The sequence below is a fragment of the Cupriavidus plantarum genome (assembly GCF_905397285.1).
GTDB classification, from domain to species: domain Bacteria; phylum Pseudomonadota; class Gammaproteobacteria; order Burkholderiales; family Burkholderiaceae; genus Cupriavidus; species Cupriavidus plantarum.
This window is the reverse complement of record NZ_CAJPUX010000012.1, coordinates 1-57671: the sequence shown is the minus strand read 5'-3', so window position 1 is coordinate 57671 and position 57671 is coordinate 1. Positions and strand designations below refer to the sequence as shown.

At 66.3% G+C, this 57671-nt stretch carries 46 protein-coding genes (1 of these 46 running past the window's edge); 20 read left to right on the top strand and 26 right to left on the bottom strand.

Annotated features, from left to right (window positions below):
- From KHP16_RS26540 to KHP16_RS26520, 5 genes are all read right to left on the bottom strand, one after another.
- Positions 1–1502, bottom strand: the 5' portion of a protein-coding gene (locus KHP16_RS26540) for a TonB-dependent receptor plug domain-containing protein (RefSeq protein WP_258308093.1). The gene continues 520 nt to the left of window position 1, outside the view; only the first 1502 of its 2022 coding nucleotides appear in the window; its start codon is at positions 1500–1502; the stop codon falls past the left edge of the window.
- Positions 1503–1802: 300 nt separating this feature from the next.
- Entirely contained in the window at positions 1803–2126 is a 324-nt protein-coding gene (locus KHP16_RS26535) for a DUF6587 family protein (RefSeq protein ID WP_109584879.1), read from the bottom strand.
- 43 nt (positions 2127–2169) lie between these two features.
- Entirely contained in the window at positions 2170–4029 is a 1860-nt protein-coding gene (gene feoB / locus KHP16_RS26530; protein WP_115955003.1) for a ferrous iron transport protein B, read from the bottom strand.
- 89 nt (positions 4030–4118) lie between these two features.
- Positions 4119–4460: a FeoA family protein gene (locus KHP16_RS26525; RefSeq protein WP_211961475.1), complete on the bottom strand. Its 342-nt coding sequence runs from the start codon at positions 4458–4460 to the stop codon at positions 4119–4121.
- Positions 4461–4750: 290 nt separating this feature from the next.
- A complete protein-coding gene (locus KHP16_RS26520) occupies positions 4751–5638 on the bottom strand; it encodes a LysR family transcriptional regulator (protein ID WP_109584825.1) in 888 nt (295 codons plus the stop codon).
- Positions 5639–5768: 130 nt separating this feature from the next.
- Here KHP16_RS26520 and KHP16_RS26515 point away from each other — a divergent pair, with 130 nt between their 5' ends.
- The 3 genes from KHP16_RS26515 to KHP16_RS26505 are packed head-to-tail and all read left to right on the top strand — an operon-like array spanning position 5769 to position 9808.
- Positions 5769–7622, top strand: coding sequence for an acyl-CoA dehydrogenase family protein (locus KHP16_RS26515; RefSeq protein ID WP_211961463.1), 1854 nt, complete (start codon positions 5769–5771; stop codon positions 7620–7622).
- A gap of 34 nt (positions 7623–7656) precedes the next feature.
- Entirely contained in the window at positions 7657–8649 is a 993-nt protein-coding gene (locus tag KHP16_RS26510; protein WP_211961462.1) for a Bug family tripartite tricarboxylate transporter substrate binding protein, read from the top strand.
- A 16-nt stretch (positions 8650–8665) separates the two neighbouring features.
- Positions 8666–9808, top strand: a complete 1143-nt coding sequence (locus KHP16_RS26505) for a CaiB/BaiF CoA transferase family protein (protein ID WP_211961461.1) — start codon at positions 8666–8668, stop codon at positions 9806–9808.
- Between the two features lie 256 nt (positions 9809–10064).
- On the opposite strand, the gene KHP16_RS28610 is transcribed toward KHP16_RS26505, so the two are convergent.
- Positions 10065–10199 carry a hypothetical protein gene (locus tag KHP16_RS28610; protein ID WP_258308094.1) on the bottom strand — a complete coding sequence of 45 codons (135 nt, stop codon included), beginning with the start codon at positions 10197–10199 and terminating at the stop codon, positions 10065–10067.
- On the opposite strand from KHP16_RS28610, the gene KHP16_RS26500 reads away from it, so the two are divergent.
- Positions 10189–19209, top strand: a complete 9021-nt coding sequence (locus tag KHP16_RS26500; protein WP_211961460.1) for an autotransporter outer membrane beta-barrel domain-containing protein — start codon at positions 10189–10191, stop codon at positions 19207–19209. The genes KHP16_RS28610 and KHP16_RS26500 overlap by 11 nt on opposite strands.
- Positions 19210–19216: 7 nt before the next feature.
- On the opposite strand, the gene KHP16_RS26495 is transcribed toward KHP16_RS26500, so the two are convergent.
- Complete coding sequence (locus KHP16_RS26495) at positions 19217–20239, bottom strand: AI-2E family transporter (RefSeq protein ID WP_283445851.1); 1023 nt, start codon at positions 20237–20239, stop codon at positions 19217–19219.
- A 199-nt stretch (positions 20240–20438) separates the two neighbouring features.
- Between KHP16_RS26495 and KHP16_RS26490 the strand changes: the two genes are divergently transcribed.
- Entirely contained in the window at positions 20439–21821 is a 1383-nt protein-coding gene (locus KHP16_RS26490) for an ethanolamine ammonia-lyase subunit EutB (protein WP_115955011.1), read from the top strand.
- A 4-nt stretch (positions 21822–21825) separates the two neighbouring features.
- Entirely contained in the window at positions 21826–22671 is an 846-nt protein-coding gene (gene eutC / locus KHP16_RS26485; RefSeq protein WP_211961458.1) for an ethanolamine ammonia-lyase subunit EutC, read from the top strand.
- Here eutC and KHP16_RS26480 read toward each other — a convergent pair.
- Both KHP16_RS26480 and KHP16_RS26475 read right to left on the bottom strand, forming a co-directional pair.
- Positions 22598–23533, bottom strand: a complete 936-nt coding sequence (locus tag KHP16_RS26480; RefSeq protein ID WP_109584834.1) for a LysR family transcriptional regulator — start codon at positions 23531–23533, stop codon at positions 22598–22600. The genes eutC and KHP16_RS26480 overlap by 74 nt on opposite strands.
- Before the next feature lie 66 nt (positions 23534–23599).
- A complete protein-coding gene (locus KHP16_RS26475; protein ID WP_115955015.1) occupies positions 23600–24928 on the bottom strand; it encodes an MFS family transporter in 1329 nt (442 codons plus the stop codon).
- Positions 24929–25248: 320 nt separating this feature from the next.
- Between KHP16_RS26475 and KHP16_RS26470 the strand changes: the two genes are divergently transcribed.
- The 3 genes from KHP16_RS26470 (at position 25249) to KHP16_RS26460 (ending at position 27428) form a co-directional block, all read left to right on the top strand.
- Positions 25249–25602, top strand: coding sequence for a hypothetical protein (locus tag KHP16_RS26470; RefSeq protein WP_109584881.1), 354 nt, complete (start codon positions 25249–25251; stop codon positions 25600–25602).
- Between the two features lie 111 nt (positions 25603–25713).
- Positions 25714–26871: an acyl-CoA dehydrogenase family protein gene (locus tag KHP16_RS26465; protein WP_109584836.1), complete on the top strand. Its 1158-nt coding sequence runs from the start codon at positions 25714–25716 to the stop codon at positions 26869–26871.
- Between the two features lie 26 nt (positions 26872–26897).
- Positions 26898–27428 carry a hypothetical protein gene (locus KHP16_RS26460; RefSeq protein ID WP_211961457.1) on the top strand — a complete coding sequence of 177 codons (531 nt, stop codon included), beginning with the start codon at positions 26898–26900 and terminating at the stop codon, positions 27426–27428.
- On the opposite strand, the gene KHP16_RS26455 is transcribed toward KHP16_RS26460, so the two are convergent.
- Together KHP16_RS26455 and KHP16_RS26450 are read right to left on the bottom strand one after the other, a co-directional pair.
- Complete coding sequence (locus KHP16_RS26455) at positions 27380–27787, bottom strand: PHA-granule associated protein 4 (protein WP_109584838.1); 408 nt, start codon at positions 27785–27787, stop codon at positions 27380–27382. The two genes, KHP16_RS26460 and KHP16_RS26455, sit on opposite strands and share 49 nt — an antisense overlap.
- Positions 27788–27995: 208 nt before the next feature.
- Positions 27996–30842 carry a M16 family metallopeptidase gene (locus KHP16_RS26450; protein WP_244836052.1) on the bottom strand — a complete coding sequence of 949 codons (2847 nt, stop codon included), beginning with the start codon at positions 30840–30842 and terminating at the stop codon, positions 27996–27998.
- 157 nt (positions 30843–30999) lie between these two features.
- Here KHP16_RS26450 and KHP16_RS26445 point away from each other — a divergent pair, with 157 nt between their 5' ends.
- From KHP16_RS26445 to KHP16_RS26430, 4 genes are all read left to right on the top strand, one after another.
- Complete coding sequence (locus KHP16_RS26445; RefSeq protein WP_211961456.1) at positions 31000–32499, top strand: DNA-3-methyladenine glycosylase 2 family protein; 1500 nt, start codon at positions 31000–31002, stop codon at positions 32497–32499.
- Positions 32496–33008, top strand: a complete 513-nt coding sequence (locus KHP16_RS26440) for a methylated-DNA--[protein]-cysteine S-methyltransferase (protein WP_211961455.1) — start codon at positions 32496–32498, stop codon at positions 33006–33008. Before KHP16_RS26445 ends, KHP16_RS26440 begins: the two co-directional genes overlap by 4 nt.
- A 42-nt stretch (positions 33009–33050) precedes the next feature.
- Complete coding sequence (gene thpR / locus KHP16_RS26435) at positions 33051–33599, top strand: RNA 2',3'-cyclic phosphodiesterase (protein ID WP_179594443.1); 549 nt, start codon at positions 33051–33053, stop codon at positions 33597–33599.
- A 239-nt stretch (positions 33600–33838) separates the two neighbouring features.
- Complete coding sequence (locus KHP16_RS26430; protein WP_109584841.1) at positions 33839–34645, top strand: flagellar brake protein; 807 nt, start codon at positions 33839–33841, stop codon at positions 34643–34645.
- 30 nt (positions 34646–34675) lie between these two features.
- Here KHP16_RS26430 and KHP16_RS26425 read toward each other — a convergent pair whose 3' ends face one another.
- Both KHP16_RS26425 and KHP16_RS26420 read right to left on the bottom strand, forming a co-directional pair.
- A complete protein-coding gene (locus tag KHP16_RS26425) occupies positions 34676–35524 on the bottom strand; it encodes an IclR family transcriptional regulator domain-containing protein (RefSeq protein WP_109584842.1) in 849 nt (282 codons plus the stop codon).
- A gap of 247 nt (positions 35525–35771) precedes the next feature.
- The gene (locus KHP16_RS26420; protein ID WP_373561974.1) at positions 35772–37967 is read right to left on the bottom strand and encodes a patatin-like phospholipase family protein; all 2196 of its coding nucleotides are present in this window, start codon (positions 37965–37967) and stop codon (positions 35772–35774) included.
- A 227-nt stretch (positions 37968–38194) separates the two neighbouring features.
- On the opposite strand from KHP16_RS26420, the gene KHP16_RS26415 reads away from it, so the two are divergent.
- From KHP16_RS26415 to KHP16_RS26405, 3 genes are all read left to right on the top strand, one after another.
- On the top strand, positions 38195–38377 hold the full coding sequence (locus KHP16_RS26415; protein WP_244214831.1) for an oxidoreductase-like domain-containing protein: 183 nt from the start codon (positions 38195–38197) through the stop codon (positions 38375–38377).
- The gene (locus tag KHP16_RS26410; protein WP_244214832.1) at positions 38332–39210 is read left to right on the top strand and encodes an NAD-dependent protein deacetylase; all 879 of its coding nucleotides are present in this window, start codon (positions 38332–38334) and stop codon (positions 39208–39210) included. The genes KHP16_RS26415 and KHP16_RS26410 overlap by 46 nt, the downstream gene beginning before the upstream one ends.
- Positions 39211–39598: 388 nt before the next feature.
- Positions 39599–40531: a DMT family transporter gene (locus KHP16_RS26405; protein WP_115955025.1), complete on the top strand. Its 933-nt coding sequence runs from the start codon at positions 39599–39601 to the stop codon at positions 40529–40531.
- Here KHP16_RS26405 and KHP16_RS26400 read toward each other — a convergent pair.
- From KHP16_RS26400 to KHP16_RS26390, 3 genes are read right to left on the bottom strand one after another with little or no spacing between them, the layout of a single operon-like run.
- Positions 40518–41075, bottom strand: coding sequence for a DUF1439 domain-containing protein (locus tag KHP16_RS26400; protein ID WP_244214833.1), 558 nt, complete (start codon positions 41073–41075; stop codon positions 40518–40520). The two genes, KHP16_RS26405 and KHP16_RS26400, sit on opposite strands and share 14 nt — an antisense overlap.
- Before the next feature lie 18 nt (positions 41076–41093).
- Positions 41094–41303: a SlyX family protein gene (locus KHP16_RS26395; RefSeq protein WP_109584847.1), complete on the bottom strand. Its 210-nt coding sequence runs from the start codon at positions 41301–41303 to the stop codon at positions 41094–41096.
- Between the two features lie 60 nt (positions 41304–41363).
- Positions 41364–42017: a VOC family protein gene (locus KHP16_RS26390; RefSeq protein ID WP_342344369.1), complete on the bottom strand. Its 654-nt coding sequence runs from the start codon at positions 42015–42017 to the stop codon at positions 41364–41366.
- On the opposite strand from KHP16_RS26390, the gene argG reads away from it, so the two are divergent.
- The 3 genes from argG (at position 42007) to KHP16_RS26375 (ending at position 47840) form a co-directional block, all read left to right on the top strand.
- Positions 42007–43332, top strand: coding sequence for an argininosuccinate synthase (gene argG, locus KHP16_RS26385; RefSeq protein ID WP_109584849.1), 1326 nt, complete (start codon positions 42007–42009; stop codon positions 43330–43332). The genes KHP16_RS26390 and argG overlap by 11 nt on opposite strands.
- 101 nt (positions 43333–43433) lie before the next feature.
- Entirely contained in the window at positions 43434–44444 is a 1011-nt protein-coding gene (locus tag KHP16_RS26380) for an aldo/keto reductase (RefSeq protein ID WP_211961454.1), read from the top strand.
- A gap of 339 nt (positions 44445–44783) precedes the next feature.
- Positions 44784–47840: a transglycosylase domain-containing protein gene (locus KHP16_RS26375; RefSeq protein ID WP_244836050.1), complete on the top strand. Its 3057-nt coding sequence runs from the start codon at positions 44784–44786 to the stop codon at positions 47838–47840.
- A 13-nt stretch (positions 47841–47853) separates the two neighbouring features.
- Here KHP16_RS26375 and KHP16_RS26370 read toward each other — a convergent pair whose 3' ends face one another.
- Both KHP16_RS26370 and fusA read right to left on the bottom strand, forming a co-directional pair.
- Positions 47854–48105, bottom strand: coding sequence for a GlsB/YeaQ/YmgE family stress response membrane protein (locus tag KHP16_RS26370; protein ID WP_109584851.1), 252 nt, complete (start codon positions 48103–48105; stop codon positions 47854–47856).
- Positions 48106–48294: 189 nt separating this feature from the next.
- Positions 48295–50400: an elongation factor G gene (gene fusA, locus KHP16_RS26365; protein WP_109584852.1), complete on the bottom strand. Its 2106-nt coding sequence runs from the start codon at positions 50398–50400 to the stop codon at positions 48295–48297.
- 286 nt (positions 50401–50686) lie between these two features.
- Here fusA and KHP16_RS26360 point away from each other — a divergent pair, with 286 nt between their 5' ends.
- Entirely contained in the window at positions 50687–51361 is a 675-nt protein-coding gene (locus KHP16_RS26360; protein ID WP_244836060.1) for a DUF3047 domain-containing protein, read from the top strand.
- 17 nt (positions 51362–51378) lie between these two features.
- Here KHP16_RS26360 and KHP16_RS26355 read toward each other — a convergent pair whose 3' ends face one another.
- The 8 genes from KHP16_RS26355 to KHP16_RS26320 all read right to left on the bottom strand — a co-directional run.
- Complete coding sequence (locus tag KHP16_RS26355; protein WP_211961452.1) at positions 51379–52149, bottom strand: lipoyl protein ligase domain-containing protein; 771 nt, start codon at positions 52147–52149, stop codon at positions 51379–51381.
- A 43-nt stretch (positions 52150–52192) separates the two neighbouring features.
- Complete coding sequence (locus KHP16_RS26350; RefSeq protein ID WP_121492770.1) at positions 52193–53206, bottom strand: LLM class flavin-dependent oxidoreductase; 1014 nt, start codon at positions 53204–53206, stop codon at positions 52193–52195.
- A gap of 119 nt (positions 53207–53325) precedes the next feature.
- The gene (locus KHP16_RS26345; protein ID WP_121492782.1) at positions 53326–54303 is read right to left on the bottom strand and encodes a DedA family protein/thiosulfate sulfurtransferase GlpE; all 978 of its coding nucleotides are present in this window, start codon (positions 54301–54303) and stop codon (positions 53326–53328) included.
- Positions 54304–54442: 139 nt separating this feature from the next.
- Positions 54443–54841, bottom strand: a complete 399-nt coding sequence (locus tag KHP16_RS26340) for an Hpt domain-containing protein (RefSeq protein ID WP_109584856.1) — start codon at positions 54839–54841, stop codon at positions 54443–54445.
- 12 nt (positions 54842–54853) lie between these two features.
- Positions 54854–55489, bottom strand: coding sequence for a response regulator transcription factor (locus tag KHP16_RS26335; protein WP_211961451.1), 636 nt, complete (start codon positions 55487–55489; stop codon positions 54854–54856).
- A gap of 327 nt (positions 55490–55816) precedes the next feature.
- Positions 55817–56638 carry a hypothetical protein gene (locus KHP16_RS26330; protein WP_109584858.1) on the bottom strand — a complete coding sequence of 274 codons (822 nt, stop codon included), beginning with the start codon at positions 56636–56638 and terminating at the stop codon, positions 55817–55819.
- 335 nt (positions 56639–56973) lie between these two features.
- Positions 56974–57363 carry an OsmC family protein gene (locus KHP16_RS26325; protein WP_211961450.1) on the bottom strand — a complete coding sequence of 130 codons (390 nt, stop codon included), beginning with the start codon at positions 57361–57363 and terminating at the stop codon, positions 56974–56976.
- A gap of 73 nt (positions 57364–57436) precedes the next feature.
- Positions 57437–57671, bottom strand: a 235-nt coding sequence (locus KHP16_RS26320) for a hypothetical protein (RefSeq protein ID WP_211961449.1), incomplete at its 5' end; no start/stop codon positions are given.

The window sequence follows — 57671 nt, the reverse complement described above, 5'->3', positions numbered from 1 at the left end:
AGGTTGGTGTCGAGCACGAGGCGGTCGCGCCAGTTCAGCGTGCCACCGAGCTGGAAGCTGTTGGACGACTCGGGCTTCAGGTTCGGATTGCCGAGCACCATGTAGCCGAGCGAACTGTGATCGAACAGGTAGTAGCGTTCCTTCAGGTTGGGCACGCGATAGCCCTGGCCGAAATTCGCGCGCACCACGCCCTTCCAGTCGTCGTTCTCTACCAGCGTGCCGCGCACGCCGACCTTCGGCGCGAAGTGGCTGCCGAAGTCGGAATCGTGCTGGCCACGCAGGCCGACGATCATCTCCCAGCGCTCGCTGAAGAGGATGTCGTTCTGCACGTATAGCTCGCCGTTGCGCCGTTCCGCATTGCCGGCGATCTCCGAAATATTGTTGCTGGTCTGATTCAGGCGTTCGCGATGCAGGTCCGCGCCGAACTGCCACAACTGCGAACGCCACGCGGGCATGTCGAACTGCATGGACAGATGGTCCGTGCGTTGCGACGACGTGCGGACGCCGGTCTGCACCGCATTCGAATACTCGCGCGAGGTGCTGTCGTAGCCCTCGGTCATGCCCGCCACGCGCGCGCGCACGCCGTTGTCGAACTTCCACTGGCCGCCGCCGGTAAAGCGGTTGCGGTCGATGTCCTCGCTCTTGCGCTGCGGCACGTAGTTCGGCGGTGCGTAATACCGATAGCGCTGTTCGTCCGTTTCGCGGTACGCGCTGGCGTCCACCCAGAACGTGCCGGCGGGCGTCGGGAGCCATTCGAGCCGCCCTGAATACTGCTGGCGCCGTACCTTGTCGCCATGCTGCGTCCAGCCATCCGGATCGACGGCGAAGCCCTTGTTGTCGAGCGCATCGGCCGCGACGCGCGCGCGCAGCGTCTCGGTACCGCCCTCGACGCGCATGCTGCCGTGGAGCAGGCCTGGCGTGCCATCCGCGTTCTGCCCGCCGTACGTGCCGGCATCGGCCGTGGCCGCCGCGGACAGACCCTTCGAGATCGGGCGGGTGATGACGTTGATCACGCCGCCCATGGCGGAACTGCCGTACTGCGCGGAGCTGGCGCCCTTGACCACTTCCACGCGGTCGACTTCCGCCAACAGGTACTGCGAGACATCGACCGTCGAACCGGTGCTGGCGCTGATCGGCAGGCCATCGATCAGGATGAGCACCTGATCGCTGGTCATGCCCTGCAACGACACCTCGTAGCCGGACTTGCCGTGAATCTCCCGCAATTGCAGCCCGGGTACGTTTTCGAGGGCGTCCTTGAGCGTGCGGGCATGCGTGCGGTCGATTTCCTGCCGATCCACGACCTCCGTCTTCACCGGGGTCTCGTCGATGGGCTTTTCGGACCGGGTACCCGTAACGACCACGGAAGGCAGCAGAGGGGCGTCGCCGGTGGCAAATTGCGCCCGTGCCTCCGTTGGCAGGCCGGGGCCAAGGAGAGCGCCGATGCAGGCTGCGATGCAGCTTCGACGCAGCGTCGACGTCGATGCGAGGGGCGATGCAAGCACTTTAAGATCGTTTTATTACGAATGAAGGTGCAAATGATAATGGTTAACATTCTCATGTACAAGAACTTACGTCTCGTGACATTCCGATACACAGTGCTGAGGGAGGCGCTTCAGGGTGGGGATGTCAAGCGCAGGACTTACGGTGCAAGGGGTCCGCGCGTACCCATTTCTGCGCCCTCAAGGCTCGGTTCATTCGCCGGGCGTACCCGTTTCTGCGTGGACCGTACCCGTTTCTGCGTCTCGCGGAGACAACAAAAAAGCGACCCATCGGGTCGCTTGTTGAACGCGCGAATAGACGTTTCAGGGACGCCGCATGAACCGTATCACCTGCTCGTTGCCGCCCGTCGCGGATGGCGGCGGAGCAGACGCGGAAGTGTTCGAACCGCAGGTGCCGCAGCCGCTGTTGGTGTCGCAGCCTGTCGCGCACCCCGCAGCGGCGGCAGGACTAAGCCGCCGGGCGATCCACCCGCGCCAGCCTGGCGCCATCGCGCCGCCGAGCATGCCGGCAAGGCTCGCCTTCACGCGTTCGCGCGTGCGGGGCAGATAACGTGCCGCCACCGAGAGCGCGCATGCGAGCACGATCAGCGGGACGACCAGGGTTTCGAAAGCGTGATAGAGCGTCATGGTCGATTCGACCGGCAACATCGTCGCCGGTTCATCCAACGGTTCAGCTGAACATCAAGGCCACGCGATACGTCACGAACGACGCGAGGTATGCGAGGCCGGTGAGGTACGCCGCCGAGAGCGCCATCACTTTCCACGAGTTGGTCTCGCGGCGGATCACGGCCAGCGTCGAGATGCATTGTGGCGCAAATACGTACCAGGCGAGCAACGACAGTGCGGTGGCCAGCGACCATTGCGCGGCGATCATCGGGGCCAGTTGCGTCGCCACGGTGTCGTCGCTGCCGGACAACGCGTAGACCGTAGCCAATGCCCCGACGGCCACTTCGCGCGCGGCCAGGCCCGGCACCAGCGCGATGCAGATCTGCCAGTTGAAGCCGATCGGCGCGAAGATGTGCTCGAGTCCCTTGCCGATCATGCCGGCAAAGCTGTAATCGATGGCGGGTGCGGTCGCGCCATCGGGCGGCGACGGGAACGTGGCCAGGAACCACAGCAGCACGGTTAGCGCGAGAATCACCTTGCCGACGCGCGACAGGAAGATGCGTGCGCGTTCCCACAGCCCGATGGCCACGTCACGCGGATTGGGAATGCGATACGACGGCAGTTCCATCAGCAGCGGATGATCGGTGCGGTCGCGTCGGAAGTACTTGAGCACGTAGGCGACGATCAGCGCGCTGAGGATGCCGGCAACATACAGCGCGAACAGCACGAGCCCCTGCAGATTGAAGAGGCCTGCCACCGTACGCTCGGGAATGAAGGCACCAATCAGCAAGGCGTACACCGGCAGCCGCGCGGAGCAGGTCATCAACGGCGCGACGAGAATGGTCGTCAGGCGATCGCGCGGATCCTGGATCGTGCGCGTGGCCATGATCCCCGGAATCGCGCAGGCGAAGCTCGACAGCAGCGGAATGAACGAGCGGCCCGAGAGGCCGGCACCCATCATCAGCCGGTCGAGCAGGAACGCCGCGCGTGGAAGATAGCCCGATTCCTCCAGCGTGAGGATGAACAGAAAGAGGATCAGGATCTGCGGCAGGAACACGATCACGCTGCCGAGGCCCGCGATCATGCCATCGACGATCAGGCTCTTGAGCATGCCGTCCGGCATCCACGTGCCGACGACTTCGCCGAGCATATGCACGCCGCCCTCGATGCCGTCCATCAGCGGCTCCGCCCACGAGAATACGGCCTGGAACATGAAGAACAGCAGAACGGCGAGGATGACGAGGCCGAACACGGGATGCAGCAGCACGCGGTCGAGCGCATCGTCGACACGCGCGGTGCGCGCGGGCATCGTGACCGCGGCCGCGAGGAGCCGGCGGACCTCCGCGTGCGTGTCGAGATCCGACAGTCCGTCGAGCGGCTGGGCGGGCAGCGCCTTGGGTAACTGGCCCTCGAGCACCTCGATCAGCGCGGCGGCGCCATCGCGCTTGACCGCCACGGTCTGGACGACGGGCACGCCGAGCGCGGCGGACAGCTTGTCGCGATCGATCAGGATGCCGCGCTTCGCGGCGGCATCGCTCATGTTCAGGACCACGACCATCGGCAGGCCAAGGCGGCGCAGTTCGAGCACGAAGCGCAGGTGCAGCCGCAGGTTGGTCGCATCGACCACGGACACGAGCAGGTCGGGACGCGGCTCGTCGGCGCGCTGGCCGAGCACGACCTCGCGCGTCACGGTTTCATCGAGGCTCGCGGCGCGCAGGCTATAGGCGCCGGGCAGGTCGAGAATCCGCACGATGCGGCCACTCGGCGCCACGAACTGGCCTTCCTTGCGCTCGACGGTCACGCCGGCATAGTTGGCCACCTTCTGGCGGCTGCCGGTCAGGCGGTTGAAGAGCGCGGTCTTGCCGCAGTTGGGATTGCCGACGAGCGCGATGCGCAATGCGGCGGAGTTCGGAGCAACGGACATAGGCAGGAATGAAACCCGTGCGGCGTGTAGAGGGGTGAGGCCAGGCGCGGTCGCCGCGCCGATTCGACGCAGGCCGCGGCGCGCGATGTTCAGGCCAGACGCTTGGCCGCGGCTTGTTCGGTAGCTTGTTCGGTAGCGCGTTCGGTGGCTAGTCCGGCCGACTCTGCGTCCGGCGCGATGTTCGTCACCGACGCACTGGCGACATCGACCGTGATGCGGGCCGCCTCGGCACGACGCAGCGCGAACCGCGTGAAGCCCACCTGTGCGACGATCGGATCCTTGCCGAACGGGCCGAACGCGATGATCTGTACCGCTTCACCGGGCACGAAGCCGAGATCGCGCAACCGCCGCGCGATCGCGTCGTCGGGCGAGAGATCCTCCACCGCTTGCACAACGGCGGCGGTACGCCGGGGAAGTTCAGACAACCGCATCATGCTGTGGACCTTGTAGGGTCGTAAATAAAAATCGTTCTCGATTGTATAGCAATTGCCGCAAGATCGGCGTCGTTCGCACCGGAATGGCGCGTGACACAAGGGTGGCAGCAGGGCTTCGATATAAAAAACGCGTAAAAATTTCACGCCGGGCGCACGATTTTATTGGAATACCACATTCGTGTTATTGGACTGCCGAGGCTCCGACGCTAAGCTGCAAGCACGCTGAACACCCCGTTCCACGCGTACTTTCCAAAGCCACCGCCCTCAGGGACCGGTGGCTTTTTTCTTTAATCGGACCCGCCCGCCATGCGCACGGTGTTCACAAAATGATCGCGCGCGGGATTGTCCGGTTGCTGCCGCCATACGCAGTACACCTCCGACGGCACATCGGTGCCGCTTAGCGGCCGGAACACCGCGCCCGCCATGCCCGAGCGCGCCAGCGCCGCGGGCACCACCGCAACGCCCATGCCCTGCGATACCAGCGAGACGACCGACAGCCAGTGGCGCATCTCGTGCCGCACCTGTGGGTAAAAGCCCTGCGCCACGCACATCTCGAAGATGCGGTTGTAATAGTCGGGCGACGCCTGCCGCGAGAAGAGCACGAAGGGCTCGCCGCGCAGATCGGTCAGCGCGACGTTCTGTCGCACCGCCAGCGCATGGCCCTCCGGCATGCAGCATACGAACTGCTCCCGGTGGGCGAGCACCGTCGTCAGCTCGTCGGGCACGCGGCGCGTGTGGACAAAGCCGGCATCGAGTTCTCCATGCAGCAGCGCATCGATCTGCTCCTGCGAGTTCAGCTCGGTCAGCGCGACCTGGATGCCCGGATACCGCGCCTCGAAATCCTGCAATAACTGCGGCATGCCGCGATAGAGCATCGACCCGACAAAGCCGACGCGCAGCCGCCCCACGGCGCCTGCCTCGATTTCCCGGGCCAGCTGGCGGGCCGCCTCGGCCTGCGCGAGCAGCGCCGTGGCGGACTCCCGGAACGCGCGCCCGGCGGCCGTCAGCCGCACGCCGCGGCTGTCGCGCTCGAAGAGCCGTGCGCCCACCGACGCCTCCAGCTGCTGAATGTTCAGCGACAGCGGCGGCTGGGAAATCGATAGCCGGCGGGCGGCCCGGCCGAAATGCAGTTCCTCGGCGAGCACGAGGAAGTAGCGCAGGTGGCGGAATTCCATGGCGATACAAAAATTATATGGATCGAGCTAATTTTAGAATTAGACGTGAATCGCTGACATCCGAATAATGAAGCCCAAATCAGTCCGGTCCTCGCCCAAGAGCGGCCGGCGTCGCTTCAGGAGACGATGCATGCCCACCAGCGCCCTGCGCGCGGCCCCGGCCGCCGCCCCGCAATCCGCCCCGCGATCCGCCCCGCAATCCACCGCCCCTAAACCCGCCGCCCCGCAATCCGACGACGCGACGCGAGCCCACCCGGTCCCCGACCGCCACGGTGGCAGCCTGTTCACGGCCGACCCGGATCTGCGCGCGCTGCTGCCGCTGTATGTGCCGGCCGATCTGTACCAGCACTTGCTGCCTCACCTCGAACGCATGGGCGCACTCGCCGGCGGCGTGCTCGACGAACTCGCCAATGTGGCGGACCACGCGCCGCCAACGCTGTCCCATCGCACGCGCAGCGGGCTCGACGCGCAGCGCATTCACAAGCATCCGGCCTATATCGAGCTCGAGCGCGTGGCGTTCTCCGAGTTTGGCCTCGCCGCCGTCTCGCATCGCGGGGGCGTGCTGGGCTGGGACAAGCCCATGCCGCCCGCGGCCAAGTACGCGCTGACCTATCTGTTCGTGCAGGCCGAGTTCGGTCTGTGCTGCCCGCTGTCGATGACGGACTCGCTCACCCGCACGCTGCGCAAGTTCGGCGACCCCACGCTGGTCGAACGATATCTGCCGAATCTCACCACGCAGGTGTTCGACGATCTGTATCAGGGCGCGATGTTCATGACGGAGCAGGGCGCCGGCTCCGACGTCGCGGCCACGGCCACGCGCGCCGTGCGCGATCCGTCGGCCGAAGGCGGCTGGCGCCTCATCGGGGACAAGTGGTTCTGCTCGAATCCGGATGCGGCGCTGGCCATGGTGCTCGCGCGCGTGGAGGAGGCCGATGGCAGTGCGGTGGCCGGCATCAAGGGCGTGTCGCTGTTCCTGTTGCCGCGCACGCTTGCGGACGGCAGCGCCAACCACTATCGCATCATCCGCCTGAAGGACAAGCTGGGCACGCGCTCGATGGCGAGCGGCGAGATCCGCCTCGAGGGCGCGCACGCATGGCTTGTCGGCGAACCGGGCCGCGGCTTCGTGCAGATGGCCGACATGATCAACAACTCGCGCCTCTCCAACGGGGTGCGTGCCGCCGGCCTGATGCGCCGCGCGCTGACAGAGGGCCTGTTCATCGCGCGCGAACGCCAGGCCTTCGGCAAGCGGCTCATCGACATGCCGCTGATGCGCCGCCAGTTGCTCAAGCTCACCCTGCCGACCGAGCAGGCGCGGACGATGGTGTTCCAGACCGCCGAAGCGCTGCGCCGCGCGGATGCCGGCGAGACCGATGCGTATGCGCTGATGCGCATCCTCACGCCGCTGATCAAGTTCCGCGCTTGCCGCGACGCCCGCAAGGTGACGGGCGATGCGATGGAGATGCGCGGCGGCTGCGGCTACATCGAAGAATGGAGCGATCCGCGCCTCGTGCGGGACGCGCACCTCGGCTCGATCTGGGAGGGGACGAGCAATATCGTCGCGCTGGACGTGCTGCGCGCGATCCGCCGCGAACAATCGCTGCCGGTGCTGCGGGCTCATCTGCAAGCTTTGCTCGCCGACACGCCGCTGCACGCATCGGCACGCGAGCGCTTCGAGCGTGTGCTGGCCGGCGCCGTCGCGCAGGCGCAGCGCGCGGCCGATGCCAATGCCGAGGGCGACGTCCTGGCGCGTCAGGCGGCCTCGGCGCTCTATCACGTGACCAGCGCCGTGGCGATGGCATGGGAAGCGGGCCGCATCGGCTCCGCCCGCCGCATGCGTCTGGCGCAGGCCGTGCTGATTCATCGCGTGCTGCCGCAGGATCCGCTCGGCGGTGACGCGGAACCCGCCTGGCTTGCCGATACCGTGATGCCGGAGGACGCGCCGGTCCGCGATGCGGACGCCGTGGCGGCAATCGACCTGTTCTGAAGCCGATCACAAACAAAACACCGGAGACAACCTCATGCCATTCTGGAAACGCGTGGCGGCGCTGGCCGCCTGCACGCTGTGCCTTGCCGCCGCGCCCGCCCACGCTCAAAAGGATTATCCGAGCAAGCCGATCATGCTCGTCGTGACGTACCCGCCGGGCGGTCCCACCGACGCCATGGCGCGCACCCTCGCGGCCGCGCTCAAGAACAGCCTTGGCCAGACCGTGGTGGTCGAGAACCGCGCTGGCGCGGGCGGCAACATCGGCGCCGAAGCCGTTGCGCGCGCGGAGCCCGACGGCTACACGCTGATGTTCGGCACGTCCGCGCCGCTCGCGATCAACGTGAGCCTGTATCGCAAGATCAACTACGATCCGGTCAAGAGCTTCGCGCCCGTGATCCAGATCGGTCAGTTGCCCAACGTGCTGGTCGTCAATCCGAACGTGCCGGCGAAGAACGTGCAGGAACTCGTCGCCTATGCCAAGGCGCATCCGGGCAAGCTGAGCTATGCCTCGTCGGGCAACGGGGCATCGTCGCATCTGGCCGGCGTATTGTTCAACAACCTCGCGGGAACGGACTTTCAGCACGTACCGTACAAGGGCACGGGCCCCGCGCTCAACGATCTGCTCGGCGGACAGGTCAGCATGACCTTCACGGACGTGCTGACGGCGCAGCCGTTCATCAAGAGCGGCAAGCTGCGCGCCCTCGGCGTGACCACGCGCAACCGCTCCCAGGCGTTGCCCGAGGTGCCGACGGTGGCCGAACAGGGCGCGGCGCTCGGACTCGGCGCCTTCGATGTTTCGGTATTCTTCGGGGTGGTCGCGCCGGCCGGCACGCCGCCCGAGGTCATTCGCAAGCTCAACGCGGCGTTCGCGGACGCGTTGCAGCAGCCGGAGGTCCGCAAGACGCTGCAGGGCCAGGGTCTCGAGTTCGCGCCCTCGACGACGCCCGAGCAGCTCGGCACCTTCGTCAGGACGGAAGTCGGCAAATGGCGTACCGTGGTGCAAAAGTCCGGCGCGCAGCTGGACTGACAACACAGGAGACAACATGACGACGACCCCGGCTCGCACAACCACGGGCGCACTTGCGGGCATTCGCGTGGTAGACCTCTCGCGCATTCTCGGCGGCCCGTTCTGCGGCCAGATCCTCGGCGATCACGGCGCCGACGTGCTCAAGATCGAACCGCCGCAGGGCGACGACACGCGGACGTGGGGCCCGCCGTTCCGCGATGGCGTGGCGTCCTACTACTTCGGGCTCAACCGCAACAAGCGCGTGATGCGGCTCGACCTGACGACGGAGCCCGATCGCGAAGTCCTGCTCGCGCTGCTGGCGGATGCGGACGTGCTGGTGGAGAACTTCAAGACCGGTACCCTCGAGAAATGGGGGCTGGGCTACGACGCGTTGTCGGCGCGCTTTCCCCGACTGATCCATTGCCGCGTGTCGGGTTTTGGCGCGGATGGTCCGCTTGGTGGCCTGCCCGGCTACGACGCCGCGATCCAGGCGATGGCCGGCATCATGAGCATCAATGGCGAAGCCGATGGCGAGCCGCTGCGCGCGGGGTTGCCCGTCGTCGACATGGTCACGGGCCTCAACGCCGCGCTGGGTGTACTGCTTGCGTTGCAGGAACGCGAGCGCAGCGGCCGGGGCCAGTTCGTCGAGGCGGCGCTGTACGACTCGGGTTTGTCGCTGCTGCATCCGCATGCGGCCAACTGGTTCATGAGCGGCAAGACGCCGCAGCGGACGGGCAACGCGCACCCGAACATCTATCCGTACGACACCGTGGCGACGGCCACCGATCCGATCTTCCTCGCGGTGGGTAACGACCGGCAGTTCCGCATCCTGTGCGAGCGTCTGGGTCTCGGGGCGCTGGCCGAAGACGAGCGCTATGCCACGGCGGGCGCGCGTTCCGTCAATCGCGCCACGCTCAAGGTCGAACTGGAGGCTCGGATGAGGGACGTCGACGGCAAGACGTTCGCCGACGAACTGGCGGCCGCGGGCGTGCCGTGCGCCCCCGTGCTATCGGTGCCAGACGCGCTCCAGCACCCGCATACCGCGCATCGCGAGATGGTGGTCGAGATGCCAGGCGGCTACAAGGGCCTGGGCGCCCCGGTCAAGCTGAGCCGCACGCCGGCGACCTATCGGCATGCCCCGCTGACGGAAGGCGACACCTTCCTGCCGCGCGAATCCTAGCTTGAGCGTACCCGTTTCTGCGTGCCGCGGAAACGGGTCTCGTTAGATGTTCCGACGATCCACAATAGAGTTTCTGTGAAGGCGACATTCGCTTTCGGGGAAGCGACATTTGCTTCCGTGATTCTTGCCTATATTGGCGGCAGCACACCTGTTCTCTGCTTGGGGAAAAAAATGAGGTGTATGTCATGCCGTCATGCTGCAAGGGCAATTTGCCCGTCAGAGCAATACCCGCCCTCATTGCCGGGCTCGGCACCATTCAGGCACACGCCCAATGCTCGCCAACCGGCGGCACGGTTTCCACATCGGTGACCGCGGGCTGCACGATCAGTACTGCCGGTAGCGCCGTCACGATACAGAGTCCGGCAAGGTACACGGGCTGGATGAACTTCACGGCCGACAATCAGACGCTGACTGTCGATGCTGGCGCGTCCATCGTCGGCAGCGATGCCGTACCGGGACGCTCCTACGAGAAGATGATCGGTGTACGCGGCGCGGGCATCGCGACCTGGACGCTCATCAACAACGGCTCCATCACCAACACGCTCGACGCCGACCTGGTCGGACGTAGCGCGGGCCCGGGCCTGTCCATCATTCGCAATACCGGGATCATACAGAACGATACGGCGACAAATCGTCCCGTGATCGGCATGACGAACAACAATACCAGCGTAGACCTGGTGAACAGCGGCACGATCCTCGGCAATGGGGGCCCCGCGGTATGGTCCGATGGTTCGGGGACGACGACGATCGTCAACCAGGCCGGCGGCAGACTGCAGTCGCGGCGCAACTGGACCATCTATCAGAACGCGATAACGAGCCTCTCGGTGACGAATGAAGCGGGCGGCACGATCGAGAGCCTGAACACGAGCAACGGCGCGGTCTACTCCGGCGGACAGACTGTCATCCGCAACGCAGGGACGATAGCCTCTGGCGGCGGCATGACGCAGTACGCCATCTTCCTCGGCGGCCGTGATGACACCGTGATCCTGGAGCCGACCTCCGTGATCAACGGCCTGGTCTACGGGGGTTCCGGGAACGATATCCTCGCGCTAGGCGGCAATGGCGGCAATGGCACGTTCGACCTGTCGCAGCTTGGCAATGCCGCGCAGTATCGGCTGTTTCCGATTCAGCAGAAGCGCGAGAGCAGCACCTGGACGCTGACCGGCAACGCCAGCAATCAGGTACAGAACTGGCAACTGCTGGAAGGCACGCTGCAGCTGGCCAGTGGGGCGTCGGTGCTTGGGGGCAGCTTCACCAATCCGGTGACCGCCACGGGGCCCGTCACGCTGCGCATCGCGGGCGCCATGACGGGCGCGGGCGCCGGCATCACCATGGCGGGGCCGTTCACCAATGCACTCGTGCTCGATACCGGCGCGGCATTCGGCTCGCGTACCCTGATCAACAGCGGCGGCACGACGGTCCTCACGGGACCTGTCGCCTTTCCCAATGCGGTCACCATCTCGGGCGGCACGCTCCAGCTCGGCGACGGTGGCGCAGGTACCGGCGGTGCCGTGACGGGCGCGATCACCGACAACGCGGCGCTGGTATTCAACCGTGCCGACGACGTGACACAAGGCAGCGTGATCGGCGGCACAGGCACGGTGACGCAGGCCGGCTCGAACACTACCACGCTCACCGCGGTCAATACCTACAGTGGTGGCACCGCCGTCAATGCGGGCACGCTCCGCGTGACCGGCCCCGGGGCCATCGGCCCGGGCGCGGCGGCCATTGCCGGTGGGGGTACGCTGTTCGTCGATGCGCCGACGGCTGGCAACTACACCTTCGGCAATGCGCTGTCCGGGAGCGGCATGCTGCGCGCCGCGCTCATCGCCCCAACGAACACGTTCGCATTCGGCACCAGCGCGGGCACGGCTTTCACTGGCGTCGTGGCGCTCGGCAACAGTACGTTCGCGCTGTCCGGCACCAATGCGCAGGCGCTGACCAACGCGACGCTGCAACTGGACACCGGCAATCTCACCGATGTCGGCACCGGCACGCAAGCCATTGGTGGTGTGACGCTCAACGGCGGCACGCTTTCCTACAGCGTCGCGCCTGCCGGCCTGATCGCGGCCAATACGCTGACGATGAACGCGGGACAGGTGCGAATCGATCCGACCACGCTCGGCGGCGGCAGCTTGCTCGCGCAGGACGATGGCATCCTGCATCCACTGATCCGGGCCGGCACCGTCAACGGGTCTTCCGCTGGGCTGTCGCTAGCCGATCTAAGCGGCAATCCGCTCGGTGGCGTCAGCGGAGTCGCCATTTCGCAGGGCGGCAACACCGTGGCCGTGGGGACCTACAGCGCGGGGCTGGGCACGGGCGCGGGAGATGGGCTCTATACGACCAATCAGCTGACGCAACTGGATCTGCAGGCCTCGCGCACATTGAGTTTGTCCGGCGATAACGTCGCGACGTCCGGTGCCGACGACATGCGCGCGCGCATCACCGGTAGCGGCGCGCTGCAAATCGATGCCACGAACGCGATCACGCTGAACAACAGCGCCAACGACTACACGGGCGCCACGACCGCCAACACCGGCACATTGCGGCTCGGCAGCGACGCGGCGCTCGGCAACACGGCATCGCTCACGATTTCGGGCGGGGCCAATGTGGATCTGGCGGGGCACTCGCAACGCATCGGCACGCTGGGGGGCGGGGGGGCGTTGCAGATCAATGGCGGAACCCTCGACGTGGTAAATGGCGGCGCGTTCGATGGCGCCATCGCAGGAGCCGGCGGCCATCTGCAACTGGGCGGGGGCACGCTTGCGCTCGGCGGCGAGAGTACTTACACGGGCGCGACGTCGGTGGCCGCCGGCGCGACCCTGCGAATCGGCACGGGGGCCACGGTCGGGAGCTATGCGGGCAACATCACCGATAACGGCCTCGTGGTGTTCGATCGCAGCGATGCGCTGTCCTACGGCGGCGCGCTGACCGGCACCGGCGCGCTCACTCATGCGGGCACGGGCACGCTCGTGCTGACCGGCGCGAACACGCATGCCGGGATCACCACTATCGATCGCGGCACGCTGCAGATCGGGGATGGCGGCACCATCGGCAGCGTTGCGGGCAACATCGTCAACAACGGTACGCTTGCGTTCGATCGTGCCGATTCACTGACGCAGGATGGACGCGTGAGCGGGACGGGGAGCCTGACGCAGGCGGGCGCGGGCGTGCTGACACTGACGGCCGCGAACACGTATACGGGTATCACCACGGTGAGCGCGGGCACGCTACGCATCGACGGCGACCAGAGCGCGGCGACCGGCGCGGTAAACGTGGGCGCCGGCGCCACGCTCGCTGGCATGGGAACCACGGGCGGTGATGTCTCGGTTGCGGATGGGGGCCACCTGGCGGGCATGCAGGGCCAGACGCTCACGATGCACGGGCTGCTGCTGGGCGCCAGCGCGCAGACCGATGTCTCGCTTGCCGTGCCGAGCACAGCGGGGCTCTTCAACGTAACCGGAGACCTGACGCTGGGCGGCAAACTCAATGTCACGTCGACTGGCGCGTTCGGTCCAGGCGTCTATCGCATCATTCAGTATGGCGGCGCGCTGACCGATAGCGGCATGACGCTGGGCACAGTGCCTGCTGGCTCTACCGCCAATGTCGATCTTCTGTTGCAGACGTCGATCCCCAACCAGATCAACGTCGTCAACGCGGTGGGCGCGGGGCCGCTGACGTTCTGGGATGGCGACACACCGACCCAGTTCAATAACGGTGTCGTCAATGGCAGCAGCGGGACCTGGCGGGCGGGCAACGATGCGTGGACCAACAGCGCTGGCGCGATCAATGCGCCGTGGCAGATGGGCGGCTTCGCGATCTTCCAGGGAACGGCCGGTACCGTCAGCGTGGACAACGGCTCGGGCCCCGTGTCGTTCAGCGGCGCGCAGTTTGCAATCGACGGCTACCACCTCGCGGGGCAGTCGTTGACGACCGACACCGCGGACACCATCGTGCGCGTCGGCGATGGTACCCAGGCCGGCGCCGCGATGAACGCGACCATCGACGCGGTCATTCAGGGCACTGGTGGACTCGATAAAACCGACCTTGGCACACTGTCGCTCACCGCGGTGAATACCTATGGCGGTGCCACGTCCGTCAGTGCCGGGACGCTGCGTCTCGCCGGCGCTGGCACGCTCGGCGCCGGAGCCGCCTCGATTGCTGGCGGGGCGACATTGCTGATCGACGCCCCGACCAGCGGCAGTTATACCTTCGGTCAGTCCCTGACCGGCACCGGCACCTTGCGTGCCACGCTGGCGAGTCCCACCGACGTTTTCGCATTCGGCACCGGCGTGGGCGGCGCGTTTGGCGGCACCGTGGCCCTGGGCCAGGGAACATTCGCCCTGTCAGGCACGAACGCCGCAAGTCTGGCGGGGGCGACGCTGCAGCTCGAGGCGGGCAACGTGACCACGGTTGGCACCGGTACGCAGACCGTGGGCAACCTGACGCTCGGTGGCGGTACGCTGACCTACGGCGCGTCGGTAGACAATAAGGTGTCGGCGGGTACGCTCACGTTGACCGGCGGGACCGTCCGGATCGATCCGGCATCGACGGCGACCACGGGGAACTTGCTGGCGCAGGATGAAGGCGTCAGTCGGCAACTGGTTCAGGCGGGCAGCGTGGCGGGCGCCGCGACGTCCATCGCACTCGCGGATACGACGGGCGCGCCGCTGAGCGCCGGCACAGCCAATATCGTGCAGGGGGGCGGTACGGTTGCCGTGGGCAGCTATGACTATGCGTTGACGACCGGCGGCACCAACGATGGTCTCTACGCGGCAGTCCGCCTGAGTCAGCTGAATCTGCAAGCGGGTCAGACGCTATCTCTCTCAGCGGATGCTGCGGCGCCGGCCGGGGCGGACGAATTGCACGCCCGGGTGACCGGCGCTGGCGGGCTGCGCATCGATGCGACCGGCGTCATCACGCTTGGCAACCAGGCGAACGACTATACCGGAGCCACGCACGTGGCCACCGGCACGCTGCGCCTGGGCACCGATACGGCGCTGGGCCAGACGACGTTGCTCGATGTCGCCGGTGGTGCGGCCGCCGACTTGAATGGCAAGGTGCAGCGTGTGGGCATGCTCTCGGGCGCCGGGGCGCTGCACGTCAATGGTGGCACGCTTACCATTGCGGACGGCGGCACGTTCGGCGGCGTGATAGACGGTTCGGCGGGCGGACTGAACCTGAGTGCCGGCACGCTTGTGCTGACCGGCGCCAACTCCTACACCGGTGCCACCACGATCGCGAGCGGCGGCATCCTCCAGCTCGGCGCGGCCGATACGGCCGGCAGCTACGGCGGCACGATTGCCGACAACGGCCAACTGATCTTCAACCGGAGCGACGATGTCGTCCATGCGGCCACGATCATGGGCAACGGCACGCTGAAGCAGGCAGGCTCCGGCGACCTCACGCTGGCCGGGGCCAACACGTACGCAGGTGGTACGACCGTCGCCTCGGGCACGCTCACGCTACAGCAAGGCAATGGCGCCGGAACCGGAGCCATTGCCAATGCGGCCGCGTTGCAACTCGCGTTCGCGGCCGACAGCACGCTGGCCAATGAATTGTCGGGCGCCGGCACGCTACACAAGTCCGGGGCGGGCACCGCGACGCTGACTGCCGCCGGCTCGACGCAGGGCGACGTAACGGTAGATGCGGGCACGCTCCGCTGGGCGCAGACGGGTGCCTTCAACGCGGCGAACTACACCACCGCCAGTGGCGCGACGACTGCCATGGCTGGTGACGCTTCGCTCGCTGTGGCGGGAACGCTGCAGCAGGCGGCGGGCGCATCGCTGCATGTCGCGGTCGGCAGCGCGGAGCCGGTGATCAGCGCGAACACCGCCAATCTCGATGGCACGCTGAGTGTCACGGGGCTTGCCACGGGCGCACCGAACACCGCCAGCGCGCTGACGAGCACCGACTTCACGATCCTGCACACCACCGGGGGGATTACCGGGAACTTCAGTGGCGTGGCGCTGGATCGCGCGAGTCAGGTCGATTACCTCGTCGTCGGGGGCAAGATCGTCAACGGTAGCGATTACAACGTCGGCTTCGACCTCGCCTGGACTGCGGGTTCGGCGCTCGGCAACGGCAACTTCACGCTATCGAATGCGGCGGACACCTTCAATGCCGATGTGGTCCTGGCCAGCCAGACAGGATCGTTCGCGAGCGGCTGGGATGGCAAGACGCTCACCAAGGCTGGCACCGGCACGCTGATCCTTTCCGCGACCAACACCTACGATGGCGACACGAAGATCGGCGCGGGCACGGTCCGGACCGCGGTCGCCAACGCCTTCGCGGCGAGCGCCAATGTCAATGTGGCATCGGGTGCGACCCTCGACCTCGATAGCTTCAACCAGCGCGCGGCCAATCTGTCGGGAGCGGGCAGCATTACCCTCGGTAGCGCGTTCCTCGATGCGGCGCAGACGGCCGACACCGCATTCAGTGGCGTGATTTCCGGCAGCGGCGGGCTCGTCAAGAGCGGGGCAGGCAGCCTGACGCTGAGCGGCGCCAACACTTACGCCGCCGGCACGACGATATTAAGCGGTGCGCTCATTGCACCGCGCGCGGCGGCGCTCGGCAGCGGCGCGATCGACAACGCCGGCACGTTGCAACTCTCGTTCGCCGCCGACGAAACGCTTGCCAATACGCTAGCGGGCCCTGGCAACCTGACCAAGACCGGAGCGGGCACCGCCTTGCTGACCGCGGGAGGTACGCAGGGCAGCGTGACCGTCAGCGAGGGGACGCTGAAGTTCGGCCAGACGGGTGCGTTCAACGTGACCGGCGACCACATCACGGCAGCCGGCGCAACCACGGCGCTGACCGCAGCCGCGACCCTCGACGTCATTGGCAACGCGGCGCTGGACGGCACGCTCTCCGACGTGGCCGGACCCGGGCAGCCCGCGGTCTCGGCCCGCGCGATCGCGCTTGGCGCTGCTTCCATCTACAGCCTGTCCGGATACAGCGCGCCGGCGGCGGCGACCGCGTCGGAACTGGCATTCTCGCGCTACACCGTGCTGAGTGCCGCGCAGGCGGGCGGCCTGACCGGCATGTTCGCGAACGTAACGCTGGCTGGCGCGAACAGCGCCACGGACTATCTCGCGGTGACGAGCTTCTATGGGCCGCAGACGTACGAGGTGGGCCTCGCGCTGAGCTGGTACGCTGGCGCATCGGCCACGCCGCAAGTGGCCCACGGCACCTTTACGCTCGCGGCGGCCGGTGGATTGTTCGATCTGGACGCGGTGCTCGCGGACCAGCCCGCCAACGCCGCGCTAGGGTGGGACGGCCGCACGCTGACCAAGGCCGGCGAGGGCACGCTGCAACTCTCGAAATCCAATACCTACACCGGTGCCACGCTGATCAACGGCGGAATCCTGCGTGCGGGGGCCGCGGATGTCATAGCGAGCAGCGAGCGCGTGCAGGTTGCCACCGGTGCAACGTTCGATCTGAACGGCTTCGCCCAGCGCGTGAACAATCTGTCAGGGACGGGTAGCGTCGCGCTGGCTGCCGCGGCATTGACGGTGGCCAATAACGCCGATACCGAATTTGCCGGGAGCATCGGCGGCACGGGCAGCGTGCGCAAGACCGGCGGCGCGAAGCTGACGCTTTCGAACGACAATACGTACACAGGGGGCACCACGATCGAGCAGGGCGTCCTGCAACTCGGCAATGGCGGTATGGCGGGCAGCGTGACCGGCGATATCGTCAATCAGGGCAGCCTCGTCGTCGATCGTGGTAACACCTATGCGTATGACGGCGTGATCAGTGGTGGTGGCAATCTCGTCAAGCAGGGTGCGGGCCCTCTGATCTTGTCCAGGACGCAGACTTACACGGGTCCGACGGACGTTGGCGCAGGGGCCTTGATCCTGCTGAACGAGGCGCGGCTCGCGAGCACGCAGCCGGTCACGGTGGCGCCCGGGGCGACGCTCGGCGGCTACGGCGGTGTCATGGGCAGCGTCGTGAATCAGGGCCTGCTGGCCGTGGCCGACGCGGCGCCTGGATTCGCGAGCGGTCCTGCCGGCCACTTTGTCGTCGGCGGCTCGCTGACCAACGGCGGAGAAATCCGCATGGCCAGCCCGGTACCCGCCAGTACCCTGACGATCCAGGGCGACTACATTGGCAATAACGGCCTGCTGACGCTAAGCACGGCGCTTGGCGGCGACAACTCGGCGACCGACAGGATGGTCGTGGAGGGGAGCACGTCGGGCGCAACGCGCGTCGCCATCAACAACAGTGGCGGCACTGGCGCGCAGACCGTCAACGGTATCGAGGTGGTGCACGTTCGGGGTACCTCCGCTGGCGCATTTGCGCTGCAGGGGCGGGTGGTGGCGGGGCCCTACGAATATCGGCTCACGCAGGGCACACCCGGCGGGAACGATGGCAACTGGTACCTGACGTCCACGGACACGACGCCCGCGCCTTCGCCCGCCCCTACGCCCGGACCGCAGTTGCGTCCCGAGGCCGGCACGTACCTCGCCAACCAGAGCGCCGCCAACGCACTGTTCGTGCACACCTTGCACGATCGCATGGGCGAACCGAATTTCGTGGACGGTAGTCGCAACGGCCGCGCGCGTCTCGCCAACGGCTGGGTCCGTCTGGCAGGCACGTCCAGCGACGCCACCGCCGCCGGTGGCAAGCTGGCCCAATCCCTGCGCGGCGGCTTCGCGCAGTTCGGCGGCGACATGGTTCGCTGGCAGGGTGACGGGCAACCCTCCCGTGTGCACATGGGTGTCATGGGCGCGGCGGGCCGGATCACGAGTTCTTCCTCGGTGCAAGGGCTCGCGAACACCGCTCACGGTGCCGTCGATGCCTACAGTGCCGGCGTGTATGGCACCTGGTATCGCAACGATGACAGGCAGGCCGGCCCCTACCTCGACGGCTGGCTGCAGTATGGCTGGTACGACAACAAGACGAACGGCAGCATGCTGCCAGGCGTGCAGTACGCCAGCCACAACTGGACCGGTTCGCTGGAGGGCGGCTATACCGCGCTGCTAGGCGAGGGTGGGCAGGGTCGGCTGTACGTGCAGCCCCAACTCCAGCTGATCTACAGCAGCTATCATCAGGGGGACATCGTCGAGACCAACGGCACGCGCGTGCAAACGAAGGATGTGGGCGGTTGGCTGACCCGGCTGGGTGTCACGGTGTTCGGGCAGAGTCAGCTTGCCGGCGGGCAGTCCGTGCAGCCTTATGCGGCGCTGAACTGGTGGCACGCGCAGAACCAGCCGGCGGTAGTGATGTCGGGTGCCACCGTGCAGGATGGCACGCCCAGGGATCGCTTTGAAACGAAGTTCGGGGCACAGGCGCGGCTGACCCGGAACTGGCATCTGTGGGGCGATGTCGGCTTCCAGATGGGGGCTGACAGCTACTCGAGCGTGCAGGGTCAGCTCGGCGTCAAGTATGTGTGGTGATCCGGCGCTACACCAGCCCCGCCGCCACCAGTTCCCGCTTCACGTACGCGTAAAAGATCGGCCCGGCGATCACGCCCGGAATGCCGTAAAGCGTCTCCATGATCAGCATCACGGTCAGCAGCTCCCACGCCGCGGCCTGTATACGCGCGCCGATGATGCGCGCGTTCAGGAAGTACTCGAGCTTGTGGATCACGACCAGATACAGCAGCGACACCACCGCGATCGGCAGCGATACCGACAGCGACGACACCACGATGGCCGTGTTCGAGATCAGGTTCCCCAGCACGGGCAGCAGTCCCGCGATGAACGTCACCGCTACCAGCGTTTTCGACAGCGGCAGGTGCTGCCCGAACAGCGGCATCACTACCAGCAGGTAGATCGCCGTCAGGACGGTGTTGATCGTCGAAATCTGGATCTGCGCGAAGATGAACTGCGCGAAGGCGGTCTGCAGGGTGCGCGCGCGGGTCACCAGTGCCGCCGCGAGGGGCCGGCGGTTGGGGCGCGAGGTGGCGCGATAAAGCGCCACCATCGCGCCGATGACGAATCCCAGCAGGATGTGAAGCAGCGCGCGGACGATTTCCGTGCCGAGCTTTTGGGCCATCTGCGCATGGGTGCGTAGCGCGGCGATCAACGCCGTAGCCAGCTCATCGACGCCATTCGGCAGTGAATCGCTGAGCCACGCCGGCATCTGGCTGCGCGACCGGTCGATGATGTCGGCCACATGGTCGAGCAGCCGCTCGAGCGTGTTGCCGTCGCCGCTGATGAACCGCACCAGCGCCCAGATGCCCACCGTGAGCACGAGCAGCGTCAAGATGGAGAGGATGGCGACGGCGAGCGCATCGTGCCGCGAATGCACGCGCATCAGGCGTGGCGCCAGGACATCGACGAGCGAGTACAGCAGCAGCCCCGACAACAGCGCGGCAACGAGGTTCGCCTGCACGACGAGGAACAGCGCGGCCGCAGTCAGCACGAACGACGCCGCCGTGACGTTGAACCAGCGCGGTGTGCCGGGAGGAGGGTTGGAAGGCAAGTGTTCGGTTTCCGGCGCGTGCATGGGTGGTGGTCGCGTTGGGATGCACGATTGTCTGCAACCTGTCGCGCCTTGGCAAGCGTGGCTCCCCTCCAGTCCACGCCCAGGCGTGAAACTTGCATCGGGCGGTCATCATCGTCGCCTATAGTGATGGAGTCGGCAAGGCTGGCGGTACGCTCACATCCAAGAGATTGCATTCATGGCATTCACGCACACGGTCGGAGCCACGCGGCATGTTTTCGCGGACCTGCGCACGCTGCTCGCCAGGGCAAGTCCCGCGCGTTCCGGCGACGCGCTGGCGGGCGTGGCCGCCGCCAGCGAGGAGGAGCGCATGGCCGCGCGCATGGCGCTGGCCGAGGTTCCGCTCGCGCGCTTTCTTGCCGAAGCCCTGATCCCGTACGAAGACGACGAGGTCACGCGGCTGATCGTCGATGGCCACGACGCCGGCGCGTTTGCCGAGATCGCCTCGCTCACGGTCGGCGACTTCCGTAACTGGCTGCTGGCGCACGAGACGGATGAATCCGTGCTCGCGCGCGTGGCGCCAGGCATCACGCCCGAGATGGCCGCGGCTGTAAGCAAGCTCATGCGCAACCAGGACCTCATCGCGGTCGCGCGCAAGTGCCGCGTGGTCACGCGCTTCCGCAATACGATCGGGTTACCGGGCCGGCTCTCGGTGCGGTTGCAGCCGAACCATCCGACCGACGATCCGCGCGGCATCGCCGCGTCGATCATCGACGGCCTGCTCTATGGCTGCGGCGATGCCACCATCGGCATCAACCCGGCCGGCGATAACCTCGCGGCGATCGTCGGCTTGCTGCATCTCGTCGATGAACTGCGCGCGCGCCACGACGTGCCCACGCAGTCGTGCGTGCTGACCCACGTCACCAACACGCTGCGCGCGATCGAAGCTGGCGCGCCCGTCGACCTCGTCTTCCAGTCGGTGGCCGGCAGCGAACAGGCCAATGCCGCGTTCGGTATCGACCTCGCGCTTCTGGCGGAGGCCCGCGAAGCGGCGCTGTCGCTCGGCCGTGGCACCGTGGGCGACAACGTGATGTACTTCGAGACCGGACAAGGCAGCGCGCTGTCCGCCAACGCGCATCATGGTGTGGACCAGCAGACCATGGAGGCGCGCGCGCACGGCGTAGCGCGCGCGTTCTCGCCGCTGCTCGTCAATACCGTCGTGGGCTTCATCGGCCCCGAGTACCTCTACGATGGCAAGCAGATCATCCGCGCCGGACTCGAGGACCATTTCTGCGGCAAGCTGATCGGCGTGCCGATGGGCTGCGACGTCTGCTACACCAACCATGCGGAAGCCGATCAGGACGACATGGACAACCTGCTGACGCTGTTCGGCGTGGCGGGGATCAACTTCATCATGGGCGTGCCCGGCGCCGACGACATCATGCTGAACTATCAGAGCACCGCGTTCCACGACGCACTGTATCTGCGTGAGGCGATGGGACTGCGGCCGGCGCCCGAGTTCGAGGCGTGGCTGCGGCAGAACGGCATCGTCGATCCGCGCGGCCGCCTGCTCCCACCCACCGCGCGTCAGCCGCTGCTGGCGATGGCACAAGGACTATGAGCCCATGAGCGACGAGTCTCCCATCGCGCTACCCTCCGTCCCGCCTTACGTACAAGCGGACGCGTGGACGCGTCTGCGTGCGTTCACGCGCGCGCGCATCGCGCTCGGACGCGCGGGCCACGCGCAAACCACCGACACGATCCTCGCCTTCGGCCTCGCCCACGCGCAGGCGCGTGACGCCGTGCATCTGCCGCTCGACGTGGAGGCGCTGGAAGCCGGCCTGCGCGCCGCGGGCCACGACAGCGTCCGCGTGCACAGCGCGGCCACCGATCGCGCGCACTATCTGCGCCGCCCCGACCTCGGCCGCGTGCTCGATGACACCAGTGCCGCCCGGCTCGACGCGATGCGTCCCGCTCAGCCGCCCGACGTGGTGGTCGTGATGGCGGATGGCCTGTCCGCGCTGGCCGCGCAGCGTCATGCGCCGCCGCTGCTCGAAGCCCTGCGCGCTCGCCTGCGCGACATCGCGCTGGGTCCGGTGGTCATTGCCGGGCAGTCGCGCGTGGCGCTTGGGGACGACATCGGCGCGCGTCTGGGCGCACGGCAGGTCGTCATGCTGATCGGCGAACGGCCCGGGCTCAGTTCTCCCGACAGCCTGGGTATTTATCTGACCTACGATCCGCGCCCGGGGCGCACGGACGCCGAGCGCAATTGCATCTCGAACGTGCGTCCGGAAGGGCTGTCCTATGCGCAGGCCGCGGACAAGCTCGTGTTCCTGCTGCGCGGCGCCATGGCGCTGGGCCGGTCGGGTGTCGATCTCAAGGACGACAGCAGCGACCTCAGCCTCTCCCCGATCTCTTCGGCGCCCCCAACGTCGGCCATATCGCCTGCAACTCCGTCTTCAGGAACGTGAGCAGGTAGCGCGTCGCCATGGTCTGGTAGCGGTTGGGCATCGTCAGCAGATAGAGCCGGCTGCCGAACACGCTGATGCGATAGTCTGGCAGCAGCGGTACGAGCGCGCCGGTCTCGATCTCATCGCCGATCGCATACATCGGAAAGATGCCGATGCCGAGCCCGCCGACGACGGCGTCCTTGAGAAAGGCAAAGTTCTCCGAACTCAGCGTCGGCGTCAGCACGACCTGCTCGCGCGCCGACGCGCCCTCGCGCGTGCCGGAGGCCTTGAGCTTCTGCCCGATCGGCGCCGCGCATACGATGGCATGTGTCGCCAGATCGTCCAGCGCGTGGGGTGCCGGCCGATCGCGCAGATAGGAAGGCGCCGCGCACACAACCCAGTCGACGACGCCGATCTCGGTGGCCACCACCGCATCCGGCGGGTTCGAGATAATGCGCAGCGCCACCTCGACGTCTTCCGCGACGAGGTTGTGGATGCGGTTGTCGAACACCACATCGAGCGTGATATCGGGATAGCGCTGCTTGAACTGCACGAGCAGCGGCGACAGCAGCGCGTGACCGAGCCCGGTCGGCACGGACAGCCTGACATGGCCCTGCAGGCTCTTGCCCATGCTGCTGATGAGCGCATTGGCCGCCGCCACCTCGCCGAGGATATTGCGGCCATGCTCGTACAGGCCGGCGCCGACCGGCGTCGGTTCCACGTGCCGTGTGGTCCGGCGCAGCAACTGCACGCCAAGCTCGGACTCGAGCGCCTTCAGGTGATAGCTCACGTTCGCGCGCGTCATCCTGAGCTTGCGCGCGGCGGCGCTGAGATTGCCGGCATCGACGATATCGACGAACAGGCGCAGGGCGTTGAGGTCCATGGCAGCGGAAATCGGCAGGTAACAAAAAAGGGGCCCGAAGGCCCCTTAGTGTATGCGCTCACGCCATCAGTGCTCGTGATGCAGGTACTTCGCCTGCCGCGGCAGTCGCAGCGCGACGAGGAAGGCAATCGCCATCATCACGGTCACATACCAGTAGAACGCGCTCTCGTGGCCCATCGACTTGAGCCCCAGCGCGACGTATTCGGCCGAGCCGCCGAAGATCGCATTGGCGATCGCATAGGCCAGGCCCACGCCGAGCGCGCGGACTTCCGGGGGGAACATCTCCGCCTTCACGATGCCGCTCACCGAGGTGTAGAAGCTGACGATGGCCAGCGCGACGCAGATCAGCACGAAAGCGACCTCGGGGCTCGACACGGAACCCAGCGCCGTGAGGATCGGCACCGTGCAAAGGGTGCCGAGACCGCCGAAGAACAGCATGTTGTTACGGCGGCCGATGCGGTCCGACAGTGCGCCGAAGAGCGGCTGCATGCACATATAGACGAACAGGCAACCCGTCATGACGTAGCTGGCGGTCTTGATCGACATGCCGGCCGAGTTCACGAGGTACTTCTGCATGTACGTGGTGAACGTGTAGAAGATCAACGAACCGCCCGCGGTATAACCGAGCACCGTGAAGAACGCCGCCTTGTGATGGCGGAACAGGCCGGCGATCGTGCCCGCCTCCTTCGAACCGCGCGTCGCCGCGGTCGAGGTCTCGTGCAGCGTGCGGCGCAGCAATAGCGCCACGACCGCCGTGATCGCGCCGATCACGAATGGAATGCGCCAGCCCCAGGCCTTCAGTTCTGCCTCATCGAGCAACTGCTGCAGGATCACCACCACGAGCACCGCCAGCAGCTGACCGCCGATCAGCGTCACGTACTGGAACGACGAGAAGAAGCCGCGACGCCCCTTCAGCGCTACCTCGCTCATATAGGTGGCCGTGGTGCCGTACTCTCCGCCGACGGACAGGCCCTGGATCAGGCGCGCGAGCAACAGCAGTGCCGGTGCAAGGTTGCCGATCGTTGCGTACGTCGGCAGCGCCGCGATCAGCAGCGAGCCGCAGCACATCATGATCACCGAGATCAGCATCGAGTTCTTGCGGCCACTGCGGTCGGCGATACGTCCGAAGAGCCAGCCGCCGATCGGGCGCATGAGGAAGCCGGCCGCGAATACGCCGGCGGTGTTCAGCAACTGCGCGGTGGGGTCCGATTTCGGAAAGAACGACGGCGCGAAGTAGATCGCGCAGAACGCATAGATATAGAAGTCGAACCATTCGACGAGGTTACCGGATGAGGCGGCGACGATCGCGAAGACCCGCTTGCGGGTTTCCTCGGGCGTGGGAGGCGTGCCGATATCCGGCGGGGCTGCGTGAGCGGAGGAGGAGAGGTCAGTCATGTGTATGTTCTGGTCGTGGCGGCAGAGAGCTTGCCGTTGAGATCGTCGCAGGTCAGGGCGCCTGCGCCCGGACAGGCTACACGCGATGCCTGCCGTCTGCCCAGTATGCCCCGGCACAAAGTTCTGCGTAGGCTTCCGTTGTACACGATTGCACACGGCCTGGCCGCCGATTGTTCAGAGGTCTGGATAGTCTTTCCTGCGGATCGGCGTCTTGCCCGACGTCATGCCTTCACGATGAGGACTTGCACTGTTCACATGGCTTTGCAATGATGCAGACCGAATCTGTCACCGCCGAATCCGTGCCTTCCCCAAACCGTACCATGCGCGCCGCCTCTCGTATCCTGTTCGGCTTGCTGCTCGGCTTGCCACTTTTCGTGCCGGGCACGTCCATCGCCGAACCCGATATCGCCCACTGCGAGCGCGTCGATGCGGCGCAGTTGCGCAGCGCATCGGAGGAGACGCTGCTCTTCCTGCGCTGCCGGGCACGGCGGCTTGCCTATGACGCGCCGGACCTCAAGGGTGTGTCCCAGCGGACGCGGGACGATCTCGTCTTCGCGTGCATGGACCAGGCAGAGGCGGTCGAACACCAGCTCCGTGTCGGGCGCGGTTACACGCGCGAGTCGCTCGCGCGCAGGAAGTGCGACGACTGGCAGAACACGGGCAAGGGCGGCTGACCATCGTGCTTACCACTGTCAAATAAAACTTTCATATCTGTCCAAAGAGGAAGGGATTGTCAAATCGTGAGTTGGGCGTAGGATGAACGGCCTGATCAAAGGAGACATCCCATGGCCCTCGACGCCGAATCCTTCTCTCTGCTGCGCGCCTCTGTGCAGCGCTTTATCGAAGAACGCCTGAAGCCTGCCGAGGACACGCTCGAGGAGCTCGACGACGTGCCGGCCGATATCGTCGCCGACATGAAGGAGATGGGCCTGTTCGGCATCTCCATTCCCGAGGAATACGGTGGCATTGGCCTGTCGATGTCGCAGGAATGCGAAGTGGTCTATGACCTCGGCCACACGGCCTTTGCGTTCCGCTCGGTGTTTGGCACCAACGTCGGCATCGGTTCGCAAGGCATCCTGATGGACGGCACCGAGGAACAGAAGCAGGCATATCTGCCGCGCATCGCCAGCGGCGACCTCATCATCTCGTTCGCGCTGACCGAGCCGGAAGCCGGCTCCGACGCGGCATCCGTCCAGACGCGCGCGGTGCTCGAGGGCGATCACTATGTGATCAACGGCACCAAGCGTTTCATCACCAACGCTCCGCGCGCGGGCGCCTTCACGCTGATGGCGCGCACCGGCGATGCCGGCGCGTCGGGTATCTCGTCGTTTATCGTGCCGGCGGACACCCCGGGTATCACGCTGGGCAAGCCGGATCGCAAGATGGGCCAGCGCGGCACCAAGACCTGCGACGTCGTGCTGGAGAACGTACGCGTGCCGGCCGCCAACATCATCGGCGGCGTGCCTGGCGTGGGCTTCAAGACCGCGATGAAGGTGCTCGACCGCGGCCGTCTGCATATCTCGGCGCTGGCCTGCGGCATGGCGCATCGCCTGATCACCGACGCGGTGGCCTATGCCCGCGAGCGCAAGCAGTTCGGCAAGCCGATCGGCGATTTCCAGCTGATTCAGGCGATGCTCGCCGACAGCCAGGCGGAGCTCTATGCCGGCATGTCCATGGTTCGCGACTGCGCGCAGCGCTACGACGCCAAGGCGCCGGGCAAGGCCGATCCGGAAGTCAGCATGCTGGCCTCCTGCACGAAGATGTTCTGTACGGAGATGGTGGGCCGCGTGGCCGACCGCGCGGTGCAGATCCATGGCGGCGCGGGCTATATCGCCGAATACAAGGCGGAGCGCTTCTACCGCGACGTGCGTCTGCTGCGCTTGTACGAAGGCACGACGCAGATCCAGCAACTGATCATTGCCAAGCAACTGCTGCGCGACTGATTGCCGAGCCGAGTGGAGGAGACAACATGAACGAGGCCGACGACGGCGTCTGCCGTCTGCGCGCGGTGGTGGCGACTTACCGGTCGGCATTGGAGGGGGCGGCATTGCAGGCGTTCACGCTTGCGGTATCGCCCGCCGAGTTGATGCGCCTGCGCGGCGACCCGGCGCCCGGAGCGCCGGATCCGCAGTTGGTGCGCCTGCGCGACGCCGTGGTCGTGGGCGGCCTCGCGCTGCCCAGCGCCATCGTGGTGGCGGTGGCCGGCGGCCGCATGCAATGCGAGTCCGATCATCTCTATCGGCTAGAGATACGGCCCAATGCGGGGGACGCGTTGATGGTGCTCGACGGTCATGACCGGCTCGAGCAACTGGCGCAAGGTGAGCGTGCGCATTTCAAGACGCTCGTGACCGCCGTACTGTGTCATACGGTCATTGAAGGCGCGGTATCTCAGCGCACAACATTGAACGCTGCGGCGGGCGTTGGGACGGAAGTCGTGCCCTATGCCGCGGCTTACCAGACGTCGTCCACGTCGCGGAGCAAGTGGCCCGCGAGGATGTAGTCGCCCAGGCGCGTTGCCTTGGCTTCGAGTTCCACCAGTTCGTGATCGGCCAGCGTGCCGAGATCGAACTGGCAATATAAATTGCGCTGCCGGAAGGTAGTCTTCGGCGTCGCCAGACCTTCGATCAGCGCTTCGCGCGATCGCACCGCAATGCTCTCCTGCCCGCGGTATTGCACCTTGATGCCGCGCTTCTCGCCGAGCCGGCCCAATTCGACGGCATCCTGCCAGCCCGTCTCGTAGTCGAGCTCCACCGCCAGCACCGCCGCGCCGACATTGCCGGCACCCACGCTGTCCACTCCATTTCCCGAGGCCAGGAATCGCAACGCCTCTGCCTTGCTGCCCGCCCGCATGATCGACATCCACCCCTCTTGTCTTAACGAATACTGTACAAATATACAGTGATCGACGTGGACTCACAAGCACCACATCGGTGAGGTGCCGCCATCCATCCGTATTTCAAGAGCAGGGTAGCGCCGCGATGGGTCACAGCTATGTGCCACAGCAGACAGCGCTTTCGAAAAAGCACGCCCGCGGTGATTCGACGCCACCCATGACGTGAGGGCGGCGTCAGGGTCTGACATCGGTGCGGGCAGGCTCCGGCACTGCCGACGCCGCCTGGACACCGCCCGGGGCGGGCGCGGCCGGTGCCGGCGACGAAAAATCGCCGGCGTAGGCCCGCGTGATCGTGCCCGGCGACAGATACCGGCGAATGGCATCGTTGACGGCTGCCGGCGTGGCCGCCCGGACGCGCTCGTCAATCTCGGCGGTGAACGCCATCGTGCGGCCGAGGTAAAGCTGCGTCGCGAGCGTACCGGCCAGCGAACCGTCGCGCGAGCGGGCGACGGTGGCTTGCTGCAGCAGGCCGCTCTGCGCTTCGGCCAGTTCGCTCGCGGTAATGCCGTCTCGCACGAAGCGCGACAGTTCATCGTCCAGCGCGCGACGCAGGCGGTCGAGATTCTGCGGCGCATAGACCGCGTACATGCCGAAACGTCCCGCGCGATCGAGCGAGCCCACCTGCAGGTAGCTCGACGCGCCATAGCTGATGCCGTCCTGCTGCCGCAGCCGATCGGCCATGCGGCTGCGCATGCCGGTGCCACCGAACACGCGGCTTGCAATCATCAGCAGCGGATAGTCGGGCGAGTCCGTCAGCAGATCCAGCGGTTGCGTGGCCATGTACACCGCGTTGGCCATGCCCGGCGTCTCGAGCGTGAAGCTGGCGGCCGGAATCGCGATGAAGGGACGGTCGACGCGCGCGAAGGGGACTTCCGAACGCCAGTCGCTGAACAGGAACACGGCCTGTCGCACCGCTTCCTCCGCATCGAAATCGCCGACGAGCGCCAGCTGCGCATGGTCGGCGCCATAAAACCGCGCGTGGAAGTCGCGCGCATCGGCGGACGTCACCGCGCGCAGCTCGGCGAGGCTCTCGTCGAAGGTGGGCGTGTACCGCGGATCCTCCACCGGATATGGATTGCCGTGACGGCCGATCGCATTCGGCGCGAGCGCGTTGGGCTGGCTGCGCTGGCTCTCGATGCCCGCGATCGAACTCGCGCGCAGCGTCTCGAACTCGTTGGCGGGGAAGGTCGGCATGCGTAACACGGTGCGCAGCAAGGCCAGCAGGTCAGGCAGATACTGGCGTCGCGTCTCGAACGAGACCGTCAGGCTCTCGGCACCGCCGGAGATCGACACATTGGCCTTGAGGGCCTCGAGCCGGTCAGCGATATGCTGCCGGTCGAACGCGCCCGCGCCGCGGCGCAGCATGCCGGCGGTCAGCGTGCCCACGGCGCGTTTGCCCTGCAGCGCCTCCGGATTGCCAAAGCGCAGGACCAGCGTGCCATTCACGGCTTCCCCGCGCGTGGGCTTCGGCAGCAACGCCAGCTGCATGCCGTTGGCGAGCGTCTGCCGCGTGGTGTGGGCATCGATGTTTGCCGGGCTCGGGTCGAAAGTGGCCACGGCGGCGGCGGCCGGTTTGCCCCGATAGTCCCGCGTCATCGCGGCCACGTCGGGTGTCGCGGGCATCGCGGCGAGTTGCGGCTTGTCGCCGGGCAGGAACTGGCCCACGGTCCGGTTGGCGGGCCGCAGATAGTTCACCGCCACGCGCTGCACGTCTTCCAGCGTCGCGGTTTCCACGCGGTCGCGCGCGATGAAGAACAGCCGCCAGTCGCCCTTGGCGATGGCTTCCGACAACGCCACGCCATAGCGCGCCGGATCGTTGAGGATGTGCTCGTAGGCGTTGCGCATGCGGATGCGCGCGCGCTCCAGTTCTTCCGCCGTGACGGGCCGCGCCGCGACGCCTTCCACTTCGGCCAGCAGCGCCGCGCGCAGCGGCTCGATCGGCCGATCCTTGCTCGTTCCCGCCGCGAACATCATCACGCCGGGGTCGAAACGCGCCTCGAGAGACGAACTTTGCCACGCGGCCTTGCGCGTCTGCACCAGCGATTGCTCGAGCCGCCCGCCCGGCGTGTCGGCGAGCACGACGGACAGCAGCCCCAGCGCCGTGCTGTCCGGATGCGCGCCCGGAGCGACGTGGTATTGCACGGCGACGATGCTGCTGTCGCCCGGCCGCGTGAGCGTGAGCTCGCGCGCGCCTTCCTGCGGCGGTTCCACCGTATGCTCGGGCGGGAGCACACGTGTCGGCCGTGGAATCGCGCCGAACGCCTGCTCGATGCGCGCGAGCGTCCGCGTGGGATCGAACTGCCCCGTCACCACGAGTACCGCGTTGTCCGGCTGGTAGTAACGGCGATAGAACGCGCGCAGGTTCTCGATGCCCACGTGCTCCACATCGCTGCGCGCGCCGATCGGCGCCTTGCCATAGTTGTGCCAGCGATAGGCCGCCGCGCTCATCTGCTGCATCAGCATGCGCATCGGATTGTTCTCGCCGATTTCCATCTCGTTGCGCACGACCGTCATTTCGCTGTCGAGGTCCGCGCGCGCGATCACGCTGTTCACCATGCGGTCCGCTTCCATGCGCAGCGCCCAGTCGAGGTTGTCCTCGCTATATGCGAACGTCTCGAAGTAATTGGTACGGTCCTGCGCGGTCGTGCCGTTGGACGTCATGCCGCGCCGCGCGAATTCCGTCGGGATCGTGCGGCCGGGCAGCGACGGCGTGCCTTTGAACAGCAGATGTTCGAGCAGATGCGCCATGCCCGTCTCGCCGTAGTTCTCGTGCCGGCTGCCGACGAGGTAGGTCACGTTCACCGTGGTCGTCGGCTGTGCGGCGTCGGGCGCCAGCAGGATGCGCAGACCGTTCGCCAGCCGGTATTCCGTGATGCCCTCCACCTCGGTGACGCGGGTGGCGGCGGCCACCGGTGCGGCGCTCACGGGCGCCACGGCGGTGGCACCCCGCGGTTGCGCAAGCGCGAGCGTGGAAGCCGCCGTCAATGCGGCGGCCAGCATCAGGGTGAAACGAGGCAGCATGAAGTCTCCCGCGGCGGGCAACGATGTGAGCCCGATTCTAGCCGCCGCCGGGGCGGGCAGGGGCGACATCAGGGCGCGGCGCCGAACATTTCGTGGAATGGAGGAGAATGTCCGATTCCAGCGCATTGCATCGCACTTCGCGCGCTACGATGGCCGCATGAAACTTGATCCCGATACCTGCTACCGCGCCGTGGCGTCGCATGACCGCCGCTTCGATGGTCGGTTCTTCGTCGGCGTGTCCTCCACGGGCGTCTACTGCCGGCCGGTCTGCGCCGTGCGCACGCCGCGGCGGGAGAACTGCTCGTTCTACGAGACCGCGGCGGCGGCCGAGAAGCATGGCTACCGCCCGTGCCTGCGCTGCCGCCCCGAACTCGCGCCCGGGCATGGCCTGGCCGATATCTCGGGGCGCCTCGCGCAGGCGGCCGCCACGCTGATCGATGAAGGCTTCATGGCAGACGGCGGCGTGGCCCAGCTGGCGGCGCGCATCGGCGTGACGGAACGCCATCTGCGGCGCCTGTTCGATGCGGAATTCGGCGTGTCGGTGCTCGAATACGCCCAGACGCAACGGCTGCTGCTGGCCAAGCGCCTGCTGACGGACACCGCCATGCCCGTGACGGAGGTCGCCCATGCGGCCGGTTTCGGCAGCGTGCGACGGTTCAACGATGTCCTGAAGACGCGCTATGGCCTGACCCCGCTCGCGATGCGCAAGCGCGCGGCCGACGGCATGGCGGACCGCCTCGTATTCGAGCTCGGCTACCGGCCCCCGTATGCATGGGACGCACTGATGGGGTTCCTCGGCACGCGCGCGGTCGAGGGCGTGGAACATCTGCACGGCGACGCGTACCTGCGCACCATCGCGGTGGAGAGCGCGGGGCGGCTGCACGCCGGCTGGGTGCGGATCGAGCACGTGCCGCACCGATCGGTGCTGCGCGTCACGCTGTCCGCGTCGCTCGCCCATGCGATTCCGCAGGCGCTGGGCAAGGTCCGGCGGCTGTGCGACCTGGGCTGCCGTCCCGACGTGGTGGACCGCCATCTCGGTGAGCTGGCGGACGCGGAGCAAGGCGGCGTGCCCGGTATCCGCCTGCCCGGCACGTTCGACGGGCTCGAGATCGCCGTGCGCGCGATCGTGGGACAACTGATCTCGGTCGTGCATGCGCGGCGCATCCTCGCACGGTTAGTGGCCATCGCCGGCGAACCGCTGCCCGCGGAAGCGGCCGCCGCGCCCCTGACGCGCGCTTTCCCCTCGGCCGCCGCGCTGGCCGCGCTCTCCGACGACGCCTACCGGGAAGCCGGCGTGCCCCCGGGGAAGATCCGAGCCATCCGCGCGCTGGCCGCGCAGGTCGCGTCCCATGCGCTGCAGCTCGATCCGCAGGCCCCGCCCGAGGAAACCGTCGCCGCACTGCGGGCGCTGCCGGGCATCGGCGACTGGACCGCGCAGTACATCGCCATGCGCGCGCTCGGCTGGCCAGACGCGTTCCCCGCCACCGATTACGCGTTGCGCAAGGTGCTCGGCGTGGAAAGCACGCGCGAAGCCAACGCCCTCGCCGCCCGATGGGCCCCGTGGCGGGCCTATGCCGCCATCCACCTGTGGTACCGGTACGAGCAACGCAAGCTGCAGACCGCCACGGCCGACGACATCATCGAGGAGCAAGCATGACCACGTATCGCATCGTAGAGAGCCCGCTGGGCGACGTTCTGCTGCGCACGACGGACGGCGCCTTGACAGGCCTGTTCTTCTCGGGCCAGAAGTATTTCCCGCCCGGCATCGACACCGCGGCCCATGCCGGCAACGGCCCCGCCGCCGACACCCGCGTCCTGGCCCAGACCGCCGAAGAACTGCAAGCCTACTTCGCCGGCACGCTGCAGGCGTTCTCGGTCCCCGTGCAGTTCACTGGCAGCGCGTTTCAGCGTGAAGTCTGGCAAGCGCTGCGCGCGATCGCGTTCGGCGGCACGGTGTCGTACGGCCAGCTAGCCGCGACGCTGGGTTTGCCGCCCTCGCACGCCCGCGCGGTGGGCGGCGCGGTCGGACGCAATCCGCTTTCGGTGATCGTGCCGTGTCATCGCGTGCTCGGCGCCAGCGGCGCGCTGACAGGCTACGCCGGCGGCGTGGATCGCAAACGCGCGCTGCTTGGCCTCGAAGGTGCCCCCTTCGGACTGGCGTCCTGACGCGCGCCGCAAGCCTTGTGACCCCAGCTTGCGACGCTAGTCTTGCGACTATTTCTCGCCCTCGAAACACCCGAAGCGCTCGCCGCGGACCTGCTGGCCACGCTCCCCGCGCTTCCCGCGCATGGCGGCCTGCGGCCCGTGCCGGCCGCCCAATGCCACCTGACGCTGCGCTTCCTTGGCGAATGCGATGCGGACAGCGCCGCGCGCATCGTCACGGCGATGGCCACGCTGGCACCGAGGGAGATTGTGCTGACGGTGCAAGGCACCGGCCGCTTTCGTCCCCGGCAGGGCGCCGTCCTTTGGGCGGGGCTTGCACCCAATGCCGCGCTGGACGCCTTGCGGCAGGACGTGGACGTGGCGCTCGCCATGGCCGGCGTCGCGGCGGACACCCGCCCGTTCAAGCCTCACCTCACACTCGCGCGATGCGGTCCGGCCGTGCCGGAAGCCGTCCAGCGGCAGTGGCTGTCACGAACCGCCGCGCTGGCTGCGCCCGCCTGGCAGGCGCAGCGCGTCGTGCTGTTCGAGAGCCAGCTGCATGCCACGGGCGCCGTGCACCGGATCCACGCGACGAGTGCACTGCACAACGGATAAAACGCTGACACAAGCCCGTGTCACGCGGGGGTGACAAGATGGCCGCTTTCGGCGCCGGCTGTGCATTTCCCGCTACCCCTCGTTAGTCTGTGACTCAAGTTATGCAACATTTTGCCGAAGGCCAAGGCAAGCGCTTGCGCCGCGCCGTCCGCCACGCGTACCATGCCGCGTTGGTCGCTAACCTGCTCTTTGCGGCGCAATCCCCATACCGACGTAGCGCATTTCCGTAGCGTAATACCATGAGCCTCCGAGATTCCCGCGGGTCCGACCCGGCACAAGCCCTTCCCCAGGTTCCCCAGGTGGACGGCGACCAAGACCAAGATCAAGAGGCGTCGCACTCGGACGAACGCTACCGCCTGACGCATGTCTCGCAGATCGGCACCGTGCTGCGCGACCTGGCGTGGCAGAAATGCCTGCTGAGCGTGCGTTCGCGAAACGGATCGGAGATCGTCACGTCGATCCTGCATGTCGATCCGGCCCAGCGTACGTTCGTCTTCGACTGGTGCCGCGCCGACGGCGAGCGCCAGTCGCTGATGGCCTCCGACCAGAACGCATTCTCGGGCCTGCTGCGTGGCGTGCCCGTGAACTTCATCGTCGGCACCCCGGGCGCCACACGCTTCGAGGGCGGCCCCGCGTTTATCGCCGATTTTCCGGAGAAGCTCTATCACTTCCAGCGCCGCCGCCATTTCCGCGCGCGCACGCTGCTGACGAAGGGCTACCGCTGCGAGATCCGCGTGCAGGATGGCTCGGACACGCGCGTCATGCAGATGGATATCGCCGACCTGTCCCTGTCCGGCGTGGGTCTGCGCTCTCGCGCCGTGGGCGCCGAACTGCTGCCGGTGGGCACCACGGCCAAGCGTTGCCTGCTGGATTTTGGCGAACTCGGCCGCCTGGAGCTGGACATGCAAGTGGTGGGCCACTGGATGGTGGGCTACGACGACAACACCGTCCACCACTACGGGTGCGCGTTCCTGAATCCGGACGGGCGCATGGAGAACTTCCTCCAGCGCCTCGTCTTCGCGCTGGAGCTGGCCGCTCGCGGTTAAGACCGCCTCAGGGCCACTTTCAGGGCCACTTCAGCTGGCGATCAGCTTGCCGATGGCCGCGGCTGCTTCGCGCATTGGCGACAGCAGCCGCGCGATCATTTCCCCTTCCGACACCCGCGTCGCCTTGACGCTCACACTGACGGCGGCCACCACGGCGCCCGACAGCGCGCGCACCGGCACCGCAATCGCGCGGAGGCCGGGCTCCAGTTCCTCGTCGATCAGCACGTAGTCCACCTCCCGCGCACGCGCGAACACGGCCTCGAGGTCGGCGCGCGACACCTTGGTCTGCAGCGTCCGCGGACGCAGTTCGGCATGCTCGAAGAATGCTTCCAGCACCGCGTCGGGCTGATGGGCCAGCAGGAGCCGCCCGATCGACGTGCAATAGGCCGGCAAACGGCTGCCCATGCCTAGCGAATGCGTGAGCACGCGCTGCACTTCGGACCGCACGAGGTACAGGATGTCGGTGCCGTCGAGGATGGCCAGTGCCGACGTTTCGTGGATGCGTGTGCTGAGCGCGTCGAGAATCGGCTGCGCGGCCGAGACCAGCGACGTCGAGGAAAAGTACGCATGGCCGAGGTGCAGCACCCGCGGACGCAGCGCGAAGTGCCCATCCTGCTGGCTCACATACCCAAGTTGCTCGAGCGTATAGAGGCACCGGCGCACGGACGCCCGCGAGAGCTGCGTGCGCTGCGCGACCTGGGAGATCGTGAGCGGGCGTTTGCGTTCGGAAAAGGCCTCCAGCACCGTCAGGCCGCGCGCGAGCGATAGCATGAAATTCGGGTCGCCGGCAAAGCCGGTCAGCAGGTCCGAAGGCGGACGGGCGGCGCGCACGGTATCGGCGTGCGCGGTCTGGAGGCGGATCGGATTGGGGGCGTCCATCGGAAATGCGTGACCTGGAGCGTTCGATAATCGCGCATCTTAACGTCTTGCGAAACGCCATCGCCCCTTCACGCAAAAAAAATGTCGCCGCTGGTGCGCATGGGGGATGCCATGCAGGCGGCGACTTTGGGAAGGATGCCGTTCAAGACGGGGGTCTCGGCGACAGGCAAAGTATAGGTACCTCCAAAGAGACATTACATACAACTTCGGTGGGGTAGGCTCTCCTGCACATCGCGCGCGCGAGTTGTCACGGTTTCCCGAGGAACAGGTAGTACGCGTACTGTCCGCTCGACGTGCGCCCATACCCGAGATAGAGCGGCCCGACGGGACTGTCGAGTCCGAGGAACACCGCCGCCGACTTCAGCAGCCCCGTCGGGCTGCCCGCAACGAGTGGCGAGCCGACCCGCCCGGCCTCGAGCGAAACGCCCGCGTAGACCCCCTCCAGCAGCCGCTGCCGGAACAGCTTGTTGTAATAGACCAGCCGCCCGAACTGGATGTTGCCCCCCATCAGTTGCCCGGTGCTGAAGCCCGACTGCTGGAGAAAGCCGCCCCACTGGAACAGGTCGTATTTCGGGAGCGGCGGTCCCACATTGCCGCCGAACCGAAAGCCGAGGTTGAACGTGTGGGGGCCGAACGACTCGACGTAGGTCCCGGTCAGTTCCGCCTTGGTGTAGGTGGTGGCCGCGCCCAGACCCGCCTGCGAGCCATAGACCGTGAGCGTGGCGCCATAGCCGTCACGCGGAAAATTGAGGCTGTCGAGCTGATCGACGAGCAGGCGGCCCGTGACCGCGCGCCGCTCGATGCCGCCCGTCCCCGGATCGAGCGAGCTGGGGCCCGTGCTGAGCGTCGCGTTCTCGTGCCCGACCAGCAGACCGAGCCTCGCCTCGCCGTATTTCGTGAACTGGCTGCCGATATCGAGCGCCGCGTCGACGCGGCGCACGTCGTAGGCGGCCACCCGCGTGTCGCCGTCGAAGATATTGATCGTGCGCCGCTGGAGCTCGACGCGCGGGGCGATGAAGAACAACTGACGCGCATCGAGCGGCTGATAAAACTCGCTGGTAATGCTCGACGTCTGGCCCAGCTGCACGTCCGTCCGCCATTCGGCGCCGAGCTGGTTCAGCCACGTGCGCCGATAGCTCGCGAGGACATTGAAGTAGGCATCGCCGCGGAAGTCCGAACTGAGGCCGAGCCCGAAGCGCAGATAGTTGGGCCCATATGATTTCTCGATCGCGTCCACGGCGAGGATGCGTTTGCCGGGCTCCTCGAGAAAGCGGTAGTTGATGTGCTCGAAATCGCCAGTGCCGAACAGGCGGCGCACGTCGCGGTCGAGGGCTTCCTGCCCGATGGGCGCTTCAGGCTTCGTTTCCATCGTGGCGTACACAAAGTCCGGACTCACGCGCTCCAGCGGCGCGAGGCGGATCTCGTCCACCGGCCGCAGGTCCGGTGGCGGTAGCGCCTGCTGCGACGCGCGCAGCTGCGCGTACGCATCGGGTGGCAGCGAGAGCGCGGACAACCGGTCGGCGACCTGCCGCGCGGCCGCTTCGCCGATCGGGATGGTCTTGGGCAAATGATCGAAATCGCCGGCGGAAAATTCGCCGAGCTGGGGCTCGATCAGAATGTCCGTGGGCCGCAGCGCGGCTAGCGACGCGCGCACGTTCTGCTCGGTGAGGATGTTCAGCATCTGGCTCGTCACGCCAAGTAGCGAGGTGAGGCTCTCGCGTTTCATCAACGGCGTGCCGAGGTTGACGGCGATGACGATATCCGCGCCCATGGCGCGCGCGACATCGACGGGCAGATTGTCCGTCAGGCCGCCATCGACAAGCAGCTTGCCCTGGTATTCCAGCGGCGCCACCGCGCCGGGCACCGACATGCTCGCGCGCATGACGTTGGCGAGTTCTCCCTTGCTGAAGACGACGGCGGTTCCCGTGACCAGATCGGTCGCCACGGCACGGTAGGGAATCGGCAAGCGGTCGAAGTCCCGGTAACCGGGCACGTTCGCAAGCTTGCGTAGCACCGTTTCGAGCTGCACGCCGGATACCGCGCCTTTCGGCAGCAGCAGGCCGTCCCCTCGTACCCCGATCTCGGGCGTGAACAGGTTGGTCTGGTCGTCGAGCTTGCGGCGCACCGCCAGGTCCTGGCGCGGGGGCCGTTCCTTGAACAAGGCGTCGGTCGAGATACTGGCGACCAGCGTTTCCATGGCCGGCACGGTCATGCCTGCCGCATAGGCGCCGCCGACGAGCGCCCCCATGCTCGTGCCCGCGATGCAGTCCACCGGCACGCGCAGGGTCTCCAGCACCCGCAGCACGCCGATATGCGCGGCCCCCCGGGCGCCGCCGCCCGATAGGACAAGGCATACGCGCGGGCGGCCGAGCGCGGGCCGCACGTCCGGCGGAAGCGCGTCCGCCGCAACGGCGCCCTTCACGGCCAGCCAAGGCAGCAGCATTGTTGCCAGCAGTGTCCAGACCGTGGATGCGTGCATGAACGGCTCGCCCGATAGCGGAGAAGTCACGGAGACGTCCGAGACGCCTCGGATTAGGCTAGCAGCGCGATGCGCGCTTGGATGGGGCCGGCCGGGCCCATCGAAACAATTCAGCACGGACACCGGAAGCGTGCATATCGGCGCAGGAATATACTGACGCCGTGTCTGCGAATGAAGACTTTCCCGTGTCAATGAACGAAGAAGACGATCCCCGTCCGATGCCCCCCGAGCGTCCGGGCGACAACGAGTGCTGCGGGAGCGGCTGCGATCCCTGCGTATTCGATTTCTACGCCGACGAGATGGACCGGTACCGGCAGGAACTCAAGGCGTGGGAAACCCGCCAGGCGGTCCGCGAGAGCAAGGCCGGCGCGTGAGTGCGTTGCTCGATTTCGTGCTGCGGTATCCGCGGCTGTTCGTGCTGACGGGCGCGGGAATCAGCACGGATTCCGGCATTCCCGGCTATCGCGACGAACGTGGGCAGTGGCAGCGCTCCGCGCCGACGACGCTGCAGGCGTTCGTCGGCTCCCATGCGGCGCGCCAGCGCTACTGGGCCCGCAGCATGCTCGGCTGGCCGATCGCCGCCCACGCGCAACCTAACGTCAGTCATCACGTGGTGGCAGGCCTTGGCGCGCAGGACCGGTTGTCCGCGCTCGTGACGCAGAACGTGGACGGTCTGCATCAGCGCGCGGGCAGCCCCGATGTCGTCGAGTTGCACGGCAGCCTGCGCGGCGTGGTCTGCATGTCCTGCGGCACGTGGTACGAACGCGCCGGTGTCCAGCAATGGCTCTGGGACCAGAATGCCGCGCTGCGCGACATCATCGCGAATCCGCTGGCCGATGGCGACGTCGAGCTCGAGACGCCGCTGTTCGCCGAATTCCGCGTGCCGGTCTGCGAGCGTTGCGAGGGCATGCTGAAGCCGGATGTGGTGTTTTTCGGCGAGTCGGTGCCGCTCGAACGCGTCGACCGCGCCCGCGACGGCCTCGCTCGCGCCGATGCGATGCTGGTCATCGGGTCGTCGCTCACGGTGCGCTCCGGCTATCGCTTCGCGCTCTGGGCGAGCGAAACCGGCAAGCCCGTCGCGGCGCTCAATCTCGGCGTGACCCGCGCGGACCCGTTGCTATCGCTCAAGGTGGATGCGCCGATCGCACCGGCGATGGAGGCGCTCGCCGCGGCGCTGCGCATCGACATCCCGGCGGCATCCGCCTAGCGCCGGTTTTCCCTCGTTGACGGGCGCGAATGCCGGGCGTAGTATCGGCGCGTTGCGCCTTGCATTCATTGCGCACTTCACTTTCCACACCGCCAGATTCTTCACTACCGCCACATGTCGCCGTCCTTCGCCTTCGCTCAGGTCGTTGTCCGTCCGGTCTCCGGTCGGGCGCAGCCGTGGGCGCATGCGCGTGACGCACGTCGTGGTGTCGTACGTCCTGTCGAGGCCGTGGTGGCTGGCGTGAGCCCGCCGCTCTCGCCTCCGCTGTCCCCGCCGCGCGGCTGACCGCGCCGCAGCCACTCCTCCGGTTTTTCCGCATCGATTGCCTGACGCGTGTGCGCACCTGCACCGCGTGCCGGAGGCTATTCGGTTTTCGACAGGATTCATCATGACATTCAACAGGAATGCCACCACGCGTTCGTCAGCGACAACTACGTCCGCATCATCTACGCACGCGGCCACGCTGGCCGCCTACGCTCCCCATGGCGCCACCGCGCTGTTCGTCCTGCTCTGGAGCGCGGGAGCCATCTTCAGCCGCCTCGGCCTCGCGCACGCATCGCCGTTTGCCTTTCTCACGTTCCGCTTCGCACTCGCGCTGAGCGTGCTGATCGCGATCGGCCTCGTGCGCCGCCGCTTGCTGCCCGCGCGCGGTACGCGCAGGCGTGTCGCGGTCACGGGATTGCTGCTGGTCGGCGGCTACACCATCACCTATCTGCTCGCGCTCGAGCACGGCATCACGCCCGGCGTACTGGCGACGCTGCTCGGCGTCCAGCCGATCCTCACGCTGCTATGGGTGGAACGCCGCGTATCGGCGGCGCGGCTGGCGGGACTGGCGCTGGCGCTCGGCGGACTCGTCCTGATCGTCGCGCACAGCGTCGCGCTCGCGCGCTTCTCGTGGATTGGACTGTCGTGTGCCGGCGCCGCGCTGCTATGCATGACGTCGGGTGCCATCCTGCAGAAGCGCATCGCCCAGTCGCCCGCGGACGTGCTGCCGCTGCAGTATGCGGTCGGCTTTGCCGCGTGCCTCGTATGCGTGCCGTTTCAGCCGTTCACGTTCGAGCTCTCGGTCGGCTTCTTCGTGCCGCTTGTGTACATGGGCCTCGTCATCTCGGTGATTGCCACGCTGCTGTTCTACCGCCTGATCGCAGCCGGCAATCTCGTCAACGTGACGAGCCTGTTCTATCTGGTGCCGCCGGGAACGGCATTGCTGGACTACCTGTGGCTCGGCAATCGCCTGTCGGCGGCATCGCTGATCGGCATGGCCGGCGTGCTCGCGGGTCTCGCGCTCGTGTTCCGCGCGGGCAGCGCTACTTCTGATTGACCTGCACGCGAATGCCGTCGGGCGCCACGGTGATGGCGCCCGGCACGATCTCGGTGCCATTCAGCTTGAGTTCGTCGGGTTTGAAGGTATAGAGCGGATAGTCCTTGAGCAGCTGCTGCGCCACCACCGCGCCGATGGCCTTCAGCTGCTCGTTGTACTGTGGCATGCCCTGTACCTGTACCTGGTCGACAGTAGGATTGTCGAGCAGCACCGCGCGCTGTGTGGCGTCGTAGCGGATGCCGCTGTTCAGCGCGAGCGAGCCGTTCACCGGCGGCGCGGGCAGGATCGTATTCGTGAGCGCGGCATCGACGAGCGTGATCACGCGGTTGGTCTCGCCGTCGAGCGTCAGGCGCGGATGCGACAGCTTGACGCTCACCAGTTCTCCATAGCGCAGCGTGGTGGGAAAACGCTTGTCCACCGCGGTCTGCAGTTCAGCCTTGGAGAACGTGTATTCGCCGGTCCAGATGTTGTAGCCGGCGTATGCCGCGCCGCAAAGTGCGGTCATCCCCGCGGCAATCGTCACGGCGGTCACTGCGCGAAACATGCGAAACATTCAAGCCCCTCAGTAATGCGGCGGAATCTCGTGCTGCGGATTGGACTCCGCGGCCGTGGCCGCGCCCGCGTTGGCGCGCATCTGGTGATACAGCGCGCGAAACTGTTCCTGCAGCAGGTCGAGCTGTTGCTGCTGTCGCGCCACTGCCAGGTTGAGGGTCTCGATCAGGTCTTCCTGAAAGGCGACCTTGATCTCGAGGTCGATCAGGCGGGATTCCATGGCATCTCTCCGGTTGGCCGCGCATTGTAAGCCACGGCCAGGGCGGAGCGATGGCGCGCCTTACGGCATCCTGGGCACGACAAGGATCATCCACGTGACGCCGAAACGGTCCGTCACCATCGCGAACAGTTCGCTGAAAAAAGTCTTGGCCGGCGCCATCACGACCTGGCCGCCCGCCGAAAGCGCGTGGAATGCTTTTTCGCAGCTCTCCTTGTCATAGACAGAATACGAGAGAGAAATTCCCTTGAATTCGGGCTTGCCCGCATTGTTGCCATCGGACGCCATGATCAGCGAATCGCCGACCCAGAAGGCGGCATGCATGACCTTGTCCTCGCTGCCGGGCTTCTGCACGCAGCCGCCCTCGCCGGACGGTGGTTCCGGGTTGTCACGAAACCGCATCAACATTTCCACGCGCGCGCCAAGCGCGTCCTTGTAGAACTCGATTGCCTCCTCGGTGCGGCCTTCGAAGAACAGGTAAGGCTGGATCTGCGCCATCGTCATCTCCTTCTTGGTGCGGCGGGACGTGATTGTGTACGCCGTCCACAAAAGCCTAGCAAAGAAAACCTGGGACGTCCACATTGTCACGGCGGCAGATGTTTGGCGCGCGCGCCCCGGCATGTCACAATTCACGGTTTGCAAGACTTCGAGCGACGTCCGCGCCCCATGTGCGCCCGACTGCGCTCCATTTACCTGGATTCTGGCGATGACTACCATCCTGCAGCACATTCCCTCCGGCCAGCGCGTCGGTATCGCTTTCTCGGGCGGCCTCGACACCAGCGCGGCCCTCCTCTGGATGCGCCAGAAGGGCGCGATTCCCTACGCCTACACCGCCAATCTCGGCCAGCCGGACGAGCCCGACTACGACGATATCCCCCGCCGCGCCAAGGCCTACGGCGCCGAGGAAGCGCGCCTGGTGGACTGCCGCTCGCAACTGGTCGCCGAGGGCATCGCCGCCCTGCAATGCGGTGCGTTCCATATCTCGACGGCCGGCATCACGTACTTCAACACGACGCCCATCGGTCGCGCGGTGACCGGCACGATGCTCGTGGCGGCGATGAAGGAAGACGGCGTCAACATCTGGGGCGACGGCAGCACGTTCAAAGGCAACGATATCGAGCGTTTCTACCGCTATGGCCTGCTGACTAACCCGGGCCTGCAGATCTACAAGCCCTGGCTCGACCAGCAGTTCATCGACGAACTGGGCGGCCGCGCCGAGATGTCCGAGTTCATGCGCCAGAGCGGCCATGACTACAAGATGTCCGCGGAAAAGGCGTACTCGACCGACTCGAACATGCTGGGCGCCACGCACGAGGCGAAGGATCTCGAGCATCTGGACTCCGGCATCCGCATCGTGCAGCCGATCATGGGCGTGCAGTTCTGGCGCGATGACGTCGAAGTCAAGCGCGAGGAAGTGACGGTGCGCTTCGAACAGGGCCAGCCCGTGGCCCTGAACGGCAAGACGTTTGCCAACAGCGTCGATCTGTTCATGGAAGCGAACCGCATCGGCGGCCGCCACGGCCTCGGCATGAGCGACCAGATCGAGAACCGCATCATCGAAGCCAAGAGCCGCGGCATCTATGAAGCCCCAGGCCTCGCGCTGCTGTTCATCGCCTACGAGCGCCTGGTCACCGGCATCCATAACGAAGACACCATCGAGCAGTACCGCGACAACGGCCGCCGTCTGGGCCGCCTGCTGTACCAGGGCCGCTGGTTCGACCCTCAGGCCATCATGCTGCGCGAAACCGCCCAGCGCTGGGTGGCGGGCGCCGTCACCGGTGAAGTGACCATCGAACTGCGCCGCGGCAACGACTACTCGATCCTGAACACCACGTCGCCGAACCTGACCTACAAGCCGGAACGCCTGACGATGGAAAAGGGCGAGTCGATGTTCACGCCGCTGGACCGTATTGGCCAGTTGACGATGCGCACGTTGGATATCGTGGACACGCGCGAGAAGCTGCAGACCTACGCCAAGACGGGCCTGCTGTCGTCCAGCGTGAGCCCGGCGCTGCCGAAGCTGGAAGACTGACGTTTCCCGCCGCCCCGAAAGACGCCGCCGCGACATCCGTCGCCGCGGCGTTTTTCTTTTGGCACAATGACGCGTTGCCTACCAACGCGAGACTCCACGCCATGCCAGACTTCACGATGCAGTATCGCCGCCTCGGCGCGAGCAACCTCAAGGTATCGACGCTCTGCCTGGGCACCATGATGTTCGGGGACCAGACCGACGAGGCCGAAGCCGGGCGGATCGTCGCCAGCGCGCGCGATCATGGCGTCAACTTCATCGACACCGCCGACGTCTACACCAAGGGCGCGTCGGAAGAGATGGTGGGTCGTCTGCTCGCCCGTAACCGGACCGACTGGATCCTTGCGACGAAGCTCGGCAACCAGATGGGCGCCGCGCCGAACCAGTCGCACTACTCGCGCACGTGGATCATGCACGAGATCGACGCGAGCCTGCGCCGTCTTGCGACCGATTATGTCGACATCCTCTACCTGCACCGGGACTTCATCGACGAGAACCTCGAGGAGCCGGTGCGCGCGATGGGCGACCTGATTCGCGCGGGCAAGATCCGCTACTGGGCGGTGTCGAACTTCCGCGGCTGGCGCATCGCCGAGATCGCGGGGCTTTGCGACAAGCTTGGCGTGCCCCGGCCGGTGGCATGTCAGCCGTATTACAACCTGCTAAATCGCATGCCCGAAGTGGAAATCCTTCCAGCATGCAAGCATTTCGGACTGGGCGTGGTGCCCTACAGCCCGATTGCGCGTGGTGTACTGACGGGCAAGTATCTCCCGGGCCAGCAGCCGGACGCCAACTCGCGCGCCGGCCGTGCCGACAAGCGCATGATGGAAACCGAGTTCCGTGAGGAATCGCTGATCATCGCGCAGACACTGAAGGCGCATGCGGAAGCACGCGGTCTCAATGCCGGCCAATTCGCCACGGCATGGGTCCTTGCGAACGCGTTCGTGAGCTCGGTCATCGCCGGGCCGCGTACGCTCGCGCAATTCGAGGACTATTTTGGTGCGGTCAACGCGGCGATCTCCGCTGAAGAGGAAGCGATGGTGGACGGACTCGTCCCGCGCGGCCATGCCTCGACACACGGCTACACCGATCCCAGCTACCCTTTCGTCGGCCGATAAGCGGCGCTCGGCGGCCGATAAGCGGCGCAATACGTCGTCAACGCCCTCCCTTGCGTACTATTCGTACGCGGCGGTCGGGCGTTCCTAGTCTTGCTTGCTTCTCGGCCGCCGAGCTACCCCTTCGTCGGCCGCGGTGGCCGAATGGTCAGAGTGATTTGACCGCTGCCCTCACTGTTGCTCTGCCGCAGCTTCCCCGTTTGAATTCCCGCTCCGTTTACCCGCCGATCCGAGTAATATCAGAAACAGACAGCGCGTTTCGGATGAAGCGCGTCCTGTCTGGGGATATGAGCCGGTATGCCGGCCGAAACGGCTGGCATCGGCGCAACCGGATGCCGAAACGTGTCACGACGTGGCTGGATTCTCGCGGGCGTAGCGGTGGCCTTGTGTGGCGGTGCGTACATCGTCGTAAGCATCGTCGCGAACGAGGTTCGCACGTCGCAATGGCAGGCGCGCTACCTTGGCCGCCTTGGCAAGTCGTTGACCTTCGAAGTCCAGCCAGGCCGCAGCGACAGCATTCGCTTCCCGCACTCCGGACCCTATGACGAGCGCCTCGGCTACGAGCGCCTGCCCGAATTTGGCGAGCGCCTCGAAGCGCGCGGTTATGTGCCCATCGCGCAGGCGCGCATGTCGCCCGACATGGTACGGCTCATGGACGACGGCATCTTCCCCGCGTATCGCGAAAAGAATCAGGCAGGCCTCGTCATCCGCGACTGCAATGCGCTGACGCTGGCGCTGGAACGCTATCCGCAGCGGCAATACGACAACTTCGAGGCGGTGCCACGCGTCGTCGTGGATGCCTTGCTGTACGTCGAGAACCAGAATCTGCTTCACCCCGAGTATCCGATGATGAACCCCGCCGTGGACTGGCGGCGGTTATCGCGCGCGGTGCTCGATCGCGGCATTCGATTGGCGAACAGTTCCCATCAGTCGCCGGGCGGCAGCACGCTGGCCACGCAAATCGAGAAGTATCGCCATTCGCCAGAAGGCAAGACCCAGTCGGTGCCCGACAAGTTTCGGCAGATGGCATCGGCCTCGCTCCGCGCCTACCTCGACGGGCCCGACACGCAACGCGCGCGTGAGCGCATCGTCACGGACTATCTGAACACGGTGCCTCTGTCCGCGCGCGCGGGCCATGGCGAGGTGAGCGGCATGGGCGACGGCCTGTGGGTCTGGTATGGCGAGGACTTCAACACCGTCAACGCGTTGCTGCGAAACATGGATCCGCGCGCGCCCACGCCGCGCCAGGCGCAGGCCTACAAACGCGCGCTGTCGCTGATCATCTCGCAGCGCCGCCCGTCGTTCCATCTTCGGCGCGACGATACCAACCTCGACGCGCTCACCGGCAGCTATCTGCGCTTGCTCGCCAGCGCGGGCATCATCACGCCCGCGCTGCGCGACGCCGCCATCGCCGCGTCGCTGGACAAGGCCCCGCCGCCCGAGCGGCCGGACCCCGCGCCCTGGATCACGCGCAAGGCCGTCAATCAGGTGCGCAACGATATCTCGCACCTGACTGGCGTTGCGAGCCGCTACGATCTGGACCGGCTGGACCTGACCGTGGACAGCAGCATCAATCGCGAGGCGCAGCGCCTGGTCACGGATACCCTCGTGCGCATGCGCAATCCCGCGGATGCGCGCGCAATGGGCCTGTACGGCAAGAACATGCTGCGCGACAACGACGACCCCTCGCGGCTCGTGGCGAGCTTCACGCTGTTCGAGCGCGTGGGCAACACGAGCTTCGTGCGGGTGCAGGCCGACAACGTCGACCAGCCGTTCGACATCAACAGCGGCGCGCGCCTGAACCTCGGTTCCACGGCGAAGCTTCGCACGCTGGTCACGTATCTGGAAGTCATCGGCGAACTGCACGCGCGCTATGCCGGTGAAAGCCGCGAAACGCTGACGGCGCTGCAGGTGCCGCGGCAGGATGCGCTCACGCGCTGGGCCGTCGATTACCTGATCAAGGCGCGCACGCCGCAGGACCGCACGCTCGACGCGATGCTGGAAGCCGCCATGGACCGCAAGTATTCGGGCAACGCGGGCGAGGCGTTCTACACCGGCGGCGGCATGCAGACCTTCACGAACTTCGAGCGTTGGGAGGGCGAGCGGCAGATGACCGTGCGCGTGGGCTTCCAGTTCTCGGTCAACCTCGTGTTCATCCGCATGATGCGCGACATCGTGCGCTACGAGCTCTACCAGACTCACCCCGACGCGGCGTCGCTGCTCGAGGATCGCAGTTCGCCCGAACGGCGCGTATGGCTCGAGCGGTTTGCCGATCAGGAAGGCAGCGCGTACATGACGGCCTTCTACCAGCGCTATCGGAACAAGTCCTCCGACGAGCGGCTCAAGGTGCTGCTCGACCGCGTGAAGATGCCCACACCGCGGCTCACGGCGGTCCGGCTGTCGGTCACGCTGCTCAGCGCGCGGCCGAACACCGACTACGAGACCTTCGCGCGCACCGTGCAGGCACGCATGCCCAAGGCGCACAAGCTGACCGACGAAGAGCTGGAGGGGTTGTTCGCGAAGTACGGCAAGGACAAGTTCAACCTCAACGATCGCGGCTATCTGTCGCGGATCCATCCGCTCGAACTCTGGATGGTCGAGTACCTCGGCAATCATCCGGATGCGACGATCGCCGAGATCCTCGAGGCCAGCGCCTCCCAGCGGCAGGAAGTCTATGTGTGGCTGTTCAAGACACGCAGCAAACTGGGGCAGGACGCGCGGATCCGCACGCTGCTGGAGCGCGATGCGTTCAATCGCATCGCCAGGCGCTGGCAACGGCTGGGGTATCCGTTCGACACGCTGACGCCGTCCTATGCGACGTCGATCGGCGCGTCGGGCGATCGGCCCGCCGCGTTGGCCGAACTCGCGGGCATTATTCTCAACGGCGGCATCGACGCGCAGCCAGCCGCCGTGCAGCGGCTCGACTTCGCCACGGACACGCCGTACGCCACCTATTACTCGTTGCAGCCGGGACAAGGCAAGCCTCTTATCTCCCCGCAGATCGCGACGATTGTACGCAGGTCGATGCTTGACGTGGTGGAGAACGGCACCGCGCGCTCGATCCGCGGCGCCTTCGTGCCGTCGGCCAAGGTGGGACAGGCGCCAGCGATGCCGCTGCCGATCGCGGGCAAGACGGGCACGGGCGACCAGCGCTTCCAGACCTATGGTCCGGGCGGGCGCGTGATCTCCTCACGCATCGTCAACCGCTCGGCGACGTTTGTGTTCCTGCTGGGGGATCGGTATTTCGGGACGGTGACCATCCACGTACGGGAACCGTACGCGGCGCGCTACGCGTTCACGAGCGCGCTGGCGGTCAAGGTGCTACGGACGCTCGCGCCGCAGGTCACCGCGATGGCGACGCCCGGCAGCGAAGCGACGTTGCTGCGCTGCCGGAACTGACGCGGGACGCGTCTTAGCGTTTCCGTCGGACGAGGTCGTAGAGAAACAGCAGCACGATCGCGCCTACGACGGACGCGATCCATCCGGCGGGCTCGCCGGGCTGATACCAGCCAGCGGCGCGGCCGACGTATCCCGCGACAATCGACCCGAGCACCCCGAGCAGGATCGTCATGATCCAGCCCATCTTGTCATCGCCAGGCTTGATCGCCCGCGCAATCAGACCCACGATCAACCCGACGAACACCGTACCAAGAAATGCCATCATGATGCGCTCCTGTCATGAGGAAAACGAGGACTGCTCCTCCCGCCCTGGAGGGACAGCGTCTGGACACACAGGTTCGCACGCTTCCTTTACGCCGGAAGTCAGCCTCTGCATAAAAACGCTGTCCGATCCCGTCCGAGAGCCGCCGGGCACCCGTCCCCCCCTGTAAGGCAGGGAGGGAGGGCAAAACAATCAAGCCTTCCGAGAGTTGATCACCGCCTCGGCCACATTGGCCGGCGCCTCGGCATAGTGCTTGAACTCCATGGTGAAGGTGGCTCGTCCCTGCGTCAGCGACCGTAGCGACGTCGAGTAGCCGAACATCGTCGCGAGCGGGACCTCCGCCCGCACGATCTTGCCCCCGCCGCCGGCAATATCCTCCATCCCATGCACGATGCCGCGCCGCGAAGACAGATCGCCCATCACGTTACCCGTGAACTCCTCGGGCGTTTCGACCTCGACGGCCATCATCGGCTCGAGCAGCACAGGCTTGGCGCGCCGCATGCCTTCCTTGAAGGCCATCGACCCCGCCATGCGGAACGCATTCTCGTTCGAGTCCACGTCGTGGTACGAACCGAACACGAGCGTCGCCTTGACGTCGACCACGGGATAGCCAGCCAGTACCCCGGTGTTCAGCGTCTCGCGAATCCCCTTGTCCACCGCGGGGATGAATTCGCGCGGCACGACCCCGCCCTTGATAGCATCGACGAATTCGTACCCGCCACCCTGCTGCATCGGCTCGAGGTTCAGCACGACGTGGCCATACTGCCCGCGCCCGCCCGACTGCTTGACGAACTTGCCCTCGACGTCCTTGACCGCGGTCCGGATCGTCTCGCGATATGCCACCTGCGGCTTGCCCACCGTCGCCTCGACATTGAACTCGCGACGCATGCGATCGACCAGAATTTCCAGATGCAGCTCGCCCATCCCGGAGATGATGGTCTGCCCGGACTCCTCATCGGTGGCCACGCGGAACGAGGGATCTTCCTGCGCCAGACGATTCAGCGCGATGCCCATCTTTTCCTGGTCGGCCTTGGTCTTCGGTTCCACGGCCTGCGAAATCACGGGCTCGGGGAAGCTCATGCGCTCGAGGATGATGACGTGGTTCGGATCGCATAACGTATCGCCCGTCGTCGCCTCCTTCAGGCCGACGGCCGCGGCGATATCCCCCGCGCGCACCTCCTTGATCTCGTTACGCACGTTCGCATGCATCTGCAGAATCCGCCCGAGCCGCTCGCGTTTTTCCTTCACCGCGTTGTAGACGGTATCGCCGGATTCCACCACGCCGGAATACACGCGGAAGAAGATGAGCTGGCCCACGAACGGGTCGGTCATGATCTTGAACGCGAGCGCGGAGAACGGTTCGTCGTCGCTCGGATGCCGCTCGGCTTCCTTGTCGTCCTCGGTATGGCCGAGAATGGCCGGCACGTCGACCGGCGACGGCAGATAGTCGATGACGGCGTCGAGCATCGTCTGCACGCCCTTGTTCTTGAACGCGCTGCCGCACAGCATCGGCACGATCTCGCCCGCGATCGTGCGCTGACGCAGACCGGCCTTGATCTGTTCTTCGGTAAGGGCCTCGCCGCCGAGGTAAGCGTTGAGCAGATCCTCGTTGGCTTCCGCCGCCGCCTCGATCATTTTCTCGCGCCACTCCTCGGCCGTGGCCAATAGCCCGGCGGGAATGTCCTGATATTCGAAGCGGACGCCCTGCGAGGCGTCATCCCACACGACGGCCTTCATCTTGACGAGGTCGACCACGCCCTGGAACCCGTCCTCGGCGCCCACGGGAATCTGGATCGGCACGGCATTGCCCTTGAGCCGATCGACGATCTGCGTCTGCACGCGGAAGAAATCGGCGCCCACACGGTCCATCTTGTTCACGAACGCGATGCGCGGCACCTTGTACTTGTTGGCCTGACGCCAGACGGTCTCGGACTGCGGCTGCACGCCGCCCACGGCGTCGTACACCATGCAGGCGCCATCGAGCACGCGCATCGAGCGCTCGACTTCGATCGTGAAGTCGACGTGTCCCGGCGTATCGATGATGTTGATGCGATGCTCGGGATAGTTGCCGGCCATGCCTTTCCAGAAGGCAGTGGTCGCGGCGGACGTGATCGTGATGCCGCGTTCCTGCTCCTGCTCCATCCAGTCCATGGTCGCCGCACCGTCATGCACCTCGCCCAGCTTGTGGTTGACGCCGGTGTAGAACAGGATACGCTCGGTCGTCGTCGTCTTGCCGGCGTCGATGTGCGCACTGATACCGATGTTGCGGTAGCGTTCGATGGGGGTCTTGCGGGGCACGGTGAATTCTCCTGGATAGGGCACCACGGGCCGTTAGCGTAGCACCAACGCGCGACTTTCGTGCGGAGGCACCGGTGGCTGTCGGACGGCGCTATCGGACGAAGATATAGGACGCCGCCTTACGGCATTCGCGATGCGGGCTCCCTACAATGTCGTGGTGATTTTATTGAACACAAGATGAGAGGCGAACGCCATGGGTAGTCGCACCACGAAGGGCAGGAAATTGCTGATGTTGGCGATGATCACGGCGGCCGCGCTGTCCGCCGCGGTGCCGGCAGGCACAGGAATGGCGCAAACCGGGACGCCGGGCGCGCCGGGCGTGGCATTCTCGGCCGCGCAACCCGGCGCCGCGCTGCCGGGTGGCTGGCAGAACATGCCCGTCGTCCGTGGCAAGACGCTGACCCAGTACAGCCTGGTGACCGACGGGGGCAAGACCGTGCTCCAGGCGGACGCCAAGGCGGCGGCGTCGGGCCTGCTGCACGAGGGCGACATCGATCTGTCGCGCACGCCGGTCGTATCGTGGCGCTGGAAGGCGTCGCCTATCCCGAATGCGGACAACAGCGTCAGCGACCGCGAGGACGCACCCGCGCGGCTCGTGTTCTTCTTTGACGGCCAGGCGGACAAGCTGTCCATCGGCGAACGCGCCGAGCAGATTGCGGCCAGCATCGGCGGGGAAAAGCTGCCTTATGCCACGCTGATGTACATCTGGACCGCAAGCGCGCCGCCCGGAACGGTCATTCCGAACCCGCATACCAGCCGCGTGCAGATGATCGCGGTGTCGGGCGCGCCCGGCGATGCGGGCAAATGGCTGAAGCTGCGCCGCAATGTCGTCAGCGACTACGAAAAGGTCTTCCACGAGAAGCCCGGCAAGCTGACGGGCTACGGCATCCTCACCGATACCGACAATACGGGCGGGACCACGCGCGCCTGGTACGGCGATATCGCGTTCAAGGCGAACTAGCCCTCAATGTCCGGGCCTCAATGCCCGGGCGGCGTGCTGCGTGCGATGCTGTCGCGCAGGGCGTCCGAGACGCGCGCGACCAGCGTGCGATCGTCCAGTGTGCGATCGTCGGTCGCGGCCGCGCCCAGCGCCTCACGCACGCTGACCACCTTCGTCGGGTCGTAGTGCCGGCCGCTGCCGATCGCATCCTCGAACGCGTTGGCGCGTGCATTGATCTCGCCGGGATCGGCGGTGACCAGCAAGACCGCATGCGCGAGCACGAGGTGCCGCTGGCCGTCGGCCGACTGGATCGCGGCAGGCGCGCGCCGCCAATACTGCGCGGTCCCCGCGATCTTGCGGGCGGCATCGGCCGGGCCCCAGGCGAGGTTGTAGCGGCCGTCGCAGAACGACCCCTCTACCGCCTGCCAGTGGGTGTCCACACCCACGGCGCGTAATCCGTCCCCGAGCACCTCGCACAGATGGACGTACACAGGCTCCATCCAGCTGGCGGCACCACGGGGCAGAACATAAGCAAGGCTGATATTGAGGATGCCCGGACCCTGCGGCACCAGCCCGCCGCCGGACATCCGCAGCCAGACCGGGCAGCCTTGCCGCGCAAAGGCTTCGCGCGCGGCCTCGACGCCGGGCGTGCGCAGGTAGCTGCGTGGAATCACGAGGGCGAGCGGGGCTTCCCAGAGCTGGGCGACAGGACCTTGCGCCGCGCGGTCGAGCAATGCGAGCTCGCCTTGTAGCGGATCGGATTCCAGCGGGTCGCGGTCGGAGTCGGGATTGGCGAAGGTGAAGGGCATGGCTGCATTCTCGCTCAGAACCATGCCTCGCTGGGGCGGCGGCTTAGTCGATCGCGACCCGTGGCCGTAGCGACTGCGCGATATCGGCCGCGATCTCGAACGACTTCAATCGCGCCGCGTGGTCGTAGATCATGCCGGTGAGCATGAGCTCGTCGGGCTGGAGATCTTCGACAAAGCGCTGCATGGCCTCCCGTACGGTCTCGCGACTGCCCACCGCCGAACAGGCCAGCGAGCGGCGGATGTGGTCGGCTTCGCTCGCATCCCACAGCCGCGTGATGTCGTCCACCGGCGGCTTCAGCTGCCCGGGCGTGCCGCGGATCAGCGCAAGGAACTGCTGCTGCAGCGAACTGAACAAGCGTCGGCCTTCCTCATCGGTGTCGGCTGCGAAAACGTTGTACCCGAGCATCACGTGGGGCCTGTCGAGTTGTTCGGATGGGCGGAACGTCCTGCGGTACAGATCCACGGCCTGCCGCATGAAGCCCGGCGCGAAGTGCGAAGCAAACGCGAACGGCAATCCCATCGCGGCAGCGAGCTGGGCGCTGAACAGCGACGAACCCAGCAGCCACAGCGGCACTTTCAACCCGGCGCCCGGCACGGCGCGTAGACGCTGACCGGGGCGAACGTCGTCGAAATAGGCCTGCAGTTCCTCGACGTCCTGCGGGAACGTGTCGGCGCTGTCGTGGCTCAGTTGCCGGCGCAGCGCACGGGCCGTGGCCTGGTCGCTGCCCGGCGCGCGGCCGAGACCCAGGTCGATGCGGCCCGGATACAGCGACGCCAGCGTGCCGAACTGTTCGGCGATCACCAGCGGCGAATGGTTGGGCAACATGATTCCGCCGGAACCGACGCGGATCGTCGAGGTGCCATTGGCCACGAAGCCAATGAGCACGGACGTCGCGGCGCTCGCGATACCGGGCATGTTGTGATGTTCGGCGAGCCAGAAGCGGCGATAGCCGAGGCGTTCCGCGTGTTGGGCGAGGTCCAGCGAGTTGCGCATGGCCTGGCCCGCGTCGCCGCCTTCCACGATCGGTGCAAGGTCGAGCAGAGAGTAGGGGGTCATTTTGGGGGGCGCGCGATGCATGTCGCGCGAGTCGGTGACTACAGACGAGGTATGGTAATCACCGATGCGCGATCGTGCTGGCGGCCCGAGAGACCCTGTAGGCCGTATGGTGACCGCGCCTACTGCTGTGGCGCGGGTTGCGGCTGCTTGTCGTCACGGCCCTTGCGCTGCGCGGCGACCGCTTCCTGCAAGCGCTTCCACTCGTCGAAGCCCCCGGCCAGCGCCCATGTGTTCTTGTAGCCAGCCACGCGCAGCCGCTCGGCCAGCACCGCCGCCGAATACTCATGCGGACAGGCGCAGTAGATGACGATGTCATCCGATACCGGGTAGTCCCCGAGGATATCCAGCGATGCCTTGAGATCCATGACCAGCGCGCCTGGAATGCGTTCGATCGGCGCGGTGCCGTAAGCGCGCACATCGACCACGAGCGGCAGCGTACCGCTCGCGCGGCGGGTTTCCAGATCCATCACGGTCATGCGCGGCACGCGGCCCGCGCGGCGCAGCAGGCGGAAGCGCTGCCAGAAGCGCCAGGCGATGAACAGCGCGAACGCGCCGACCACCAGCGCCAGCGCGATCGGACCGTAGGTGCTGAACGCCTCGAGGATCGTATCGACGAAATCGCTGAAGACCACGCCCGCCAGCAGCGCGCCGCCCGCCCACACCAGCGCGCCCAGCGCGTCGTAAAACAGGAATTTGTGGAGCGGCGTGTTGGTCATGCCGGCCATCGCCGTGGACAGGGCTCCGGCGCCGGGCAGGAGCTTCGCGAACACGAGCGACCGCGGCCCCACGCGCAGATACAGCGACTGTGTCTGGCGGATGCAGCTATCGGGGGAGATCGACACGCGGCAGATCGTGCGCAGCATCGGCTGGCCCAGGCGCCGCCCAGCGAAATACCACGCGGTATCGGCGATCAGGCAGGCGGCGATGACGGCGAGGAGCACCACGCCGATGGACGGTCCATCGGCCTGCATCGACAGCGCGCCCGCTACGAACAGCATCGGATACGCGGGCACCGGCAGCCCCGCCTGTTCGGCGAGTACGCTCAGAAAAACCAGCGTGACCCCATGGCCGTCAAGCAGGCCTTGCAAATCGCCCACGACAATCCCCTTGGTGATCAGTACAGACCGACAGTGTGCCAGCGCGCCCATCCTCTTGCACGCATGCCCTGTGAATAATGCGTTCAGATTCGTTAAGCGGGCTGTTAAAAGATGAGGGCAGCTGCCTTGCCGCCGCCTGCTATCGCTCTTCCGCCTGGCCTTCGTCCAAATGCGCGGCGATCCGGCGCAGTTCGGCCGTCAGATCCTCCGCGGCACCGAGAAACCGCGGCATGCGGCGCCGAATGGTGGCAGGCCGCGCGCACGACAACGCCCGCTCGAGATCTTCGGCCGAGGCCACAAGCGGCGGATATTGGGTCAGTCCGCCGCTCCCCTTGATACGGTGGGCATGGGAACTGGCCGCGGACCAGTCCTCCTCGCCGACCGCGCGCGCGAGCCCCGCCAGATCTTCCGCCATCGCGGCGAGGAGACGGCCGACCAGATCGCGGCAAATGGCCGCGTCCCCGCGCGCGATGCTGTCCAGCACCGGTCCGATGCCTGCCGCGGGCCCATGCGCGGCTTCGCCTCGTATGCTCTTCATGGCGCGCCTCGCTCAGGCCAGTCCGCGCTTGCGCGCGAAGTCGACGAGGTCCACGACCGTTTCGGCGCCCAGCTTGGTCATGATGCGTGTCTTGTAGCTGCTCACCGTCTTGTTGCTGATGAACAGCGCCGTGCCGATCGACTTGTTCGACATGCCGCGGGCCAGCATCTGCAGCACCACGACTTCCCGGTCGGAAAGGCGATCCATGGCAACGTCTTCCGCGCGTTCGGCCGACTCGTACCCCAGAGGAATCGGATGGCGGCCGCTCATCGGAAACACGCTGTACCCGTTGAGCACCGCCTCCACGCACCGCATGAAACAGCCCATGTCCTGGGTCTTGCTGCAGAACCCCTGCGCGCCCGCGTGCCACGCCCGCGAGGCAAACAGTTCCGGGTCCTGCGCCGACATGACGAGGATGCGGACCTCGGGGTACATCGAGCGTAGCCGTGCCGCCACGTCAAGGCCGCCGATGCGCGGCATGTCGAGGTCGAGTACGACGAGATCGGGTTTCTCCGCGCGCGCGGATTCCAGCGCGGCCTGCCCGTTCTCGGCTTCCACCACGTCTGTCATGTCCTGCATCGCTGCGAGCTGGACACGCAACGCGAGTCTTACTGGGGGGTGATCGTCGACGACTAGGATTCTTGTCATGCTTCGCTGCCTCGTTTCGAAACATCGTGCCACGACTGCCTCTCGACGGCTGTCACGCCGAAAGTGTTGACAAGTCGCGTGTTACGCAAGGAGCCGAAGTATAGGCAGAGAGGCGTGCGATCGTCTGTCGCAGAAGTCAGCAGCGATCCGCCGAAATTTCCGCAGGGCGCGAAAAAAATCGCGGCCCACCGCGCACAACGGAGGGCCGCCAATCGGGAATGCGAGGAGGTCAGAGTCCTCAGAAGGAGTTATCGTCACTTGGGGCGAGGCTTTTCCCCCACTTAGGTAGGGATATCGCCACTTTTGAGTGGATGGCGGTGTCCGGTTCTAAGCGATGAGCCGCTTGGGCTGCGCCTCCACGACGACGGCCTCTCGCAGGCGGCGGACGCCCCGCTCCATTTCCGCATGGGCGGCATCGAGCCAGGCGATGCGATGACGCACCGGGTCGTTTGGCGACAGATCGCGCTCGGCGATCTCCCGCAGGAAGTACCGCACCATGCTGCCCGCCTTCGCGGGCACCGGCATCATGCCGATCAACTGGTCGCTGTGGAGCATGCCGCTGCTCACGGCATGCCGCAACCCCGCCCATGCCGTCCGGCCGAGCGCGACATATAGCGCACGAGGTCCGATCTCTCCGACCCGTGTCAGGAATTGCTGCTCGAACGTGGCGCGCAGCATGGGCACGTCGAGGAGTTCGTCGAACGGGCCGTCGAACACGAGGCCCCGCCGGGTGGTGACGAACGGCAGCAGGGCCAGCGGCTGGATGCGCTCGAAGCCCTCGTTCCACAGTGCCGCCGCATGCGGCAGTCCGATCAGCTCGGGCACACGGAAATGATCGAGCATGCGAATGAGGTTCGGTCGCACGAGGCGACCGCCCAACTCGACCCCGCGTTTGTTTTCTCTTTGGATGATCCTGCCCGGGGCATGGGCGCGCAGCAGTTCTTCCGTGACGGTGGCCGCGAGCCGAGCGTGGGTGTGCCCCGGTGTCGTGCTGACGAGCACCAGGCTCGCATTGGGATTTCGATGCTCGAATGGCACGTACTCCATGACGTATGTGCCATCGCGATCCACGGTTACCGGTCGTTCCGCGATACCGGCAACGCCTCCACGCCGAATGCGCGCGCAATACTCTTCGATGTAATTCGCCAAGATGTCCCCGCTCCGACGCGATTTCTGGTGCACGCTTACCGTTCTTATTCTGGTTTCATGTTAAGCGGCGCCAGATGTCGGGCAAAGCGTACAAGTGCCGAGTGAACCGCCTTGCGACACGGGCTGAGTGGGCGAGCGAACAAACCAAAGGCGTGACTAGTCCCGATGAGGGATGCCTGCAGGACGCCGGCGCCGTTCCCCGCTGTAGGACATCGGGTGTCGCAAAAAAAACCGGGCACCCACGGTGCCCGGTAACCCATTTGCTGACCCAGGTTGTCGAAGCCCGAGAGACTAAATAGTAACGATTCTCATTTCAACTCGCAAGGCTCGGCGCGTTATGCCAACGTCGTTTCAATAGAGATCTGCGCCGACAGCGACTTATGCACCGGGCACTTGTTGGCCACGCGCAGAAGATCCTCGCGTGCGGCCGGGGCCAATTCACCTTCCACGTGTACTGTGCGGAGCATCCTATAGACGCCGGCGCTCTCTTCATGTCGCACCGTGACGTGAACCGACTTCAGGTCGTATGCCTTGCGCTTGGCATAGATCTGCAGCGTCAGCGTGGTACATGCCGCCAGCGCGGAGTCGAGCAGTTCATGCGGATTCGGAATCGCCGTATCGCCGCCGAACTCGGCGTCGAGGTCGGCGCGCCATTGGGCGGTGCCGTTGCTCAACTGGCAGACGGTGGAACCCTGGTCGGCGCTCCAGGTGGCATCGATGGTCATCGGGTAGTCCTTTAAAGAGAGAAGGGAACGATCATTGACGTTCGGACTCGATTCTATGGTCTGCTAATCTTTTTTACGCGCCGATGACAAAACGCTTGCCAAGCCTTTGGAATCGACTTAATATTCGCCCCCTCGCAACACAAACCGAAGACAGCAGCAGGCGGAAACGCAGCGCTGGCGCGGGTTTGTGGGTAGGCAGCGGGGAAGGTGAGAGGAAGTCAGCAGGTTGGTCGGTCTGAAAAATAAATCGACAAACCAGTTGACGCGAAGCAGGAAACGCTACATACTCTCGCTTCTTCGCTGCAACG

Bases quoted from the DNA above. Each gene is read 5' to 3' on its own strand.
- KHP16_RS26535 (WP_109584879.1), bottom strand. From the start codon at position 2,126: ATGACGCTCTATCACGCTTTCGAAACCCTGGTCGTCCCGCTGATCGTG.
- feoB (WP_115955003.1), bottom strand. From the start codon at position 4,029: ATGTCCGTTGCTCCGAACTCCGCCGCATTGCGCATCGCGCTCGTCGGC.
- KHP16_RS26525 (WP_211961475.1), bottom strand. From the start codon at position 4,460: ATGCGGTTGTCTGAACTTCCCCGGCGTACCGCCGCCGTTGTGCAAGCG.
- KHP16_RS26520 (WP_109584825.1), bottom strand. From the start codon at position 5,638: ATGGAATTCCGCCACCTGCGCTACTTCCTCGTGCTCGCCGAGGAACTG.
- KHP16_RS26515 (WP_211961463.1), top strand. From the start codon at position 5,769: ATGCCCACCAGCGCCCTGCGCGCGGCCCCGGCCGCCGCCCCGCAATCC.
- KHP16_RS26510 (WP_211961462.1), top strand. From the start codon at position 7,657: ATGCCATTCTGGAAACGCGTGGCGGCGCTGGCCGCCTGCACGCTGTGC.
- KHP16_RS26505 (WP_211961461.1), top strand. From the start codon at position 8,666: ATGACGACGACCCCGGCTCGCACAACCACGGGCGCACTTGCGGGCATT.
- KHP16_RS26500 (WP_211961460.1), top strand. From the start codon at position 10,189: ATGAACTTCACGGCCGACAATCAGACGCTGACTGTCGATGCTGGCGCG.
- KHP16_RS26490 (WP_115955011.1), top strand. From the start codon at position 20,439: ATGGCATTCACGCACACGGTCGGAGCCACGCGGCATGTTTTCGCGGAC.
- eutC (WP_211961458.1), top strand. From the start codon at position 21,826: ATGAGCGACGAGTCTCCCATCGCGCTACCCTCCGTCCCGCCTTACGTA.
- KHP16_RS26480 (WP_109584834.1), bottom strand. From the start codon at position 23,533: ATGGACCTCAACGCCCTGCGCCTGTTCGTCGATATCGTCGATGCCGGC.
- KHP16_RS26475 (WP_115955015.1), bottom strand. From the start codon at position 24,928: ATGACTGACCTCTCCTCCTCCGCTCACGCAGCCCCGCCGGATATCGGC.
- KHP16_RS26470 (WP_109584881.1), top strand. From the start codon at position 25,249: ATGCGCGCCGCCTCTCGTATCCTGTTCGGCTTGCTGCTCGGCTTGCCA.
- KHP16_RS26465 (WP_109584836.1), top strand. From the start codon at position 25,714: ATGGCCCTCGACGCCGAATCCTTCTCTCTGCTGCGCGCCTCTGTGCAG.
- KHP16_RS26460 (WP_211961457.1), top strand. From the start codon at position 26,898: ATGAACGAGGCCGACGACGGCGTCTGCCGTCTGCGCGCGGTGGTGGCG.
- KHP16_RS26455 (WP_109584838.1), bottom strand. From the start codon at position 27,787: ATGTCGATCATGCGGGCGGGCAGCAAGGCAGAGGCGTTGCGATTCCTG.
- KHP16_RS26450 (WP_244836052.1), bottom strand. From the start codon at position 30,842: ATGCTGCCTCGTTTCACCCTGATGCTGGCCGCCGCATTGACGGCGGCT.
- KHP16_RS26445 (WP_211961456.1), top strand. From the start codon at position 31,000: ATGAAACTTGATCCCGATACCTGCTACCGCGCCGTGGCGTCGCATGAC.
- KHP16_RS26440 (WP_211961455.1), top strand. From the start codon at position 32,496: ATGACCACGTATCGCATCGTAGAGAGCCCGCTGGGCGACGTTCTGCTG.
- KHP16_RS26430 (WP_109584841.1), top strand. From the start codon at position 33,839: ATGAGCCTCCGAGATTCCCGCGGGTCCGACCCGGCACAAGCCCTTCCC.
- KHP16_RS26425 (WP_109584842.1), bottom strand. From the start codon at position 35,524: ATGGACGCCCCCAATCCGATCCGCCTCCAGACCGCGCACGCCGATACC.
- KHP16_RS26420 (WP_373561974.1), bottom strand. From the start codon at position 37,967: ATGCTGCTGCCTTGGCTGGCCGTGAAGGGCGCCGTTGCGGCGGACGCG.
- KHP16_RS26415 (WP_244214831.1), top strand. From the start codon at position 38,195: ATGAACGAAGAAGACGATCCCCGTCCGATGCCCCCCGAGCGTCCGGGC.
- KHP16_RS26405 (WP_115955025.1), top strand. From the start codon at position 39,599: ATGACATTCAACAGGAATGCCACCACGCGTTCGTCAGCGACAACTACG.
- KHP16_RS26400 (WP_244214833.1), bottom strand. From the start codon at position 41,075: ATGTTTCGCGCAGTGACCGCCGTGACGATTGCCGCGGGGATGACCGCA.
- KHP16_RS26395 (WP_109584847.1), bottom strand. From the start codon at position 41,303: ATGGAATCCCGCCTGATCGACCTCGAGATCAAGGTCGCCTTTCAGGAA.
- argG (WP_109584849.1), top strand. From the start codon at position 42,007: ATGACTACCATCCTGCAGCACATTCCCTCCGGCCAGCGCGTCGGTATC.
- KHP16_RS26390 (WP_342344369.1), bottom strand. From the start codon at position 42,017: ATGGTAGTCATCGCCAGAATCCAGGTAAATGGAGCGCAGTCGGGCGCA.
- KHP16_RS26380 (WP_211961454.1), top strand. From the start codon at position 43,434: ATGCCAGACTTCACGATGCAGTATCGCCGCCTCGGCGCGAGCAACCTC.
- KHP16_RS26370 (WP_109584851.1), bottom strand. From the start codon at position 48,105: ATGATGGCATTTCTTGGTACGGTGTTCGTCGGGTTGATCGTGGGTCTG.
- KHP16_RS26360 (WP_244836060.1), top strand. From the start codon at position 50,687: ATGGCGCAAACCGGGACGCCGGGCGCGCCGGGCGTGGCATTCTCGGCC.
- KHP16_RS26355 (WP_211961452.1), bottom strand. From the start codon at position 52,149: ATGCCCTTCACCTTCGCCAATCCCGACTCCGACCGCGACCCGCTGGAA.
- KHP16_RS26350 (WP_121492770.1), bottom strand. From the start codon at position 53,206: ATGACCCCCTACTCTCTGCTCGACCTTGCACCGATCGTGGAAGGCGGC.
- KHP16_RS26340 (WP_109584856.1), bottom strand. From the start codon at position 54,841: ATGAAGAGCATACGAGGCGAAGCCGCGCATGGGCCCGCGGCAGGCATC.
- KHP16_RS26335 (WP_211961451.1), bottom strand. From the start codon at position 55,489: ATGACAAGAATCCTAGTCGTCGACGATCACCCCCCAGTAAGACTCGCG.
- KHP16_RS26325 (WP_211961450.1), bottom strand. From the start codon at position 57,363: ATGACCATCGATGCCACCTGGAGCGCCGACCAGGGTTCCACCGTCTGC.